43 protein-coding genes and 1 pseudogene (2 of these 44 cut by a window edge) are annotated in these 57,671 nt (G+C 72.3%); 34 read left to right on the top strand and 10 right to left on the bottom strand.

Annotated features, from left to right (window positions below; genetic code table 11):
- The 19 genes and pseudogenes from EDD54_RS15770 to EDD54_RS15680 form a co-directional block, all read left to right on the top strand.
- A protein-coding gene (locus EDD54_RS15770; protein ID WP_126537967.1) for a DUF2460 domain-containing protein crosses the window boundary here: on the top strand, positions 1 to 485 show its 3' portion. The gene continues 157 nt to the left of window position 1, outside the view; the window shows 485 of its 642 coding nt (coding positions 158-642); the start codon falls outside the window, past its left edge; it ends in the stop codon at positions 483 to 485.
- Entirely contained in the window at positions 482 to 1,363 is an 882-nt protein-coding gene (locus EDD54_RS15765; RefSeq protein ID WP_126537965.1) for a DUF2163 domain-containing protein, read from the top strand. Before EDD54_RS15770 ends, EDD54_RS15765 begins: the two co-directional genes overlap by 4 nt.
- Positions 1,360 to 1,788 carry an NlpC/P60 family protein gene (locus EDD54_RS15760; RefSeq protein ID WP_126537963.1) on the top strand — a complete coding sequence of 143 codons (429 nt, stop codon included), beginning with the start codon at positions 1,360 to 1,362 and terminating at the stop codon, positions 1,786 to 1,788. The genes EDD54_RS15765 and EDD54_RS15760 overlap by 4 nt, the downstream gene beginning before the upstream one ends.
- 157 nt (positions 1,789 to 1,945) lie before the next feature.
- Positions 1,946 to 5,833, top strand: a pseudogene (locus EDD54_RS23815) (baseplate multidomain protein megatron).
- Positions 5,817 to 8,051 (top strand): DUF2793 domain-containing protein, encoded by a 2,235-nt coding sequence (locus EDD54_RS23245; protein ID WP_208112217.1) that lies wholly within the window; start codon positions 5,817 to 5,819, stop codon positions 8,049 to 8,051. The pseudogene EDD54_RS23815 and the gene EDD54_RS23245 overlap by 17 nt, the downstream one beginning before the upstream one ends.
- 2 nt (positions 8,052 to 8,053) lie before the next feature.
- The gene (locus tag EDD54_RS15745; protein ID WP_126537961.1) at positions 8,054 to 8,239 is read left to right on the top strand and encodes a hypothetical protein; all 186 of its coding nucleotides are present in this window, start codon (positions 8,054 to 8,056) and stop codon (positions 8,237 to 8,239) included.
- Positions 8,240 to 8,316: 77 nt separating this feature from the next.
- Positions 8,317 to 8,616 carry a PepSY domain-containing protein gene (locus EDD54_RS15740; RefSeq protein WP_126537959.1) on the top strand — a complete coding sequence of 100 codons (300 nt, stop codon included), beginning with the start codon at positions 8,317 to 8,319 and terminating at the stop codon, positions 8,614 to 8,616.
- A gap of 22 nt (positions 8,617 to 8,638) precedes the next feature.
- Positions 8,639 to 9,307, top strand: coding sequence for a response regulator transcription factor (locus EDD54_RS15735; protein WP_126537957.1), 669 nt, complete (start codon positions 8,639 to 8,641; stop codon positions 9,305 to 9,307).
- A gap of 1 nt (position 9,308) precedes the next feature.
- Positions 9,309 to 10,715: a sensor histidine kinase gene (locus tag EDD54_RS15730; RefSeq protein WP_208112215.1), complete on the top strand. Its 1,407-nt coding sequence runs from the start codon at positions 9,309 to 9,311 to the stop codon at positions 10,713 to 10,715.
- Between the two features lie 148 nt (positions 10,716 to 10,863).
- Positions 10,864 to 11,331 (top strand): RT0821/Lpp0805 family surface protein, encoded by a 468-nt coding sequence (locus EDD54_RS15725; protein ID WP_126537956.1) that lies wholly within the window; start codon positions 10,864 to 10,866, stop codon positions 11,329 to 11,331.
- A gap of 177 nt (positions 11,332 to 11,508) precedes the next feature.
- Positions 11,509 to 13,008, top strand: a complete 1,500-nt coding sequence (locus tag EDD54_RS15720) for a hypothetical protein (protein ID WP_126537954.1) — start codon at positions 11,509 to 11,511, stop codon at positions 13,006 to 13,008.
- 148 nt (positions 13,009 to 13,156) lie between these two features.
- On the top strand, positions 13,157 to 14,323 hold the full coding sequence (ccmI, locus tag EDD54_RS15715) for a c-type cytochrome biogenesis protein CcmI (protein WP_126537952.1): 1,167 nt from the start codon (positions 13,157 to 13,159) through the stop codon (positions 14,321 to 14,323).
- A 37-nt stretch (positions 14,324 to 14,360) separates the two neighbouring features.
- Complete coding sequence (gene ccmE / locus EDD54_RS15710) at positions 14,361 to 14,858, top strand: cytochrome c maturation protein CcmE (RefSeq protein WP_126541777.1); 498 nt, start codon at positions 14,361 to 14,363, stop codon at positions 14,856 to 14,858.
- A 25-nt stretch (positions 14,859 to 14,883) separates the two neighbouring features.
- A complete protein-coding gene (locus EDD54_RS15705) occupies positions 14,884 to 16,866 on the top strand; it encodes a heme lyase CcmF/NrfE family subunit (RefSeq protein WP_126537950.1) in 1,983 nt (660 codons plus the stop codon).
- Positions 16,867 to 16,871: 5 nt separating this feature from the next.
- Positions 16,872 to 17,366 (top strand): cytochrome c-type biogenesis protein, encoded by a 495-nt coding sequence (locus EDD54_RS15700; protein ID WP_126537948.1) that lies wholly within the window; start codon positions 16,872 to 16,874, stop codon positions 17,364 to 17,366.
- Positions 17,367 to 17,512: 146 nt separating this feature from the next.
- Complete coding sequence (locus EDD54_RS15695; protein WP_126537946.1) at positions 17,513 to 19,051, top strand: Do family serine endopeptidase; 1,539 nt, start codon at positions 17,513 to 17,515, stop codon at positions 19,049 to 19,051.
- 212 nt (positions 19,052 to 19,263) lie between these two features.
- Entirely contained in the window at positions 19,264 to 19,956 is a 693-nt protein-coding gene (locus tag EDD54_RS15690; RefSeq protein WP_281010182.1) for a response regulator transcription factor, read from the top strand.
- Positions 19,943 to 21,427, top strand: a complete 1,485-nt coding sequence (locus EDD54_RS15685; protein ID WP_126537944.1) for a HAMP domain-containing sensor histidine kinase — start codon at positions 19,943 to 19,945, stop codon at positions 21,425 to 21,427. Before EDD54_RS15690 ends, EDD54_RS15685 begins: the two co-directional genes overlap by 14 nt.
- Complete coding sequence (locus EDD54_RS15680) at positions 21,408 to 24,374, top strand: bifunctional [glutamine synthetase] adenylyltransferase/[glutamine synthetase]-adenylyl-L-tyrosine phosphorylase (RefSeq protein ID WP_126537942.1); 2,967 nt, start codon at positions 21,408 to 21,410, stop codon at positions 24,372 to 24,374. The genes EDD54_RS15685 and EDD54_RS15680 overlap by 20 nt, the downstream gene beginning before the upstream one ends.
- 15 nt (positions 24,375 to 24,389) lie before the next feature.
- On the opposite strand, the gene EDD54_RS15675 is transcribed toward EDD54_RS15680, so the two are convergent.
- The 5 genes from EDD54_RS15675 to EDD54_RS15655 form a co-directional block, all read right to left on the bottom strand.
- Positions 24,390 to 24,818 carry a hypothetical protein gene (locus tag EDD54_RS15675; protein WP_126537940.1) on the bottom strand — a complete coding sequence of 143 codons (429 nt, stop codon included), beginning with the start codon at positions 24,816 to 24,818 and terminating at the stop codon, positions 24,390 to 24,392.
- Positions 24,815 to 25,249: a DUF4112 domain-containing protein gene (locus EDD54_RS15670; protein WP_245515791.1), complete on the bottom strand. Its 435-nt coding sequence runs from the start codon at positions 25,247 to 25,249 to the stop codon at positions 24,815 to 24,817. Before EDD54_RS15670 ends, EDD54_RS15675 begins: the two co-directional genes overlap by 4 nt.
- 150 nt (positions 25,250 to 25,399) lie before the next feature.
- Positions 25,400 to 27,841: an ATP-binding protein gene (locus EDD54_RS15665; protein ID WP_126537938.1), complete on the bottom strand. Its 2,442-nt coding sequence runs from the start codon at positions 27,839 to 27,841 to the stop codon at positions 25,400 to 25,402.
- A 262-nt stretch (positions 27,842 to 28,103) separates the two neighbouring features.
- Complete coding sequence (gene pepN / locus EDD54_RS15660; protein ID WP_126537936.1) at positions 28,104 to 30,746, bottom strand: aminopeptidase N; 2,643 nt, start codon at positions 30,744 to 30,746, stop codon at positions 28,104 to 28,106.
- A gap of 107 nt (positions 30,747 to 30,853) precedes the next feature.
- On the bottom strand, positions 30,854 to 31,210 hold the full coding sequence (locus EDD54_RS15655) for an SRPBCC family protein (RefSeq protein ID WP_126537934.1): 357 nt from the start codon (positions 31,208 to 31,210) through the stop codon (positions 30,854 to 30,856).
- A 411-nt stretch (positions 31,211 to 31,621) separates the two neighbouring features.
- Between EDD54_RS15655 and EDD54_RS15650 the strand changes: the two genes are divergently transcribed.
- The 4 genes from EDD54_RS15650 (at position 31,622) to preA (ending at position 39,121) form a co-directional block, all read left to right on the top strand.
- On the top strand, positions 31,622 to 33,847 hold the full coding sequence (locus EDD54_RS15650; RefSeq protein WP_245515790.1) for an anthranilate synthase component I: 2,226 nt from the start codon (positions 31,622 to 31,624) through the stop codon (positions 33,845 to 33,847).
- Positions 33,848 to 33,952: 105 nt separating this feature from the next.
- Positions 33,953 to 35,881 carry a hypothetical protein gene (locus EDD54_RS23680; protein ID WP_166653458.1) on the top strand — a complete coding sequence of 643 codons (1,929 nt, stop codon included), beginning with the start codon at positions 33,953 to 33,955 and terminating at the stop codon, positions 35,879 to 35,881.
- A 375-nt stretch (positions 35,882 to 36,256) separates the two neighbouring features.
- Positions 36,257 to 37,633: an NAD(P)-dependent oxidoreductase gene (locus tag EDD54_RS15640; protein WP_126537932.1), complete on the top strand. Its 1,377-nt coding sequence runs from the start codon at positions 36,257 to 36,259 to the stop codon at positions 37,631 to 37,633.
- Between the two features lie 180 nt (positions 37,634 to 37,813).
- On the top strand, positions 37,814 to 39,121 hold the full coding sequence (gene preA, locus EDD54_RS15635; RefSeq protein WP_126537930.1) for an NAD-dependent dihydropyrimidine dehydrogenase subunit PreA: 1,308 nt from the start codon (positions 37,814 to 37,816) through the stop codon (positions 39,119 to 39,121).
- Positions 39,122 to 39,273: 152 nt separating this feature from the next.
- Here the strand turns inward: preA and EDD54_RS15630 are convergent, their stop codons facing one another.
- A complete protein-coding gene (locus tag EDD54_RS15630; protein ID WP_165644402.1) occupies positions 39,274 to 40,410 on the bottom strand; it encodes a glycoside hydrolase family 5 protein in 1,137 nt (378 codons plus the stop codon).
- A 293-nt stretch (positions 40,411 to 40,703) separates the two neighbouring features.
- Here EDD54_RS15630 and EDD54_RS15625 point away from each other — a divergent pair, with 293 nt between their 5' ends.
- Positions 40,704 to 41,654 carry a DMT family transporter gene (locus tag EDD54_RS15625; protein ID WP_126537926.1) on the top strand — a complete coding sequence of 317 codons (951 nt, stop codon included), beginning with the start codon at positions 40,704 to 40,706 and terminating at the stop codon, positions 41,652 to 41,654.
- A gap of 5 nt (positions 41,655 to 41,659) precedes the next feature.
- On the opposite strand, the gene EDD54_RS15620 is transcribed toward EDD54_RS15625, so the two are convergent.
- The 3 genes from EDD54_RS15620 to EDD54_RS15610 form a co-directional block, all read right to left on the bottom strand.
- Positions 41,660 to 42,319 carry a TetR family transcriptional regulator C-terminal domain-containing protein gene (locus EDD54_RS15620; RefSeq protein WP_126537924.1) on the bottom strand — a complete coding sequence of 220 codons (660 nt, stop codon included), beginning with the start codon at positions 42,317 to 42,319 and terminating at the stop codon, positions 41,660 to 41,662.
- A 76-nt stretch (positions 42,320 to 42,395) separates the two neighbouring features.
- Entirely contained in the window at positions 42,396 to 43,295 is a 900-nt protein-coding gene (locus EDD54_RS15615; protein WP_126537922.1) for a restriction endonuclease, read from the bottom strand.
- Between the two features lie 98 nt (positions 43,296 to 43,393).
- Positions 43,394 to 43,942 carry a cupin domain-containing protein gene (locus EDD54_RS15610; protein WP_126537920.1) on the bottom strand — a complete coding sequence of 183 codons (549 nt, stop codon included), beginning with the start codon at positions 43,940 to 43,942 and terminating at the stop codon, positions 43,394 to 43,396.
- A gap of 177 nt (positions 43,943 to 44,119) precedes the next feature.
- Between EDD54_RS15610 and aptA the strand changes: the two genes are divergently transcribed.
- The 7 genes from aptA to EDD54_RS15575 all read left to right on the top strand — a co-directional run bounded on the left by aptA (position 44,120) and on the right by EDD54_RS15575 (position 51,616).
- Positions 44,120 to 45,451 (top strand): omega-aminotransferase AptA, encoded by a 1,332-nt coding sequence (aptA, locus tag EDD54_RS15605; RefSeq protein WP_126537918.1) that lies wholly within the window; start codon positions 44,120 to 44,122, stop codon positions 45,449 to 45,451.
- Between the two features lie 257 nt (positions 45,452 to 45,708).
- On the top strand, positions 45,709 to 47,202 hold the full coding sequence (locus EDD54_RS15600) for a CoA-acylating methylmalonate-semialdehyde dehydrogenase (protein WP_126537916.1): 1,494 nt from the start codon (positions 45,709 to 45,711) through the stop codon (positions 47,200 to 47,202).
- A gap of 82 nt (positions 47,203 to 47,284) precedes the next feature.
- Positions 47,285 to 47,584, top strand: a complete 300-nt coding sequence (locus tag EDD54_RS15595) for a cupin domain-containing protein (RefSeq protein WP_126537914.1) — start codon at positions 47,285 to 47,287, stop codon at positions 47,582 to 47,584.
- 66 nt (positions 47,585 to 47,650) lie between these two features.
- Positions 47,651 to 47,899 carry a type II toxin-antitoxin system Phd/YefM family antitoxin gene (locus tag EDD54_RS15590; RefSeq protein WP_126537912.1) on the top strand — a complete coding sequence of 83 codons (249 nt, stop codon included), beginning with the start codon at positions 47,651 to 47,653 and terminating at the stop codon, positions 47,897 to 47,899.
- Positions 47,892 to 48,353 carry a PIN domain-containing protein gene (locus EDD54_RS15585; protein ID WP_126537910.1) on the top strand — a complete coding sequence of 154 codons (462 nt, stop codon included), beginning with the start codon at positions 47,892 to 47,894 and terminating at the stop codon, positions 48,351 to 48,353. The genes EDD54_RS15590 and EDD54_RS15585 overlap by 8 nt, the downstream gene beginning before the upstream one ends.
- 30 nt (positions 48,354 to 48,383) lie before the next feature.
- On the top strand, positions 48,384 to 49,634 hold the full coding sequence (locus EDD54_RS15580; RefSeq protein ID WP_126537908.1) for a Zn-dependent hydrolase: 1,251 nt from the start codon (positions 48,384 to 48,386) through the stop codon (positions 49,632 to 49,634).
- 305 nt (positions 49,635 to 49,939) lie between these two features.
- Positions 49,940 to 51,616, top strand: a complete 1,677-nt coding sequence (locus tag EDD54_RS15575) for a glycosyl hydrolase family 18 protein (protein WP_208112213.1) — start codon at positions 49,940 to 49,942, stop codon at positions 51,614 to 51,616.
- 48 nt (positions 51,617 to 51,664) lie between these two features.
- Here the strand turns inward: EDD54_RS15575 and EDD54_RS15570 are convergent, their stop codons facing one another.
- On the bottom strand, positions 51,665 to 53,647 hold the full coding sequence (locus tag EDD54_RS15570) for a putative bifunctional diguanylate cyclase/phosphodiesterase (protein ID WP_126537904.1): 1,983 nt from the start codon (positions 53,645 to 53,647) through the stop codon (positions 51,665 to 51,667).
- A 177-nt stretch (positions 53,648 to 53,824) separates the two neighbouring features.
- Here EDD54_RS15570 and EDD54_RS15565 point away from each other — a divergent pair, with 177 nt between their 5' ends.
- From EDD54_RS15565 to EDD54_RS15555, 3 genes are all read left to right on the top strand, one after another.
- On the top strand, positions 53,825 to 54,598 hold the full coding sequence (locus EDD54_RS15565) for an SDR family oxidoreductase (protein ID WP_126537902.1): 774 nt from the start codon (positions 53,825 to 53,827) through the stop codon (positions 54,596 to 54,598).
- Positions 54,599 to 54,921: 323 nt separating this feature from the next.
- Positions 54,922 to 56,841: a methyl-accepting chemotaxis protein gene (locus EDD54_RS15560; RefSeq protein WP_126537900.1), complete on the top strand. Its 1,920-nt coding sequence runs from the start codon at positions 54,922 to 54,924 to the stop codon at positions 56,839 to 56,841.
- 32 nt (positions 56,842 to 56,873) lie between these two features.
- A protein-coding gene (locus EDD54_RS15555; RefSeq protein ID WP_126537898.1) for a methyl-accepting chemotaxis protein crosses the window boundary here: on the top strand, positions 56,874 to 57,671 show its 5' portion. It continues 903 nt past the right edge of the window; 798 of the gene's 1,701 nt are visible here — the first part of the coding sequence; the start codon lies at positions 56,874 to 56,876; its stop codon lies off the right edge, out of view.

Genomic DNA, 57,671 nt, shown 5'->3' with positions numbered 1-57,671 from the left:
CCGGCTCCGGCGTCAAGACGCTGGACGAACTCGCCGCCGTCGTCGCCTTCTTCGAGGAGCGCCGCGGCCGGCTGCACGCCTTCCGCTTCCGCGACCGCGCCGACTGCCGCTCGGGTCCGCCCTCGGCCGCGCCGGCGCCGACCGACCAGCGCATCGGCACCGGCGACGGCACGACCACCGCCTTCGCCCTGGTCAAGCGCTACGGCGCCGCCTTCGCGCCCTGGGACCGGCGGATCGACAAGCCGGTCGCCGGCAGCGTCGCGGTCGCGGTCGACGGCGTCGCGCTCGACGGGTCGGGGTTTGCGGTGGACGTGACCACCGGCATCGTCACGCTGGCGCTGCCGCCGCCGACCGGTGCCGCGGTGACCGCCGGCTTCCTGTTCGACGTGCCGGTGCGCTTCGACACCGACCATCTCGCGGTCGACCTGTCGTCCTTCGCGGCCGGCGAGATTCCCTCGATCCCCCTGGTGGAGGTGCGCCCGTGAGGACGATCCCGCCCGCACTCGCCGAGCGCCTCGCCGGCGCGGCGACCACGCTCGCGACCTGCTTCGTCGCCCGCCTCGCCGACGGCACGGTGATGGGCTTCACCGACCACGACCGCACGCTGATGGTGGATGGCGTCGCCTGCGAGCCCGCCAGCGGCTTCGACCGCTCGGTCGCCGGCCGCGGCGCCGACTTCGCCGTCGGCGAGGAGGAGATCGCCGGCGCGCTCACCTCCGACCGCATCACCGAGGCCGACCTCGCCGACGGCCGCTGGGACGGCGCGCGCGTCGAGGTCCATCTGGTCGACTCGTCGGAACCGGAGGCACGGATGCCGGTCCGCACCGCGACGCTCGGCGAGGCCGTGCGCGCCGACGGTGCCTTCCGCGCGGAGCTGCGCGGGCCGGCGCACGCGCTCGGCCAGCCGATCGGCCGGGTCTTCACCCGGACCTGCGACGCCGCCCTCGGCGACGCGCGCTGCGGCGTCGACCTCTCGACCTTCACCACGGCGGCTACGGTGACCGCGGTGGATGCCGCGGGTCGGATCACGGTGGCCGGCGCCGAGGCGCTGCCCGAGCGCTGGTTCGCCGGCGGAACCGCGACGGTGACCGCCGGCCCGCGCGCCGGCTTCGCCCTCGCGATCGCCGACCACTTCCCCGAGGACGGCGCGACCGTGCTGGTGCCGTGGCGGGCGCCGGCGACGCCGCTCGAGGCGGGCACCGCACTCGCGCTCGTCGCCGGCTGCGACAAGCGCTTCGAGACCTGCCGCGATCGCTTCGCCAACGCCGATGCCTTCCGCGGCTTCCCGCACATGCCCGGCCAGGACTTCGTGTTCTCCTACGCCCGGGGCGACGGCGACGACGACGGCGGGGTGCTGTTTTGACGACCCGCGACGACATCGTCGCCGAGGCGCTGACCTGGCGCGGCACGCCCTACCGCCATCAGGCCTCGCTGAAGGGCGTCGGCTGCGACTGCCTCGGCCTCGTCCGCGGGGTCTGGCGCGCGCTCCACGGCGCGGAACCGGAGACGCCGCCGCCCTATGCGCCCGACTGGGCGGAGGCGGACGGCCGCGACAGCCTGACCGAAGCCGCGGCGCGGCACCTCGTGGCGGTCGATCCGGCGACGATGGCGCCGGGCGACGTGCTGCTGTTCCGCTGGGCCGCCGGTCTGCCGGCCCGCCACGCCGGCATCCTGATCCGGCCCGGCCGCTTCCTGCACGCCCACGACGGCGCCCGCGTCGCCGAGGCCCCGCTCGGACGCTGGTGGCGCGACCGGCTCGCGGGCGTCTTCCGCTTCCCCGGGGTGTAGTTCCTCGCTCGCAACGTCCCGACTTGTCGGGACGTTGCGAGGTTTCGACCTTTCGGCCGGCGCCCGGTCGGGCGCTTCTCGCGCGCAACGTTCCGACCACGGGTCGGGACTTTGCGCGCTCGGTATTCCCTTTCCGCCCTGTTCCGGAGGTGTCCCGATGGCGACGCTCCTGCTCGCCGCCGCCGGTTCGGCGGTCGGCGGCCTGTTCGGCTCGACCGCGGCGATCCTCGGTCAGGCCGCCGGCGCGCTCGCCGGCAACCTGATCGACCGCGCCCTGTTCGGCGCCCGCGGCACCACCGAGGTCGGCCGCCTCGCCGACCTCGACGTCCAGACCTCCGCCGAGGGCGCGGCGATCCCGCGCGTGTTCGGCCGGGTCCGGATCGCCGGGCAGGTGATCTGGGCGACCCGCTTCGAGGAGGAGAGCCGCAGCGAGAGCGTCGGCGGCAAGGGCGGCGGGGCGAAGGTGAAGACCTTCTCCTACTACGCCAACTTCGCCGTCGGCCTCAGCGAGGGCCCGATCGCCCACGTCGGCCGGGTCTGGGCCAACGGCAAGCTGCTCGACCTCGACCGGGTCGCCATGCACGTTCATCTGGGCGACGAGGCGCAGGAGCCGGATTCGCTGATCCTGGCGCGCCAGGGCGAGAGCCCGGCCTACCGCGGCCTCGCCTACGTGGTGTTCGAGCGCCTGCCGCTCGACGCCTTCGGCAACGCGCTGCCGCAGCTCTCCTTCGAGGTGATCCGCCCGGTGGGCCGCCTGGAGCGGATGATCCGGGCGGTGACGCTGATCCCCGGCGCCACCGAATTCGGCTACGCCACCACCGAGGTCACCGCCGAGCCCTGGCGCGGCGCCGTCGCCGCCGAGAACCGCCATGCTGCCACCGCCGCCACCGACGTCGGCGCCGCGCTCGACGAGCTGTTCGCGCTGGCGCCGAATCTCGAGAGCGTCGCGGTGGTGGTGACCTGGTTCGGCGACGACCTGCGCGCCGGCCATTGCACGCTGCGGCCGAAGGTGGAGCGCGACGACAAGACGACGCGGCCGTGGTCGTGGTCGGTCGCGGGCCTGACGCGGACGAGCGCGGGCGTCGTGTCCGCCGTCGCGTCCGCGCCGGCCTTCGGCGGCACGCCGGACGACACCTCGGTAGTGCAGTTGATCGAGGCGCTGAAGGCGCGCGGCGTCGCGGTGACCTTTTATCCCTTCGTGATGATGGACGTGCCGGCGGGCAACGACCTGCCCGATCCCTGGGGCGGCAACGGCCAGCCGGTCTATCCCTGGCGCGGCCGGATCACCTGCACGCCGGCGCCGGGGCGGCCCGGCTCGCCCGACGGCAGCGCGGCGGCGGAAGCCGAGATCGCGGCGCTGGTCGGCACCGCGGCGGTCGCCGACCATACCGTCTCCGGAGGGCGGGTGACCTATTCCGGCCCGGCCGAGTGGACGCTGCGGCGGATGGTGCTGCACTACGCCCATCTCTGCCTCGCCGCCGGCGGCGTCGAGAGCTTCCTGGTGGGCTCGGAGTTGGTCGGGCTGACGCGGGTGCGCGGGGCCGGGCGGAGCTATCCGTTCGTGGCGGCGCTGCGTGCGCTCGCAGCCGACGTCAAGGCGGTGCTCGGCACCGGGACGGCGGTCGGCTACGCCGCCGACTGGTCGTAGTATTTCGGCGACCACCGCGACGGCGGCGCCGACGTCGCCTTCCACCTCGACCCGCTGTGGGCCGACCCGAACGTCGATTTCGTCGGCGTCGACGCCTATTTCCCGCTGTCGGACTGGCGCGACGGCGCGCACGCCGACGAGGCCCTGGCCGAGGGCCCGCACGAGCGAGGCTATCTTTCTGCCAACGTCGCCGGCGGCGAGGGCTTCGACTGGTACTACGCCTCGCCGGCCGATCGCCGCGCCGGCCTGCGCAGTCCGATCACCGACGGCGCCGCCGGCAAGCCGTGGGTGTTCCGCTACAAGGACCTGGTGTCCTGGTGGGGCGAGCTGCATTTCGACCGGATCGGCGGCGTCGAGCTCGCCGAGCCGACCGCGTGGCTGCCGGGGCTGAAGCCGATCCGTTTCACGGAGATCGGCTGCCCCGCGGCCGACTACGGCGCCAACCAGCCCAACGTCTTCCCCGACAAGGTCTCGTCGGAGGGCGCGGTGCCGTATTTCTCGCGCGGCACCCGCGACGACGGCATGCAGCGGCGCTACCTCGAGGCCTTCCTCGGCCGGTTCGATCCGGCGGAACCCGGCTTCGACGAGGCCGCCAATCCGCGCTCGCCGCGCGATGGGCGGCGCATGGTCGACGTCGGCCGCGCCACGGTGTGGACCTGGGACGCGCGGCCCTATCCGTGGTTCCCTCTCGCCGGCGACGTCTGGGTCGACGGCGCCAATTGGCAGACCGGCCACTGGCTGAACGGCCGCCTCGGCGCCGCCCCGCTCGACGCGGTGATCGAGGACCTCGCCGCCTCGGCCGGCGTGACGGCGATCGACGCCGGCGGCGTCTCGGCGGTGGTCGACGGGCTCGCGGTCGCCGGCCGGTCGAGCGTGCGCGACGTGCTGGAACCGCTCGCCGAACCCTTCCGCTTCGTGCTGCGCGAGACCTCGGACGGCCTTGCCGCCGCCGACCGGCCGCGGCGGGCGCGGATGACGATCGCCCGCGACGACCTCGCCGAGGAGGAGGGCCGCGCGGTGGTCGAGATCCGGCGCGCCCAGGCCGAGGACGTGCCGGCCGAGGTCTCGATCGGCTTCGCCGACACCGAGGCCGACGGCCGGCCGAGCCGGGTGGCGGCTCGGCGCGACGGCCCGCCGCGGGTCGACGACCGCGACCTGCCGGTGTTCGCCGCGGCCTCGGTGATGCAGGGCCGGGTGGACGCGCTGCTGAAGGACCGCGACGCCGGCCGCGAGACCGTCGCCTTCGCGCTGCCGCCGACCATGCTCGCGCCGGAACCCGGCGACGTCGTCGACCTCGTGCTGCCCGAGCGGCGGGTGCCGCTGCTGGTCGGCCGTATCGAGGACGGTCCGGTGCTGCGCGTCGAGGCCCGCGCGGTCGATCCGGCCGAAGTGGTGCGCGCCGCCCCGTTCGGCCCGCGTGCCATGAGCGGCGGCCGGGTGACGCCGACGGCGGCGCCGGTGGTCGTCGTGCTCGACCTGCCGACCCGCGACGGCGTCGACGCCCACCAGCCCTGGGTCGCCGCCGCGGCGGTGCCGTGGCCGGGGCCGATGGTGGTGCACCGCCGCCGCTCCGGCTCGTTCGAAGCCGTCGTCACGCTCGACCGTCCCGCGGTGATCGGCAGCCTCGCGACGGCGTTGCCGGCGGGGCGGGTCTGGCAGGTCGACGACGTCTCGACCGTGGAGGTGGAACTGGTGCGCGGCGCGCCGTCGTCGGTCGACGACGAGGCGCTGCTCGCCGGCGCCAACCTCGCGGCGATCGGCTCGATGGCGGACGGCTGGGAGGTGGTGCAGTTCGGCCGCGCCGAGCTGGTCGCGACCCGGCGCTACCGGCTGTCGCGCCTCCTGCGCGGCCAGGGCGGCACCGAGGCGCGCGCCGCCGTCGCCACCGCCGCCGGTGCCGACTTCGTGCTGCTGGACACGGCGCTGCGCCGGCTGCCGATCGCCCTCGACGACGTCGGGCGGGCGACGACGCTGCGCGTCGGTCCGGCCGACCGCACCGTCGCCGACCGGGCGGTGACCGAACTGACGGTGACGCCCGGCGGCGCCGGGCTGGTGCCGCTCGCCCCGGTCCACCTCTCCGCCCGCCGCGATCCGGCGACCGGCGACGTCGCGCTCGCCTGGATCCGGCGCACGCGCAGCGGCGGCGACGCCTTCGACGCCGCCGACGTGCCGCTCGCCGAGGCCGCCGAGGCCTACGAGGTGACGATCCGCGGCGGCACCGGCGCGGTGCTCAGGACGTGGCGGACGACCACCGCCGCGGCGACCTATGCCGCCGCCGCGCAGGTCGCCGACTTCGGCGCGGCGCCGACGAGCCTCGACGTCGGCGTCCGCCAGATCTCCGACGCCATGGGCGCCGGCAGCGAAACCAGGGAGGTACTTCATGTCGGATACGACTGACCGGCTGCAACTGCCGCGGCTGGCGGCGGCGCAGGCGCAGAAGCACGTCACCCACAACGACGCCCTCGCCATCCTCGACGCGCTGGTACAGCTCGCCGTCGCCGACCGCGACCTGACGGCGCCGCCGGCGAGCCCGGCCGCTGGCGAGCGCCACCTCGTCGCCGCCGGGGCGACCGGCGCCTGGGCCGGCCGGGCCGGCGAGATCGCCGAGTATCTCGACGGCGCCTGGCGCTTCCACGCGCCGCGGGCCGGCTGGACCGCCTACGTGGCGGCCGAGGGCGCCGCCGTCGTCTACGACGGCACCGGCTGGACCGCGGCGGCGGGGGAGGGCGCCGCGGCGATCCTCGCCAAGCTGCTCACGGTCGACGGTGCCGGCAGCGGCCTCGACGCCGACCGGCTCGGCGGCATCGGCCACGCGACGCTGGCGGCGGCGTCGCAGGCGCGCGCGTCGATCGCCGGCGGCGGCACGCTGGCGGTGTCGGCGGCCGGCGAGGTGTCGTGGTCGGCGCGCTACGTGGTCGGGGCCGGGCGCGGGGCGCAGTTCGCGCCGGCCGGCAGCTTCGACGTGGTCTGCCCGACGTCCGGCACGGTGACTGGCGTCGGCGGCGCAGCCGACCGCACGGCGACGTCGGCGGGCGTGGCGCTCGCCGCCTTCGAGACGCTCTACTTCGTGCCGCCGGTCGGCGGTGCGACGGCGGGCGCGGCCGACTTCCGCGTCTGCGGGGGATCGGCCGACTTCGCCGTGCCCGGTCACTGGATCGCGCTCGCCCGCCGCGACGGCGAGAGCGGCGGCGTGCTGTTCCCCGGCGGCGTCCGCGTCGGGCTCGGCGAGAGCTTCGCCCAGGCGGCCTCGACGACGCCGCGGCCGCGGCTCGACCGGCTCGGCATCAACGCCGCGGCGGACGCCACCAACCGGCTGGTCGCCGCGCTCTCGGCCGCGCTGATCACCGACGAGGGCGCCGGCGTCCAGGTCAAGGTCAACAAAACCGGCGCGGCCAACACCGGCGCGCTCGTGTTCCAGACCGGCTTCTCCGGCCGCGCCGAGTTCGGCCTCGTCGGCGGCGACGACTTCAAGCTGAAGGTCTCGCCGGACGGTTCGACCTGGACCGAGGCGCTGGCGGTCGACCGCACCGCCGGCACCGCGACGCTCCGCCAGCTGGCGTTGACCACGGCGCTCGCCGTCGGCCAGGGCGGCTCCGGCGCACGCACGCCGGCGAGCGCGCGCAAGGCGCTGGGGCTCGCGGTCCCGAACGTGCCGAAGCGGCGGCGGCTGACCGGGTCGGCGTGGCTGGCGTCGACGAGCGCGGCCGACAACGACTGGCGCGGCGTCTGCTGGGCGGCCGAGCTCGGCCTGTTCGTGGCCGTCGGCGCCTCCGGGAGCGGCAACCGGGTGATGACGTCCCCGGACGGGATCGCGTGGACGGCGAGGACGAGCGCCGCCGACAACAACTGGCGCGCGGTCTGCTGGTCGCCCGAGTTGTCGCTCCTGGTCGCCGTCGGCGACAGCGGCACCGGCAACCGCGTGATGACCTCGCCGGACGGGATCACCTGGACGGCCCGCGCCTCGGCGGCCGACGGCGGCTGGTACGCGGTGTGCTGGTCGCCGCAGCTCGCCCTGTTCGTGGCGGTCGGCTACGGCACGGTCTCGACCCAGATCATGACCTCGCCGGACGGGATCGCCTGGACGGTGCGCACCTCGCCCGCCGCGAACCAGTGGTTCTCGGTGGACTGGACGGCCGAACTCGGCCTGTTCGTCGCGGTCTCGGTCGACGGCGGCACGAGCCAGGTGATGACCTCGCCGAACGGCATCGCGTGGACGCTGCGCTCGGTGCCGGCGTCGCGGTCGTGGACGCGGGTGCGCTGGTCGGCCGAACTCGGGATCTTCGTGGCGGTGGCCGCCTCCGGCACCGGTACGCGCGCGATGACCTCGCCCGACGGCGTCACGTGGACGCTCCGGACCACGGCGACCGACTCGGTCTGGTACGGCCTCGCGTGGGCACCCGAGATCGGCCTGTGGGCCGCCGTCTCCTCCGACGGCACGGTCATGACCTCGCCGGACGGGGTCACCTGGACCGCCGGCACGTCGCCGGCGGTGCTGGCGTGGCGCTCGCTGGCGTGGTCGCCCGAACTCGGCCTGTTCGCCGCGGTCGCCAGCACCGGCAGCGGCAACCGCGCGATGACCTCGGTCTCGGCGCACGCGATCACCTACAGGAGCTGACCATGGCACGATGGACGATCGGCGACGACGTGCTCCGGACCGAGGACCGGCCGGAACGGCGGGCGACGGTGACGGCGGTGGCGGAAGGGCCGGATGGCGCGGTCTACGGCCTCGCCTACGCGGAGGGCGGGGAGGGCTGGTGGCCGGAGGCGGCGCTCGGGGAGGCCGGCGACGCGGCCGGCGGATGAGCCTCGGCGAGCGTCGGCTCCGGCGTGGCCTTCGGCGTTCATGGACGGTTCAGCGCGCGGCTCGTAAGGTGGGCGCCATGGGACGTCTCGCCGCCCCCCGCGCCGTCCGGGGGATCCTCCTCGCAACCGCACTCCTCGCCGCCGGCGCCGCGCCGGCGGCGGCCGCCTGCCTGTCCGGGCAGGAGGCGCGGCAGGCGGTGGCGAGCGGGCAGGCGCAGCGCCTCGGCGCGATCGCCCGCAAGGTCGGCGGCGACATCGTCGACGCCCAGCTGTGCGAACAGGGCGGCCGGCTGGTCTACCGCCTCGCGGTGATGGTCGACGGCGGCGCGGTGGTCAACGTGGTGGTCGACGCCCGGTCCGGCCAGCGCCTGAGATAACCCCCGGAAGCCGAGGCGGCCGATGCGCGTGCTCATCGTCGAGGACGATCCCGATCTCAGCCGGCAGCTGGTCACGGCCTGCCGCGACGCCGGCTGGGTGGTCGACACCGCGGCCGACGGCGAGGAGGGTCACTTCCTCGGCGACACCGAGCCCTACGACGCCGTGGTGCTCGACATCGGTCTGCCGAAGATGGACGGCCTCAGCGTGCTCGAGGCCTGGCGCCGCGCCCAGCGCCGGATGCCGGTGCTGCTGCTGACCGCCCGCGACCGCTGGAGCGACAAGGTCGCCGGCATCGACGCCGGCGCCGACGACTACGTCGCCAAGCCCTTTCACATGGAGGAGGTGCTGGCGCGCCTGCGCGCCCTGATGCGCCGCGCCGCCGGCCACGCCTCCAACGAGATCGAGGTCGGCTCCGTCCGCCTCGACGTCAAGGCCGGCCGGGTCACCGTCGACGGCAACCCGGTGAAGCTGACCAGCCACGAGTTCCGCCTGATGCAGTATCTCATGCTGCACGTCGACAAGGTGGTCTCGCGCACCGAGCTGGTCGAGCATCTCTACGACCAGGACTTCGATCGCGATTCCAACACGATCGAGGTCTTCGTCGGCCGCCTGCGCAAGAAGCTCGGCGTCGACGTGATCGAGACCGTGCGCGGCCTCGGCTACCGCATCGCCTCGCGGCCGGGCGGCTGACGTGGCCGACGATCCCGCCGCCGCGCCCGCCAAGGCCCCGCTCCGGCGCGGCGTCGCCGCGCGCGGCTCGCTGGCGCTCCGGCTGATGCTGGTCTCGGCGGTGTGGAGCGCGATCGCGCTCGCCGTCGCCGGTCTCGTGCTGACCGAGCTCTACCGCACCGACATCGTCCGCGGCTTCGACGCCCGCCTCGAGGTCTACCAGAAGACCATCGCCGGCCGCGTCGCCGCGACCCCGGCCGGCGAAACGCCCGATCCCGGCAGCCTCGGCGAGCCGCGCTTCCTGCTGCCGCTGACCGGCTGGTACTGGATGATCCGCGACGCGGTGAGCGGCACCACGGTGGCGGCGAGCCGCTCGCTCTACGGCGAACTCCTCGACGTGCCCTCGCCGCCGCCAGACGGCACCCCGACCGCGGCCTTCGTGCGCGGCCCGGTCGACGCCGACCTGCGGCTGTCGGTGCAGCGCGTCACGGTGGGCGAGCGGCGTTACGACGTGGTCGTCACCGGCAACGCCGACGAGATCCGCACCGACGTCGCCGCCTTCGGCCGCCGGGTGTTCGTGACGCTGGCGGTGCTGGCCGCCGGTCTCCTGGTCGCCTCGGTGCTGCAGGTGCGGATCGGCCTCAGGCCGCTCGAACGCATGCGCGCCGCCCTCGCCGACATCCGCGCCGGCCGCAACACCCGCCTGCCGTCGGACCTGCCGAGCGAGATCGCCCCGCTCGGCCAGGAGCTCAACGCGCTGATCGAGACCAACGTCGCCGTGGTCGAGCGCGCGCGCGGCCACGTCGGCAACCTCGCCCACGCCCTGAAGACGCCGCTCAGCGTGATGCTGAACGAGGCGCGCGCCGAGGACGGGCCGCTCGCCGGCAAGGTGGTCGAGCAGGTCCAACTGATGCGCGCCCAGGTCGACCGCCACCTCGACCGCGCCCGCGTCGCCGCCGAGCGCCGCGTCGTCGGCGCCGCCGCCGACCTCGGTCGGTCGCTCGAGGGCCTCGCCAACGTGCTGCGCCGCGCCCACGCCGACCGCGCCGTCGACATCGTCGTGACGGCGCCGCCGGCGCTGCGCGCGCGCATCGAGCGGCGCGACCTCGAGGACGTCGTCGGCAACCTGATGGACAACGCCTGCAAATACGGCCGCGGCCGCGTCCGCGTCGCCGCCCGCGGCGAGACCGACGCGTTGGCGGCGCGGCCGATGGTGACGGTGACGGTGGAGGACGACGGCCCCGGCGTTCCCGAGACGCGCTACGCCGAAGTGCTCGGCCGCGGCCGCCGCCTCGACGAGACCGTGCCGGGCTCCGGCCTCGGCCTCGCCATCGCCGACGAGATCGTCGAGGCCTACGGCGGCACGATGATGCTCGGCCGCTCGGAGCTGGGAGGATTGGCGGTGGCCGTGCGCCTGCCGCAGAGTTGATCCGACCGACGGCGGGCTTGGCGGAACCTTCCTATTTCGGCCATCATCGACGGCCAAGGAACCGAACACGGTCGAATTTGTTCCAAGGCCGGTGCAAGGACGCCGATGGCGGCCGCCGGTGGTCGGAACCTGAGGGAGACGGGAGACGATGTCGTTCAAGAAGATTGCGGTGGCCGGGATGGTCGCGACCATGCTGGCCGGTTGCGCCTCCGATCCGACGGTCGGGCAGAAGGCGACGCTCGGCACGCTCGCCGGCGCCGTGGGCGGCGCCGCGATCGGCTCGGCCTTCGGTCAGGGCTCGGGCAAGGTGGCGGCGATCGCCGCCGGCGCGCTGATCGGCGGCTTCCTCGGCAACCAGATCGGCGCCCAGATGGACGAGCAGGATCGTCAGTACTACTACTATGCGCAGTCGCAGGCGTTCGAGTCCGGCTACGCCCAGAACTGGTCGAACCCGCAGTCCGGCCGCTACGGCGAGATCCGCCCGGGCGCGCCCTTCGAGGTCAACCGTCAGGTCTGCCGCCAGTACACCAGCACCGTCTACATCGACGGTCGCCCGCAGACCGCCCGCGGCACCGCCTGCCGCAACCCCGACGGCACCTGGCGCCCGGTCGACTGACCGCCGCCGACGGGGACGGGACACCGAAACGGCCGGGGACGCGGGTGGCGTCCCCGGCCGTTTCGCTTCGGTTGCGGCGACGCGTCGGCTTCGACGACGTCGATCACACACCGTCAACCAATTCGATGGCAAATTCTCTGGACGCGCAGTTCTTGTAGTCGACGAGGCGTCCGGACGATGACCGCCGACAGTCTCAAGCGGGAGAAGGTGGCCTCCTACCTCGCCGGGCTCTCGCCCGCCGCGCGGGAGATGCTGCTGCGCCGGCTCGAGACCACCGGCGCCGACGCCGACCCCGAGTTGCGTCTGCTCGCCGAGGCGGCCCGCACCGTCGCGCCCGCTCAGCCGGCCGCGTCGTCCTACGGCGCGATCGTGCCGCGCGGCGTCGTCGCCGCCCTCCAGGCGGCCGCGACCGCCGCGGTCCAGGCCCCGGCCGCCGCCGCGCCGGTCGCCGCTCCCGCTCCACCGGCGCCCGAGCCGCGCGGGCCGCTGGCCGAGCCGCGCGAACGCTTCTTCGTACCGTTCGCGCCTTACCTGATCGACGAGCGCACCGCGGTCAAACAGCCCGGCTGGATCTGCCGCGAGACGCTGGAGCCGCTGTGGACCCTCGCCGAGCGCGAGATCATCGGCGAGGCGCTGGTGCCGTGGACCGGCGCGGCGCTCGCGGGGGCCCACGCCACGGCCTCGGAGCTCGAGGCCGCGGTCGCCACCATGCGCGGGACGACTTTCGCGGAACTGCAGCGCCGGATCCGCGACGGCCGCGACGATCCGAAGGCGCGCATGCGCCTCGCCATGCGCCTCGGCGGCGACGCCGCCTACGAGGACCTCGTCGACATGCTGGCGCTGCGCGACCGCCTGCCGCGGCTGGAGCGCATCCTCGGCCGCCTGCCGGCGACGATCGGCGCCACCGAGATCGCCGAGAAGCTCGCCGCCGAACCGATCGCGGCCCACCTCGACGCCTGCCCCGACGACGCGCCGTGGCTGGCGGCGGCGGTCGCCGGCCGCGTCGCCACGCCGGCGACGCTGTTCCGCATCGCCGTGCTCGCCGCCGGCTCCGACGACGTCGCCGACATTCGCGACACCCCGGCGGCCGACTTCGTCGACGTCGGCCTCGGCGTCGGCGAGCGCGCCATCCTGCGCTTCGAGACGTTGTGGGCCGAGCGCGCCGACCTCGCCGACCTCGTCGGCGAGTTCCGCCGCTTCCACGAGGTGGTGCGCGGGGCGACCACGGTGGTGCTGGTGCACAACGATTCGCGCTGGCGGACCCGCCTCGTCGACCTCCGGCGGACGATGTCGCAGCTGATCGGCCGCCTGCTCGACGACGCCCTGCCGGTGCTGCGCACCGCGCTGCGGCCGGCCCCGGACGTCGATCCGGCGCCGGCGGACGCCGACGACGCGGTGCGCGTCGTCGCCGTCTTCACCGCGGCACGACGTCACAAGGAGGCGCTGGCGGTCAACGAACTGGTCGCCCGGCTCGGCGCCTCGATCGACCAGGCGATCGACGTCTACGGCCGCGAGATCATCGAACGGCTGCGCAAGGCGCGCGGCGAGCGCCGCGCCGCGTTGACGCAACTCAGCGACAGCCTGCTGAAGATGGCCGAACTCGCCCACGGCGAGGAATATGCCGTGCTGTTGCGCAAGTCGCGCGACATCGCCCTCGGCCGCGTCGGCACGCCCTGACCGGACGCCAAGCACGGGCCTCCCGATCCGTCGGCGGATTTGGCGTTCGGACTGCGACGTATGGGCCGCCGTCGTTGAGAAACGTTCCAAGGTGCCTTATGTGGGTGCCGGGCTTGGCGTGGTCGGGCCCCACGACACGTGGTCTCCGATGCTGCTCTGGATCGCCTTCGCCGTCCTCACCTTCGCGGCCGTCCTCGCGGTGCTGCTGCCGCTGGCCCGGGGCCGGTCCGCGGCCCCGGAAGCCGAGCACGACCTCGCCGTCTACCGCGACCAGCTCGCCGAACTCGACCGCGACCGCGCCCGCGGGCTGATCGGGGAGGGCGAGGCCGAGGCCGCCCGCACCGAGATCGCCCGCCGCCTGCTGCGCGCCGACGCGGCCCTGAAGGCGGCCGCCGGGAGCAGCCGCAGCCTCGCCCGTCCGGTCGCGGTGGCGAGCGTGCTGTTCGTGCCGCTCGCCGCCCTCGGGCTCTATCTCGCCGTCGGCTCGCCGGAGATGCCGGACCAGCCGCTCGAGGCCCGCCTCGCCGCCTCCAACGGCGAGCACGACGTCTCTGCAATGGTGGCGCAGGTCGAGGCGCACCTCGAGCAGAACCCCGGCGACGTCCGCGGCTGGCTGGTGGTCGCGCCGATCTACATGCGCATGGGCCGCTACGCCGACGCCGCCGCCGCCTGGGGCAAGGCGACCGCGCTCGGCGCCGACGACGTCGACACCCGCGAGAGCCTCGGCGAGGCGCTGGTGGCGGCCAACCAGGGCATCGTCACCGAAGAGGCGCAGGCCGCCTTCGACGCCGTGGTCGCCGCCGACGGCGACCGGCCGAAATCGCTCTACTACCGCGCCCTCGGCCTGAAGCAGGCCGGCCGCAACGACGAGGCGCTCGCCGCCTTCGAGGCGTTGATGGCGCGCTCGCCCGCCGACGCGCCGTGGCTGCCGGAGGTGCGCGCCCGCCGCGGCGAGTTGCTCGCCGCCCTCGGCCGGCCGAAGGACACGCCCGAGCCTGCGACGCTGCCGGCGATGGCGCCGCCGGTCGCCGCCGCGCCCGGTCCGGACGCCGGCGACGTCGCCGCCGCCGCGGGCATGTCGGAGGGCGACCGCCAGCAGATGATCCAGGGCATGGTGCAGCGCCTCGCCGACCGGCTCGCCGCCGATCCGAAGGACGCCGAGGGCTGGCAGCGCCTGATCCGCGCCTACGCCGTGCTCGGCCGCACCGCCGACGCAAAGGCGGCCTACGCCAAGGCGAAGGAGACCTTCGCCGGCGACGCGGCGGTGCTCGAAGGCATCGAGGCGGTGGCGAGCGAGGCCGGCGTCTCCGGCTAGGCTGGGTGTCCACGAGGCGGGACGGACGGGAATGGCGATGACGCGCAAGCAGCGGAGACTGGTGCTGATCGCGGTCGCGGGCAGCGTGCTCGCGGTGGCGGTGGGGCTGACCCTCTACGGCCTCAGCGGCCAGATCGCCCTGTTCAAGACCCCGACCGAGATCGCCGAGGGCACGGTCGAGCCGGGCCGGCGGCTCCGGATCGGCGGCCTCGTCAAGGAAGGCTCGGTGGTCAAGGCGAACGGCGGCGCGACGGTGAGCTTCGCCGTCACCGACACGGTCAACGACGTCGCCGTCACCTATACCGGCCTGTTGCCGGACCTGTTCCGCGAGGGCCAGGGCGTGGTGGCGGAAGGCGCGCTCGGCCCCGACGGCCGCTTCGCCGCCGACACCGTGCTCGCCAAGCACGACGAGAACTACATGCCGAAGGAGGTCGTCGACAGCCTGAAGGCGCAGGGCGTCTGGCAGGAGGGCGCCGAAGGCGGCGCCCCGGTCAGGGGCGCGGCGCCGGCGGCGACGACGTCCGCCACCAATTGACCGGCCGGTGGGGAGGACGACGGCGATGATCGCGGAACTCGGACATTTCGCGCTGGTGCTCGCGCTGGCGCTGGCCATCCTGCAGTCGGTGGTGCCGGTGCTCGGCGCCGCCCGCCGCGACGACGCCCTGATGCGGGTCGGCCCCAGCCTCGCGCTGGCGGAATTCGTGCTGATCGGCCTCGCCTTCGCGGCTCTGGCGCACGCCTACATGACCTCGGACTTCTCGGTCGCCAACGTCTACGAGAACTCCCACTCGCTGAAGCCGACGCTCTACAAGCTGACCGGGCTCTGGGGCAACCACGAGGGCTCGATGCTGCTCTGGGTGCTGATCCTGGCCCTGTTCGGCGCCGCGGTCGCCGCCTTCGGCGGTAACCTGCCGGCGACGCTGAAGGCCAACGTGATCGGCGTCCAGGGCTGGATCACCACCGCCTTCCTCGCCTTCATCCTGGTGACGTCCAACCCGTTCCTGCGGCTCGATCCGGCCCCGTTCCAGGGCCAGGACCTCAACCCGGTGCTGCAGGACGTCGGCCTCGCGATCCATCCGCCGCTGCTCTACCTCGGCTACGTCGGCTTCTCGATCTCCTTCGCTTTCGCCGTCGCCGCCCTGATCGAGGGCCGGATCGACGCCGCCTGGGCGCGCTGGGTGCGGCCGTGGACGCTGGCGGCCTGGGTGTTCCTGACCGCCGGCATCGCCATGGGCTCCTACTGGGCCTATTATGAGCTCGGCTGGGGTGGCTGGTGGTTCTGGGACCCGGTCGAGAACGCCTCGTTCATGCCCTGGCTCGCCGGCACCGCGCTCCTGCATTCGGCGCTGGTAATGGAGAAGCGCAACGCGCTCAAGGTCTGGACGGTGCTGCTCGCCATCCTGACCTTCTCGCTGTCGCTTCTCGGCACCTTCCTGGTCCGCTCCGGCGTACTGACCTCGGTGCACGCCTTCGCCACCGACCCGGCGCGCGGCGTCTTCATCCTCGGCATCCTCTGCGTCTTCATCGGCGGCGGTCTCGCGCTGTTCGCGTGGCGCGCCGGGACGCTCGCCCAGGGCGGCCTGTTCGCCCCGGTGAGCCGCGAGGGTGCGCTGGTGTTGAACAACATCGTGCTGACCGCCGCGACCGCGACCGTGCTGGTCGGCACGCTCTACCCGCTGCTGCTCGAGGCGACCACCGGCGGCAAGGTCTCGGTCGGCGCGCCCTTCTTCAACCTCGCCTTCGGCCCGCTGATGCTGCCGTTGCTGATCGCCGTGCCCTTCGGCCCGATGCTGGCCTGGAAGCGCGGCGACCTGCTGGCGGCGACGCAGCGCCTGTGGGCCGCCTTCGGCGCGGCGCTGGTGGCCGCGCTCGCGACGCTCTGGCTCGCCGGCGGCGGCCCGGTGCTCGCCGTCATCGGCATCGGCCTGTCGGCGTGGCTGATCGTCGGCGCCTTCGCCGAACTCGCCCACCGCGCCCGCTTCCGGGACGCCGGCCTCTCCGTCGGCTTCGCCCGCCTCGTCGGCCTGCCGCGCTCGGCCTTCGGCACCGCGCTCGCCCACGCCGGCCTCGGCGTGACGCTGGCCGGCATCGTCGGCGTCAGCGCCTTCCAGAGCGAGACCATCCTGTCGATGAAGCCGGGCGAGCGCGCCACCATCGGCGCCTACGAGGTCACCTACGACGGCAGCGAGGACGTCCGCGGCCCGAATTATCAGGCGATGATCGTCCACATGACCGCCCGGCGCGGCGGAGTCGAGGTGTTCAAGCTGGATCCGGAGAAGCGCTTCTATCAGGCGCGGCAGATGCCGACGACCGAGGCGGCGATCCGCACCCACGGCTTCTCGCAGCTCTACGTCACCCTCGGCGATCCCTCGCCGGACGGGGCGGGCGTCGTGGTGCGGATGTGGGACAAGCCGCTGGTGACGCTGATCTGGCTCGGCGGCCTCGTGATGATGGCCGGCGGCGCGCTGTCGCTGTCGGACCGCCGCCTGCGCGTCGGCGCGCCGAAGCCGGCGCGCGCCGCCGGCCCGGTCGCGGCGGAGTGAGCTCGATGGCCCGCCCGCTCGCGACCCTGGCGCTCGCCGCCACGCTCTCGCTTTCCGCCCTCGGCGGCGCCCTCGCCGTGCAGCCGGACGAGCGGCTGGCGGATCCGGCGCTGGAGGCGCGCGCCCGCGCGCTCTCGGCGGAACTGCGCTGCCTCGTCTGCCAGAACCAGTCGATCGACGACAGCGACGCCCAGCTCGCCAAGGACCTGCGCGTGCTCGTGCGCGAGCGCATCACCGCCGGCGACAGCGACGAGGAGGTGATGGACTTCCTGGTCGCCCGCTACGGCGAGTTCGTGCTGCTGAAGCCCCGCCTGCACGGCTGGGGCTGGGTGATCTGGGTGACGCCGCCGGCGTTGCTGGTGGTCGGCGGCCTCGCCGCCTGGATCGGCTGGCGTCGGCGCAAGGCCGAGGGCGGCGCGGTCGAGGACCGGCTGACCGCCGAGGAGGAGCGCGCGCTGCGGGCGATCGCCGATCGTGGCGAAAACGCGGCAAAGCCCTGATTTCTCGCCACGATTTCGGCCGCAGACTTACGCCGATTTAATCGCCGGGCCATTCGCCCGTCAGGTTCCGGGGCCCATATTCCTCCTCGACGGACGCCGCCTCCGACGCGGCCGTTCCGAGGAAGACAACGGAGCCCTGGACCATCATGTCGTCTGATCGCAACTCCCGCCCCGGCCGCTCCCCGCGCGTGAAGAGCCTGCTGCTCGGCAGCGTCTTCGCCCTCGCCCTCGGCGGCATCGTCGCCGGCGAGAGCGTGGTGTTCTCCGGTTCGAGCGCGGTGGCGCAGAACCTCAGCGCGCCGCCCGTCTCCGCGCAGGCCGCCCAGCCCTTCTCCTTCGCCGACGTCGTCTCCCGCGTCACGCCGGCCGTGGTCTCGATCCGGGTCAAGACCGACGAGGTCGCCCAAGCCGACGACCAGGGCATCCCGAACATCCCCGAGGACAGCCCGCTCTACGACTTCTTCAAGCGCTTCGGCCAGCCGATGCCGGGCATGCCCGGCGGCGGCGGTCGCGGCGGCGAGCAGCCGCACCGCTACGGCATGGCCCAGGGCTCGGGCTTCTTCATCTCGGCCGACGGCTACGTGGTGACCAACAACCACGTCGTCGAGAACGCCGAGGAGGTCACGGTGGTCACCACCGACGGCCGCGAGCTCAAGGCCGACGTGATCGGCACCGACCCGAAGACCGACATCGCCCTCGTCAAGGTCAAGGACGGCAAGGACCTGCCGCACGTCTCCTTCTCGGCCGGCGACAGCCGCGTCGGCGACTGGGTGGTGGCGATCGGCAACCCGTTCGGCCTCGGCGGCACGGTCACCGCCGGCATCGTCTCGGCCCGCGGCCGCGACATCGGCGCCGGCCCCTACGACGACTTCATCCAGATCGACGCCCCGATCAACAAGGGCAACTCCGGCGGCCCGGCCTTCAACCTCGCCGGCGAGGTGATCGGCGTCAACACGGCGATCTACTCGCCGTCGGGCGGCTCGGTCGGCATCGGCTTCGCCATCCCGGCCCGCACGGTCGAGACCGTGGTCAAGGACCTGATGGACGACGGCAAGGTGGTGCGCGGCTGGCTCGGCGTGCAGATCCAGCCGGTGACCGAGGACCTCGCCGCCTCGATCGGCCTCGACGCCGCCAAGGGCGCCCTGGTCACCGAGCCGCAGGACGGCTCGCCCGCCGAGAAGGCCGGCATCAAGGCCGGCGACGCCATCGTCGCGGTCAACGGCGAGGCGGTGAACGACGCCCGCGACCTCGCCCGCCGCATCGCCGCCTATCCGCCGGAGACCACGGTCGACGTCACCGTGTTCCGCAACGGCGAGAAGAAGGAGGTCAAGGTCGAACTCGGCCAGCTGCCGGACGAGCAGAAAGTCGCCGCCGCCGAGAGCTCCGGCAAGGCCGAACCGACGACGCTGAAGGACCTCGGCCTGTCGCTCGCCCCGGCGGCGCAGGCGGGGGCCGGCGACGAGGGCGTGGTGGTCACCCGCCTCGACCCCGAGGGCAAGGCGGCCGACAAGGGCCTGCGCCAGGGCGACGTCATCCTCGAGGTCGCGGGCCACGCGGTCTCGAAGCCGGCGGAGGTCCAGGCCGGCCTGCGCAAGGCCGCCGAGGAGGGCCGCAAGGCGGTGCTGCTGCGCGTGCGCACCGGCGACAACCTCCGCTTTGTCGCCCTGCCGCTCGACAAGGCCTGATCCCGATCGGGGCGCCCGCGGTTCTCTCCCTGCCGCGGGCGCCCCGGAGGAAAGGCGGCGCATCCCCCCGTACGCGCCGCCTGCCGAGGACCCGACCGGTTCGCCCCGGTTGCCGGCGGGTCCCCACGGAAGCGGCAGGCCGTTCCCCCCGGCCTGCCGTTTTCCCTTGCGGACCCACCGGGAAAAGTTCACATGCAGACGAGGGAACGGGCATGTCACGGGCGGCCATGCGGGTACTCTTGATCGAGGACGACCGGGAAGCGGCGTCCTATCTGGTGAAGGCGCTGGACGAGGCGGGCCACACGGTGGACCACGCCGCCGACGGCGAGGCCGGCACGCATTTCGCCGAGACCGGCGGCTACGACGTGCTGGTGGTCGACCGCATGCTGCCGAAGCGCGACGGCCTCGCCATCGTCGAGGACCTGCGCCGGCGCCACGACCATACGCCGGTGCTGATCCTGTCCGCGCTCGGGCAGGTCGACGACCGCGTCAAGGGCCTGCGCGCCGGCGGCGACGACTACCTGACCAAGCCCTACGCCTTCTCCGAACTGCTGGCGCGCATCGAGGCGCTCGCCCGCCGCAACCGGCCGGGCGACGTCGACACGGTCTACCGCGTCGGCGAGCTGACGCTCGACCGGCTGTCGCACGTCGTCACCCGCGGCGGCGCCGAGATCGTGCTGCAGCCGCGCGAATTCCGCCTGCTCGAATACATGATGCGCCACGCCGGTCAGGTGGTGACGCGCACCATGCTGCTCGAGAACGTCTGGGACTACCATTTCGACCCGCAGACCAACGTCATCGACGTCCACGTCTCGCGCCTGCGCTCGAAGATCGACAAGGGCTTCGACAAGCCGCTGCTGCACACTATCCGCGGCGCGGGATACATGATCCGTGACGGGGCGTGACACCCACGAGGCGGCGTTCGGCACCCTCGGCTGGTTCGGGCGGCTCGTCCGCACCACCGCCTTCAAGCTGGCGCTGGTCAACCTCGTCTCCTATTCGGCGCTGACGCTGTTCCTGATCGCCTACATCTCGAACAACACCGCGACCCTGCTCGACCGGCAGCTCGAGGCGACGATCGGTTCGGAGATCAACTCGCTCGCCGAGCAGTATCGCCGCGGCGGCCTGCGACAGCTGGTGAGTTCGGTCGAACTGCGCTCGCGCCGGCCGAGCGCCAGCCTCTACCTCGTCGCCGACTATTCCGGGAACACCATCGTCGGCAACGTCGCCGACCTGCCGCTCGCCGTGCTCAACCTACCGGACGGCCAGCCGACCCAGGTCACCTACCAGCGCCTCGACGGCGACGTCTCGCGCGAGTTCCGCGCGGTGGTCCGCGTCTTCGCCATGCCCGGCGGCTTCCGCCTGCTGGTCGGCCGCGACATCGCCGAGCGCCAGGAGTTCGAGGCCGTCGTCGCCGAGGCGTTCCAGGTCGCGCTGGTGGTGATGGTGGTCCTCGCCTTCCTGACCTGGTTCCTGATCGGGCGCACCGTGTTGAAGCGCGTCGAGAGCGTCGCCGAGACCGCGCGGCGGATCATGTCCGGCGACCTCGGACAGCGCCTCGACGTCACCGGCTCGGGCGACGAGTTCGACAACCTCGCCGTCAGCCTCAATCGGATGCTGGAGCGCATCGAGGCGCTGATGAACGGGCTGAAGGAGGTCTCGGACAACATCGCCCACGACCTCAAGACCCCGCTGACGCGCCTGCGCAACCGCATGGAGACGACCCTGCGCGAGGCCCGCGACGACGCCGACTGGCGCGACGCCGTCGCCTCCTCGATCGGCGAGGCGGACGAGCTGATCCACACCTTCGACGCGCTGCTCCGGATCGCCCGGGTCGAGGCGGGCTCGTCCGGCGATTCCTTCGACGACCTCGACGTCCGCGAGGTGCTCGCCGACGTCGGCGAACTCTACGAGCCGGTGGTCGAGGACGCCGGCGGCCGGCTGGTGCAGGCGGGCGACGGGCCGCTGCCGATCCGCGGCAACCGCGCCCTGATCGCGCAGGCGTTGACCAATCTGCTCGACAACGCGATCAAGTACGGCCTGCCGGAGGAGCCGGGGGAGGGCTCGCCGCCGGTGCGGCTCGAGGGACGCGTCGCGGACGGGGAGGTCCGCGTTACCGTCGCCGACGCCGGCCCTGGCATCCCGGAGGCGGACCGCGAAAGGGTGCTGCAGCGTTTCGTCCGCCTGGAGGCGAGCCGGACGCGGCCGGGGTCCGGCCTCGGCCTCAGCCTCGTCGCCGCGGTGGCGCGGATCCACGGCGGGCGGATCGAACTCGGCGACGCCGCGCCGGGTCTGGCGGTGACGTTGGTGCTGCCGCGCCGGCCGGAGGCGGAGCGGACGGGAGGAGACGGGGACCATGGCGGACGCGACGACTGACGGCTTTCCGGCCGGTGCGCTCGGACGGCGCGTCGCGCTGGTGCCCGCGGCGGGTCCGGCGCTCGCCCGTGCCGAGGACGACCTCGCCGATGCCCTCGCGGCCGACGGCGGCGACGCGCTCGCCGCGGTGCTCGCCGCGATGCCGCGCGCCCGCGACCTCGTCGTCGCCGTGGGCTCGGACAGTTCCTACCTGCGCGAGATCGCCTTCCGCCGGCCCGAGCGGCTCGCTCGCGTCCTTGCCGCCGCGCCCGAGGCCCACGCCGACGCCCTGATCGTCGGCCTCGACGAGGTCGCCGCCGACGAGGCCGCGGTGATGCGTGCCGTCAGGTCCGTCAAGCAGGAGGCGGCGCTGATGATCGCGCTTGCCGACCTCGGCGGGATCTGGGACGTCGAGACGGTGACGCGGACGCTGACCCGGCTCGCCGACGCCTGCGTCGGCGCCGGCGTGCGCTTCCTGCTCGCCGAGGCCGGGCGCCAGGGCAAGCTGGCGCTCCCCGATCCGGAGCGGCCGGAGGTCGGCTCGGGCTGGATCCTGCTCGCCATGGGCAAGCACGGCGCCTTCGAGCTCAATTACTCCTCCGACGTCGACCTGATCGTGCTCTACGACGCCGAGCGGGTGCCGGCGCCCGAGGGCACCGACCTCTCCACCTTCTTCGTGCGGCTGACCAAGCGGCTGGTGAAGATCCTCCAGGACCGCACCGCCGACGGCTACGCCTTCCGCACCGACCTGCGCCTGCGTCCCGACCCCGGCGCGACGCCGCCGGCGATCTCGGTGCTGGCGGCGCTGCAGTATTACGAGAGCATGGGCCAGAACTGGGAGCGCGCCGCCATGATCAAGGCGCGCCCCTGCGCCGGCGACGTGCCCGCCGGCGAGCGCTTCCTGGCCGAACTGCGTCCGTACGTCTGGCGCAAGTATCTAGACTATGCCGCGATCCGCGACATCCACTCGATCAAGCGCCAGATCCACGCCCACAAGGGCCACGGCAAGGTCGCCGTCGCGGGCCACAACGTGAAACTCGGCCGCGGCGGCATCCGCGAGATCGAGTTCTTCGTCCAGACCCAGCAGCTGATCGCCGGCGGCCGCAACCCGGCCCTGCGCGGCCGTTCGACGCTCGCCATGCTCGACGGCCTCGTCGACGCCGGCTGGCTGAAGCCGGCGATCCGCGACGACCTCGCCGAGGCCTACCGCTTCCTGCGCCGGGTCGAGCATCGCATCCAGATGGTCGCCGACGAGCAGAGCCACACCCTGCCCGAGGACGAGGCCGGGCTCGCCCGGATCGGCCGGATGATGGGCTACGCCGGCGCCGCCGACTTCGCCGCCGGCCTGACGGAGCGGCTCACCCGCGTCGCCGAACACTATGCCGACCTGTTCGAGGAGGAGGACGACCTCTCCGGCGAGGTCGGCAACATGGTCTTCACCGGCGACGACGACGACCCCGACACCATCGCCACCCTGAGCCGGCTCGGCTACCAGCGCCCGTCCGACGTGACGCGGGCGGTGCGCGCCTGGCACTTCGGCCGCTACCCCGCGACCCGCTCGACCCGCGCCCGCGAGATCCTGACCGAGATGACGCCGCGCCTGCTCGGCGCCTTCGCCGAGACCGACGCCGCCGACCTGGCCTTCCTCGCCTTCGACGCGTTTCTCGCGCGGTTGCCGGCGGGCGTTCAACTGCTGTCGCTCCTGTCGCAGAACCGGCACCTCCTGTCGCTGCTCGCCACCGTGCTCGGCGCCGCGCCGCGGCTCGCCGACGTGGTGGCGCGCCGGCCGCACGTGCTCGACGCCGTGCTGGAGCCGGCCTTCTTCGGCACCGTGCCGAGCCGCGACGACCTCGTCCGCCGCCTCGACGGCTCGCTCGCCGAGAGCCGCTCCTACGAGGAGGCGCTCGATCGCGCCCGCATCTTCGGACAGGAGCAGATGTTCCTGGTCGGCGTCCGCGTCATCTCCGGCACGCTGTCGGCGCGGCAGGCCGGCGCCGCCTACGCCCGCATCGCCGACGTCACGCTCGCCGCGCTGCTCGACCGCACGGCGGGCGAAATGGAACGCGTCCACGGCCGGGTCTCGGGCGGCCGGCTGGCGCTGGTCGCCATGGGCAAGCTCGGGGGCAACGAGATGACCGCCGCCTCCGACCTCGACCTGATCCTGCTCTACGACCACGACCCCGACGCCGCGGCTTCCGACGGCGGCCGGCCGATCGCCCCGGCGCAGTACTATGCCCGCCTGACCCAGCGCTTCGTCTCCGCCGTGACGGCGCCGACCGCCGAGGGCCGGCTCTACGAGGTCGACTTCCGCCTGCGTCCGTCCGGCAACGCCGGACCGCTCGCGACCCGGCTCGACGCCTTCGCGCGCTACCAGCGCGAGGACGCCTGGACCTGGGAGCACATGGCGCTGACCCGCGCCCGCGTCGTCGCCGCCACCGGCGGCCTCGGCGAGGCGGTGGAGGCGGTGATCGCCGAGACGCTGCGCCGGCCGCGCGACCCGGCGAAGGTGCGCGCCGAGGTCGCCGACATGCGCGCACGCATCGAGGCGGAGAAGGGCTCGAAGGATCCCTGGGACCTCAAGGTGGTGCCGGGCGGGTTGATCGACGTCGAGTTCGTGGCGCAGGCGCTGCAACTGATCCACGCCGCGGAGCGACCGGAGATCCTCTCGACCACCACCGAGACGGTGCTGACGAACGCGGCCGCCGCCGGCCTGCTCGCCGCCGAGGACGCCGAGCGGCTGGTGCCGGCGATACGCCTCTACGGCGACCTGACGCAGGTGCTGCGGCTCGCCGTCTCGGGACCGTTCAAGCCGGCGGAAGCGCCGCGCGGGGTGCTGGCCCTGCTGGCGCGCGCCGGGGCGATGCCCGACTTCGACGTGCTCACGGCCGCGCTCGGCGAGACCGAGGCGGCCGTGCGGGCGACTTTCGAGCGGCTGGTCGGCAGGGTCGAGCGGACGCCGCCGGTCTGACCGGCGGCGAGCGGATCAGCGCAGGTAGCGCCGGCCGCGGAGCAGCCGGCCGATTGTCTCGCCGATGGCGAGGCCGGTGCGGTGGCGCGCGGCGGCGCGGTCGCGGTGGTAGGCCGCGTCGAGATGCGGCAGGCGCGGGTCGGGCGCCAGCAGCGCCTTGTCGCGGCGGCCGATCCGGCCGGCGACGACGACGCCGATGATCGTGACCAGCGCGATCACCGCGGCGCCGATCGTCCAGACCGCGACCACCAGCGGGCCGCCGACGCCGGTCGCGACGCGCAGGGCGTCCGACAGCAGCACCACCCATTCCGGCGGTACCGGCAACAGGTCGGCGTTGGCGGCGCCGTAGCCGCCGAGCACGTCGACGACGAGGTGGACGACGTAGGCGAAGGCCGACCAGATCGCCAGCGCCGTCAGGCCGAGGCCGAGAACGATCGGTCTCATCGCGTGAACTCCCGGGAAGGGCCGACGACGCGCGCCCGGTCGGCGCGGAGCGTGGCGAGATGGTCGCGCAGGATGGCGAGGTTGCGCAGGTTGGCCTTGAAGAAGACGTCGAACACGTCGCCGAGGAAGGGGACGGCGCCGACTGCGGCGTCGATCGCCACATTGGCCGCCATCCGCCGCAGCGTCGCCTCTGGCGCGCCGAGGCGCTGGGCCTCGTAGACCAGCCAGCCCGATGCGAGCAGGCCGACGGCGTCGCCGGCGACCGGGACAAGGCCGGCGACCGAATCGAGACCGAAACGGATGCCGGTGCCGGGAACGCGGAAGGCCGCGTCCATCAGTCGGGCGATCGCCTCGATGCGGCGTTCTGCGGCGTCGAGATCGACGGCGGTTCGGGGACGGGGAAGGGCGAATGCGTAGGTCGATGTCGTCACGGGAGCCTCCCGACGGCGGATCGTGTCCGCTGATGGAAGGGTCCGACATCGCGCGCCGTTCCGGCTGCCAGAGGGGCCCGGACCCGATGATCGGCAAATCGTGCGATTTCGGCGGATTTCAAGAGGCGGCGCGCCGAGCACCTCGCCCTGTCAGTGCACCGCGCGGCTCGGCCCGCGGGCGTTGGCGACGGCGACGGCGCGCGCCATGCCGCTCTGGGCGATGCCGGTGGTCTGCTCCGCGACCGCGGCGGTGCCGTCGCTCGCCGTCGGCGCGGCGATCCGGGGCAGCGAGATCGTCACCGTGGTGCCGATGCCCTCCTCGGACTGGATCTTCATGGTGCCGCCGTGCAGCTCGACGAGGCTCTGCGCGATCGCGAGACCGAGGCCGGAGCCGGCGTGCTTGCGCGTCAGCTGGTTCTCGACCTGCACGAAGGGCTTGCCGATCATGCCGAGCGCGTGGGCGGGAATGCCGATGCCGGTGTCGGCCACCGACATCACCACCGCCTCGCCGTCGACGCGGGTCGAGACGGTGACACAGCCGTTCATCGGGGTGAACTTCAGCGCGTTGGACAACAGGTTGAGCGCGACCTGCTTGATGGCGCGGCGGTCGGCCACCATCGGCAGCGGCGCGTCGAAGCGGGTGACGAGGCGGATGGCACGGTCGTCCGCCTGCGGGGTCATGATGCGGGTGCTCTCGCCGATGACCTCGTCGAGGATGACGCTGTCGAGCGTGAGGTTGACCCGGCCGGCCTCGATCTTCGACATGTCGAGGATGTCGGAGATGACGTTGAGGAGATAGGTGCCGCTGTCGTGGATGTCGCGGCAGTACTCGTCGTACTTGGCCGAACCGAGCGCGCCGAACATGCCCGAGCGCATGATCTCGGAGAAGCCGATGATGGCGTTGAGCGGTGTGCGCAGCTCGTGCGACATCGAGGCCAGGAATTCGGACTTCGCCCGGTTGGCGGCCTCGGCGCGGGCCTTCTCCTCGGCGTATTTCTCGGCGAGCTCGACCAACTGCTTGGTCTGCAGTTGCATCTTGTGGCGGTGCTGGCGCAGGTCCGCGACCATGGCCATCAGCTGGCGCTCGGACTCCAGCAGCTTCTCCTCGTGGCGCTTCAGCTCGGTGATGTCGGTGCCGACCGAGACGAAACCGCCGTCCTTGGTGCGGCGCTCGTTGATCTGCAGCCAGCGACCGTCCTCGAGCTGCGCCTCGTAGGAGCGCTCGCCCTGGGCGACGTCGCCGATGCGGTTCTCGCTGCGCAGCAGCGGCTGGCGCGCCGCACCCATCACGCTCTCGTAGTCCGCGCCCTCGCGGACGAGGTCGTCGGAGAGCTGGTGCAGCGTCTGGTACTTGGTGTTGCACATCACGAGGCGGTTGTCGGCGTCCCACAGGACGAAGGCCTCGGAGATGGTCTCGATGGCGTCGCGCAGGCGCAGGTCCGCGGTCGCCGACTTCTCGGCGAGCTTCTTCTGCTCGGTGACGTCGACCGCGATGCCGATCAGGTGCGGGGCACCGTCGCGGTCGCTGACGATCTCGACGCGGCAGCGCAGCCAGACCCAGTGGCCCTCGGCGTGACGGATCCGGAACTCGAGGTCGACGGCGTTCTGCCCGGTCTCGAGCAGGTCGCGGGCGAGGGCGTAAAGGTCGGTGTCCTCCTCGTGGATCATCGCCTGGAGCTCGTTGAAGCCCATCAGGTCCGAATTCGGCTCCATGCCGAGGATGACGTACATCGACGGCGACCAGAACAGCCGGCCGCGGGCGAGGTCCCAGTCCCACAGGCCGCAGCGGCCGCGGCGCAGGGCGGTGTCGACCCGGGCCTGGGTGGCCGCGTAGAGCCGGTCGGCCTCGGCGGCGCGCGAGGTCTGCGCGAAGAAGGCGTAGACCATCACGATCAGGATGCAGCTCGTGCCGATGAACAGCGAGACGTTCATCGAGACGTCGCGGCGCCAGTTCAGGAAGATCTGCTCGTCGTGCTGGTAGACCGCCACCGACCCGCGGTCGCCGTCGAGATTGTGGATCGCGGCGATCGCCTCGCCGCCTGTGCCGAGTTCGACCGGCAGCACGCCGGCGCGCTCGCCGAACACCACCAGCGGCTGGCCGGCGCCGAACACGTCGGCGAAGCGGCGGCCGATCAGGGCGGAGTTCTCGGGCGCCGAGGCGCGGATCACGCCGTCTCGGTCGGCGACGAGGATGGTGCGGCCGTCGCTGGTCGCCGACGGCGGCAGCGCCTCGCGGAGCGCGGTGCGCAGGGCGTCGGCGAGCACCGGGCCGTCGGCCTTGGCCGGCAACGACAGCGTGAGGGCGTTGTCGATCGTCTCGGCCATCAGCGCGACCATGTCGCGGGCGTGGCCCTCGGTCTCGTCGCGGCGGTCGGCGAGGTTGGAGACCCGGGCGATGCCGACCACCACCAGGAACACGGTGATCAGCACCGGGATCGAACGCCGGAAGATCGGCTCGGCCGTCAGCAGCCGGCGATAGGCGGGGCGGGCGAGCAGGCGCGCATGGCCCTTCAACGCGGCGTCGGCGTCCGAGTCGCCGAAGAATCGCGCGCGCCAACCGTGCGGGGCGTCGGCAGAATCTGCCCTCGCCATGCCTCTTCCCTCCGAGGTCGGACAAGCCTTGGTGAACGTCGGGTGACGCCGCACGCCGCACCCGAATCGCCCTCAGTTTGAATCGGCACGATTCGACCTGTCCAGAGGTTCGGACTAAAAAAGAAGTTAACGCGCGAGCCCGGCAAAATATTCCTATCAGTAGATTTATTGATCGCGGTGCGGTGCCGAAGTATCGGGCAGTTTACGTAGCGTCAACCACGATCCGGTGCCACCCGGATGGTCACGCCGGCGGTGTCCGTGCTCAGGCCAGCGTCCGTTCGACGATGTCGGCGACGTCGCGCGACAGCGGCCGCTTTGCCGCGATCCGGCGCAGCGCCGCCTCGGCCCGGGCGCGCCGCTCCGGCTCGTAGGAGCGCCAGGAGCGGAAGGCGACCAGGATGCGTGCGGCGACCTGCGGGTTGCTGTCGTCGAGCCGGCGGACGACGTCGGCGACGAAGTCGAAGCCGGCACCGTCGCGGCGGGCGAACTGGGTCGGGTTCAGCGTCGCGAAGGAGCCGACGAGGGCACGCGTGCGGTTCGGGTTGCGGAAGGAGAAGGCGGGGTGCGCGGTCAGCGCCGCGACCCGGTCCAGCGTGCGGCCGAGCGGGGCGGTCGCCTGCACCGCCAGCCACTTGTCGACCGCCAGCGGTACGCCGCCGAAGCGCTCGACGAAGGCGGCGAGGGCCGCGTCGGCCTGCGGCGCGTCGCGGTGGACGAGGCTGGTCAGCGCCGCGAGGCGGTCGGTCATGTTGGTGGCGGCGGAAAAGCGGGCCGCGAGCCGATCGAGCGCCGCGGCCTCGCCGGTGGCGGCCAGGAGGTCGCCGGCGGCGTTGACGAGGGCGCGGCGGCCGGCGCCGGCGGCGTCCGGGGCGAAGGGCGCGGCCGGATCCTCGGCGGCGAGGATCGTCGACAGCACCGGCTTCAGCCGGGTGCCGATCGCGACCCGCAGCGCCCGGTGCGAGGCGGCGACCGCGTCCGGGTCTACGTCGTCGCCGAGTTCGCGGGCGACGTCGTTCTCGCCGGGCACCGCCAGCATCAGGGCGCGGAAGGCCGGGTCGAGCCGGTCGTCGCCGACGATCTCGCCGAGGGCGTCGACATAGGCGGCGTCGGCTCGTGGGACACCGCCGCGGCGGGCGGCGTGGGCGCCGGCGACCAGCATGGTCATCGCCAGCGTCGAGGAGGCCTGCCAGCGGTTGAAGGCGTCGCCGTCGTGGCGCATCAGGAAGGTGAGGTCGGACAGCGACAGCCCGACGTTGGGCTTCACCGGCGCCGAGAAGCCGCGGAACAGCGAGGGCACCGGCCGCTCGGCGACACCCTCGAACACCACGGTGTGGCGCGGCTGCGTCAGCACGATCACGTCGCCGCGCACCTCGGCGCCGGAGACGCCGGCATGGGCCATGTCGCCGCCGTTCGGGCCGACGAGGCCGAAGCGCACCGGGATCACGTGCGGCAGCTTGTCGGGCTGGCCGGGCGTCGGCGGCACGGTCTGGCGCAGCGTCAGCGTGTAGGTCCGCGCCGCCGCGTCGTAGTGCTCGGCGACGTCGACCGTGGGCGTGCCGGCCTGACGGTACCAGCGCGCGAAGGCGTCGAGGTCCTCGTCGGCCGCCTCGGCGAAGCAGGCGAGGAAGTCCTCGATGGTGGCGGCGTCGCCGTCGTGGCGCTCGAAATAGAGGTCCATGCCGCGCCGGAACGCCTCGTCGCCGATCAGCGTCTTCAGCATCCGGATCACCTCGGCGCCCTTCTCGTAGACGGTCGCCGTGTAGAAGTTGTTGATCTCCTTGTAGGTCTCCGGGCGCACCGGATGGGCGAGCGGGCCGCCGTCCTCGGGGAACTGGTGGCTGCGGAGCGTGCGCACGTCGGCGATGCGCTTCACCGGCCGCGAGCGCATGTCGGACGAGAACTCTTGGTCACGGAACACGGTCAGCCCTTCCTTGAGGCAGAGCTGGAACCAGTCGCGGCAGGTGATGCGGTTGCCCGTCCAGTTGTGGAAGTACTCGTGGGCGATCACCGCCTCGATGCCGGCGTAGTCGGCGTCGGTGGCGACATCCGGGTCGGCGAGCACGTACTTGTCGTTGAAGATGTTGAGGCCCTTGTTCTCCATGGCCCCCATGTTGAAGTCTCCGACGGCGACGACGTTGAAGACGTCGAGGTCGTATTCGCGGCCGAACGCCTCCTCGTCCCAGCGCATCGAGCGCTTCAGGGCGTCCATGGCGTAGCCGACGCGGGCCACATTGCCGTGCTCGACGTAGACGCCGAGCTCGACGCGCCGGCCCGAGCAGGTGACGAACTCGTCCTTCAGCACTGCGAGGTCGCCGGCGACCAGCGCGAACAGGTAGGCCGGCTTCGGCCAGGGATCGTGCCAGACGGCGAAGTGGCGGCCGTCGCCGGCATCGCCGGCCTCGACCGGGTTGCCGTTGGCGAGCAGCACCGGCGCGGCGGTGCGGTCGGCCTCCATGCGCACGGTGTAGACCGACAATACGTCCGGGCGGTCGAGGAAATAGGTGATGCGGCGGAAGCCCTCGGCCTCGCACTGGGTGCACCAGGTGCCGGAGGAGCGGTAGAGCCCCATCAGCTTGGTGTTGGTCGCCGGGTCGAGCCGGGTCGTCAGCGTCAGCGCGAAGGGCCCGGCCGGCGGCGCCTTCAAGACGAAGCGGTCGGCGGAGGCCGTGAACGCGTCGGGGGCGAGCGGCGCGCCGTCGAGAGCGGCCGACACGAGGTCGAGCTCGTCGCCGTCGAGCACCAGCTCGGCGCCGGCCGGGGTGCCGTCGCGGCGGGTGAAGGCGATCGTCGCGGTCACGAGCGTCCCGGTCTCGGCGAGGCGGACGTCGAGCGCCACCGTCGGGATCGCGTAGGCCGTCGGCGCGTAGTCGGCGAGGCGGACGGCGGGAGCGGTGTCGGTGCGCACGGGGCTGTTCCTCTGGACCTCGGCTCGCGCCGGAATCCCGGAGGGATAGCAGCCCCGCGCGGTGCTGTCATGCGCCGGCGCGGACGCGCCGGCGCCGAGCGGGCGGCTCAGCGCGGGGTCAGGACCTCGTAGCCGACGCCCTTGGTGTCGGCGACGGTCCAGGTGCCGTCGAGCGAACCGTCGGCCTTGATCTTGTAGACGACGAGGCCCTTGGCGCCGCCGTCGGTGGTGTAGCTCGCCGCCAGGATGCTGCCCGAGCGCATGCAGAGGCCGCTCGAGGTGCCGCCGGTGTTCCAGCTGATCCGGCAGGTGTCGCCGCCGGTGCCCTTGATGGTGACGGTGCCCTTGTAGTGGCTGCCGTCGAAGTTGGTTCCGTAGACCGAGTAGCTGCCGCCGACGTCCTGCGCCGCAGCACCCGTCACCACCGCGGCCAACATCGCCGCGGCCATCGTCGCCGTCTTCATCGGTCCCCTCCTCGTCGCGCCCTGCCGGCGCAGCGCCGTCCGAGGTCGGGCGGCGAAGCTCTCGCGCCCTCGGGCAAGGGGAGGGCGCCGTCGTCGCCCAGTGATCGCAGCCTCGGGCTCGGCCGGTCAAGCGACGAGCCGACCGGACACCCCCCGGCCGCGGGGTGGAACGGCGCACGGGGGCCGCATGGACAACCGCCCGGCTTTCCCCTATGGTCCGCGCCCATGAACACGCAGTCCGTCGTCCTCGGCCGGTGGTGGTGGCGCCTCTCCTCGTGAGCGGCCCTCCGGCGACGTGCGTGTGTCGACGATGGACGGATCGGCCGCTCGGGATCTCCCCGGCGGCCTTTTTCGTATCGTGACGAGGCTTTCCGGGTGGTGACGCGGCGGCGTTCGGGAAAGGCTCGGATCATGGCTGAGGGGAAGGCGGGCGCGATGGCGGAGACGACGAGGGAGTTCACCACCGCCGGCGGCGTCGCCGTCGAGCGGCGGCCGCGGCAGGTGCCCTACAAGGACGCCGCGCTCGCCTACGTCGACATGCTCGACGAGCGCCGCGGCGCGGTTCTGTCGTCAAACTACGAGTATCCCGGCCGATATTCGCGCTGGGACATCGCCTTCGTCGACCCGCCGGTGGCGCTGACCGCCCGCGGCCGCGACCTCGTGATCGAGGCGCTCAACGCCCGCGGCCGCGTGCTGCTGCCGGCCTTCGACGCCGCGGTGCGCGCCGGCGACGACCTCGCCGCGGTCGAGACCACGGCGAGCGCGATCCGCATGACCGTGAAGACGCCCGCCGGCCGCTTCGCCGAGGAGGAGCGCTCGCGCCAGCCGTCGGTGTTCTCGGTGATCCGGCGCATCGTCGCCCACTTCCGCACCGACGAGGACGGCAATCTCGGCCTCTGGGGCTCCTTCGGCTACGACCTCGCCTTCCAGTTCGAGCCGGTGCGCTTCCGTCTGGAGCGCCCGGCCGACCAGCGCGATCTCGTGCTCTACTTCCCCGACGAGATCCTGATCGTCGACCACTACGGCGCCGAGGCGACCGTCTACGCCTACGACTTCACCGTCGCCGGTGCCGCCACCGCCGGCCTGCCGCGCGACGGCAGCCGCGAGCCGTTCCGCCCGTCCGACCGCATCCCCGGCCGAGGCGACCACGAGCCCGGCGAATACGCCGCCGCCGTCGGCAAGGCGGTGGAGTATTTCAAGCGCGGCGACCTGTTCGAGGTGGTGCCCGGCCAGACCTTCTACGAGCGCCCCGCGGCGCCGCCCTCGGCGATCTCCCGCAAGCTGCAGGAGATCAACCCGAGCCCCTACGGCTTCATGTTCAATCTCGGCGAGCAGGAGTATCTCGTCGGCGCCTCGCCGGAGATGTACGTCCGCGTCTCCTCCGGCCGCCGGGTCGAGACCTGCCCGATCTCCGGCACGATCCGCCGCGGCCGCAACGCCATCGAGGACGAGGCGCAGATCCGCACGCTCCTCAACTCCAAGAAGGACGAGGCGGAGCTCACCATGTGCTCCGACGTCGACCGCAACGACAAGAGCCGCATCTGCGAGCCCGGTTCGGTGCGCGTGATCGGCCGGCGCCAGATCGAGCTCTACTCGCGCCTGATCCACACGGTCGACCACATCGAGGGACGCCTGCGCGACGACATGGACGCGCTCGACGCCTTCCTGTCGCACGCCTGGGCGGTGACGGTGACCGGCGCGCCCAAGCTCTGGGCGATGCAGTTCATCGAGGACCACGAGAAGAGCCCGCGCGCCTGGTACGGCGGCGCCGTCGGCGCCATCCTGATGAACGGCGACCTCAACACCGGCCTGACGCTGCGCACCGTGCGGATCAAGCACGGCGTCGCCGAGGTCCGTGCGGGTGCGACGCTGCTCTACGACAGCGACCCGCACGAGGAGGAGCGCGAGACCGAGCTCAAGGCCTCGGCGATGATCGCGGCGATCCGCGACGCCGGCAAGACCGCGGCCGCGGCGCTCACCAACGGGCCGGAACTGGTCGGCGCGGGCTTGCGCGTCGTGCTGGTCGACCACGAGGACAGCTTCGTCCACACCCTCGCCAACTACTTCCGCCAGACCGGCGCGACGGTGACGACGGTGCGCTCGTCGAAGGGCGTCGGCGTCGACCCCGCCGAGTTCGATCGGCTCGCGCCCGATCTCGTGGTGATGTCGCCCGGCCCCGGCAGCCCGTCGGACTTCCACTGCACGCGGACGATCCAAGCGGCGCGCGAGCGCGACCTGCCGGTGTTCGGCGTCTGCCTCGGCCTGCAGGCGATGGCGGAGGTCACGGGCGCGACCCTGGCCCGGCTCGAGATCCCCGTGCACGGCAAGCCGTCCGAGATCGCGGTGGCACGCAACTCGATGCTGTTCACCGGCCTGCCCGAGCGCATCATCGTCGGGCGCTACCACTCGATCCACGCCCTGCCGGAGACGCTGCCCGAGGGCTTCGCCGTCACCGCCGCCACCGACGACGGCGTCGTGATGGCGATCGAGCACCAGAGCGAGCCGATGGCCGCGGTGCAGTTCCATCCGGAATCGATCATGACCCTCGGCGACGACGCCGGACACCGCATCGTCGAGAACGCCATCCGTTCCCTCGTCGGCCGCAAGGCGCGAGGGGGCAGGGCGGCGAACGGCTGATCCGTTCCGACCGCCGTTCGCGATGTGAATGGCGGACGGCGGATGCAATCGGTTAAGGTGGTCCGCCGCGGCCGGCCCGGTCGCGCCGCGGGAGGGCCTTCCGCCATGGGTGTCGCCGCCGTCGCCTGGGTTTCGCTCGCCGTCCTGTCGACCGCCGCGCCGGCGCTCGCGGCCAATCCGAGGATCGTCGTCACCAGCGGCGTCGACGACGGCACCGACGGAGCGGCGACGACGCTGCGCGAGGCCTTCGCCATCGCAGCGAAGCGGCCCGGGCCGGACCGGATCGTGGTCGGCCCCAAGCTCTACCTGATCGCCCTCGAGGACACGATCCGCGTCTCCGACGGCGACCCGGTCACCTTCGACGCCGATCCCGACGACGACGGCGTCGGCCAGCTCTACGCCTACATGCGGTTCGAGCGGCCGATGTTCGAGGTCGCGAAGGGCACGGATCTCACCGTCGTCGGTGCCCATTTCGACATCGGCGGCGTGATCGGCACCGCCGGTAACACTGGCACCCAAGGCGTCTGGGGCGAGGGCGGCGCGCCCGGCGAGAGCCACGGCGACATCGGCGGCGACGACCTGAAGAGCGCGCCCGGCGGACGCGGTGGCAACGGCACTCCCGGTCTCGCCGGCGGGTCCGGCGGCAAGGCCGATCCGGTCGGCGGCAAGTTCGTCAACCACGGCCGGCTCACCCTGGTGCGCACCACCTTCGGCCGTTTCCACGTCGTCGGCGGTTACGGCGGGCTCGGCGGCGGCGGCGGTCGCGGCGGCAACGGCGGCTACGGCGGCAGCGGCGGCAACGCGGTGCTGCACCAGGACGACACCATCGACCCGTCGGTGAAGGCGGGTGGCGCGGGCGGTGCCGGCGGCAACGGCGGCGACGGTGGCCGCGGCGGCACGGGCGGCCGCGGCGGCGACGCCGGCGGCGCGATCTTCAACGACAAGGGCGCGGTGACGACGCTGGTCGACGTCGCCTTCGGCGGTCGCTCCGCCTATTTCGGCTATCTCGCCGGCGGCGGCGAGGCCGTGGGCGGAGCCGGCGGGCGCGGCGGTTCGGGCGGCAGCGGCGGCAACGCCGGCGGCGGCGGCGTCGGCGGCCGCGGCGGCGTCAAGGGGCTGCCGGCCGGCGGTTGGGAGAAGATCCCGCGCGGCACCTTCGGTTTCGACAACGGCGGCACCTACGATCCTTGCCTCGACTCCGAAGTCCATCCCTGCGGTTTCACCGCCTACACCGTCGGCGGCCGCGGCGGGGCGGGCGGGCGCGGCGGCGACGCCGGGACCGGCGGCATCATGGGTGCGGGCGGTGACGCGGCCGGGGCGATCCTCAACTACGGCAAGGTCACGGGCACCGCCGCGGTGACGTCGGCCTATGTCGGCACCGGCGGCGCCGGCGGCGACCCGCTGAGCTACCACGGCTTCGGGGGCACGGTCGGCGACGGCGGCCTCGGCGGCCTCCACAAGGCCGGGCGCTACTTCCTGTGGGAGTACACCGGCATGAGTTTCGTCATCCGCTACCAGGGCGATCTGCCGACCGCGGCGGACGGCCGCGACGGCAAGGCCGGCGCCGACGCTCCGATCCGCCCGAAAGGACCGGCCGGCCGCGGCGTCTCGGGCATCCTCACCAAGGGCTCCGGTGCGGTCGGCGGCGCGACGGTGGCCGCCGCCGTCGCCTATGTCCACGACCTCGGGCGGGGAACCGACGCCAACGGCAAGCCGGTGCTCTCGTTCAACGTGATCCGGCTCGGCGACGTCTCCGCGGCGACGCGGATCCGCTGGCGCGTCGTGCCCGGCGGCGGCGCCCGACCGGTCTCCGCCGGCGACTTCGCCGCGGGTGCGCTGCCCTCCGGCACGGTCTCGCTCGTCGCGATCCCCGGGACGGCACAGTCCGACCCGACGAAGAACGCCGTCCGCGTCGTCCTCCCGCTCGCCGCCGCCGCCCTGAAGCCGGCCGGCAAGACCTACCGGGTCGAACTCCTCTCGCGTACCGGCACCACGACCGTGCTGGGAACGGACACGGTGGACGGGGCGCTGTGACCACGGCGCGACGGGGCCGGCGAGCCGCCTGATCGCCCCATCCGCGACGACGGATGTCGCCGCGGCCTCCTTCGTCGTCCTTCCGGCCTCGCGCGCCGCTGCGGCCTGCCCGGCCGCCGCCTTGCCACGCCACATCTCCCTCCCTGCTCATCTTTTCGGCGGTTCCGCTCGGAAAACGCCCCTTGACCGCGAAAAATTTTTACCGAAAGATCAAGGAAACAGCGGGCGCCAGATCCGCGATCCAGAGGGTTCGCCCGGCCGGTCCGCCGGGTGTCGCGTGAGGGGCGCGGCGCGCCGCGTCTTCGAGATTTCGCCGAACATCGACCGTCCGGGGCCGTCCGCTGGGCCGTTCCGGCGCGAGGAGGAGTGCATCCCATGTCGTCGGTCGCAGAGACCATCGCTCCGGCACCCGTCGCCGACATCGCCCCCGGCCGGCTCGCCCCGGCCGACTACGCGGCCAACTTTACCGATCTCCACGCCCCGCTCGACCGCCACGAGGCGCTGGTCGAGAGCGACCGCTGCTACTTCTGCTACGACGCGCCGTGCCAGAAGGCGTGCCCGACCTCGATCGACATCCCGCTGTTCATCCGCAAGATCAACACCGGCAACCCCGACGGCGCGGCGGCGACGATTTTCCAGGCCAACATCCTCGGCGGCATGTGCGCCCGCGTCTGCCCGACCGAGACGCTGTGCGAAGAGGCCTGCGTGCGCAACGACGCCGAGGACGCCCCGGTGCGCATCGGCCTGCTGCAGCGCCACGCCACCGACCACTACATGGCCAGCCACGACCGCTTCGGCACCCGCGCCGCCCCGACCGGCAAGCGTGTCGCCGTGGTCGGCGCCGGCCCGGCCGGCCTCGCCGCCGCCCACGCGCTTGCGAGCGCCGGCCACGAGGTCGTGATCTTCGAGGCCCGCGCCAAGGCCGGCGGCCTCAACGAGCACGGCATCGCCACCTACAAGGCCCCGGACGACTTCGCCCAGAAGGAGGTCGACTTCGTGCTCGGCATCGGCGGCATCGCCGTCGAGACCGGCCGGGCGCTCGGCCGCGACGTGCTGCTGTCCGATCTGAGGCGCGACTACGACGCCGTCTTCCTCGGCCTCGGCCTGCAGGCGGTCAACGCCCTCGCCGTCGAGGGCGAGGGGCTCGCCGGCGTCGAGGACGCCGTCGCCTGGATCGAGGGGCTGCGTCAGGCCGCCGACAAGGCGAGCGTTCCGGTCGGCCGTCGCGTCGTCGTCATCGGCGGCGGCATGACCGCGGTCGACGCCGCCGTACAGGCCAAGAAGCTCGGCGCCGAGGAGGTGACCATGGTCTACCGCCGCGGCCCCGGGCAGATGAACGCCTCGCCCTACGAGCAGGAGGTCGCCATGCTCGCCGGCGTCGCCATCGTCCACTGGGCCGAGCCGCGCGCGCTGACCGGCGCCAGCGGGATCGTGACCGGTGTCACGTTCGAGCGCACCGCGATCGGCGCCACCGGCCGCCTCGAGGGCACCGGCGAGCGGTTCACCATCCCCTGCGACCAGGTGATGAAGGCGATCGGCCAGGTGTTTGTGCCGGGGCCGGTGGCGGGGGAGGGCGCGGAGGCGCTCGCGCTCGAGAAGAACCGCATCCTGGTCGACGCCGACGGCCGCACCTCGCTCGCCAAGGTCTGGGCCGGCGGCGACTGCGTGCTCGGCGGCGAGGACCTGACGGTCCAGGCGGTCGAGCACGGCAAGGTCGCCGCCCGCAGCATCGACGCCGCCCTGAGGGGGTGACGGCTCCTACCCTCCCCCTCGTGGGGAGGGTCGGGCTCGCCGATCGGCGAGACCGGGGTGGGGTAGCGCCAACCTCACCCGTCGAGCCACCCCACCCCGACCGCTGGCGCGGTCGACCCTCCCCACGAGGGGGAGGGTAGCGTCCGCCGCCTCGCCCCATTCCTTCCCGGAGCCACCGCCATGGCCGATCTCTCCACCGACTTCCTCGGCATCCGTTCCCCGAACCCGTTCTGGCTGGCCTCGGCGCCGCCGACCGACAAGCAGTACAACGTCGAGCGCGCCTTCAAGGCGGGCTGGGGCGGCGTGGTCTGGAAGACGCTCGGCGAGGACCCGAACGTCGTCAACGTCAACGGCCCGCGCTACGGCGCGGTGCATTCCAACGACCGTCGTCTGATCGCCCTCAACAACATCGAGCTGATCACCGACCGGCCGCTCGAGGTGAACCTCCGCGAGATCGCCGAGGTGAAGAAGAACTGGCCGGACCGCGCCCTGGTGGTCTCGCTGATGGTGCCCTGCGAGGAGAAGAACTGGAAGTCGATCGTGCCGCTGGTCGAGGCCACCGGCGCCGACGGCATCGAGCTCAACTTCGGCTGCCCGCACGGCATGAGCGAGCGCGGCATGGGCTCGGCGGTCGGTCAGGTGCCCGAGTACATCGAGATGGTGACGCGCTGGTGCAAGCAGACCACGCGCATGCCGGTGATCGTCAAGCTGACGCCGAACATCACCGACATCCGCTATCCCGCCCGCGCCGCCAAGGCCGGCGGCGGCGACGCGGTGTCGCTGATCAACACGGTGTCGTCGATCATGTCGATCGATCTCGACAACTTCGCGCCGACCCCGACCATCGACGGCAAGGGCAGCCACGGCGGCATGTGCGGCCCGGCGGTCAAGCCGATGGCGCTCAACATGGTCGCCGAGATCGCCCGCGACGCCGCCACCCGCGGTCTGCCGATCTCCGGCATCGGCGGCGTCACCACGTGGCGCGACGCCGCCGAGTTCATCGCGCTCGGCTGCGTCACCGTCCAGGTCTGCACCGCCGCCATGACCTACGGCTTCAAGATCGTCGAGGAGATGATCGACGGCCTGTCCGACTGGATGGACCGCAAGGGCTACCGCACCATCGAGGACTTCCGCGGCCGCGCGGTCCCCAACGTCACCGACTGGCAGTACCTCAACCTCAACTACGTCACCAAGGCGCGGATCGACCAGGACCTCTGCATCAAGTGCGGCCGCTGCCACATCGCCTGCGAGGACACCTCGCATCAGGCGATCACGTCGATGCTCGACGGCGTGCGCCACTTCGAGGTGATCGACGAGGAGTGTGTCGGCTGCAACCTCTGCGTCAACGTCTGTCCGATCGACAACTGCATCACCATGGAGCGCATCTCCGGCGTCGACCCGCGCACCAAGCGGCCGATCGATCCGGGCTACGCCAACTGGACGACCCACCCGAACAACCCGGCCTCCGTCAAGGTCGCCGCGGAGTGACACCGAGCTCGCGAGGTTCCGACGTTCGGTCGGAGCGTCGCGGGCGAGGAGCGCCCGACCGGGCGCCGGCCGGCTGGCCGAACCCCCGTGAACTCCCGACGAGTCGGGCGTTCACGGGACAGGTATGAAGAGAAGCCGGCGCCCGCCTCCGGTCACGGCGCCGCAGTGGCCGGCAGCAGGGCGCCGAGGGTGGGGCGGTCGAGCGCGCCGGTGGCGGGATCGATCATGCCGAAGCCGCCGGTGAGGCTCCAGTGCGTCCAGCCGAGGCAGGACGCCTCGGCCCTGCGCGCCACCGTGCGCAACCACAGCGCCCGGTCGGCCGCCGGGGCGTCGTCGGCGAGGACGCCGAACTCGCCGAGGATCACCGGGACGCGGTTGCGCCGGCCCCAGGCGGCGACCGCGGCGAGGTCGCGGCCGACGCGGGTGCCGTCGAACACCATGGCGCGCACCGAGGCGAGATAGTCCGCCGCCGCGGTGTAGCCGGCCGCCCTCAGGCTCGCCTCCAGCGCCAGCACCCGGGGATCGTCGCCGTGGAACGGGAAGGGGATGCCGTGCAGCACCCCGAGCACCGCGTCGGCGAAGCCGGCACCTTGGTGGGTGAAGGCGAAGGGATCGTAGTAGTGCACGGCGTAGACGACGTTGCCGGTGACCGGCGGCGCCGAGGCCACCAGCACGTCGGCGCGCTGCGGCCCGCCGAGAGAGACCACCAGCGGCGTCTTCGGCATCAGCGTCCGGAGCCTGGGCAGCACGCCCTTGAGCACCGCCGCCCACGACGCGTCCTCGATCCCCGGTTCGTTCAGCACCTCGGCGAAGGCCATGCCCGCCGGCGCCTTCACGACGATAGGCGCGAGCCGGCCCCAAGCCTCGACGATCGCGTCGCCGGCCGCGGCCGGGTCGGACGCGAGCAACGCGTTCATGGCTTCGCCGCCATGGAGATCCAGCACCACGGCGAAGCCGAAGCGGCGGAGCCGTCCGTAGGCGGCGCGGGCGTCGGCCAGCGTCGCCTGCCGCGTCGCCGCGTCGGCGAAGCGCGCCATCAGGTTCTCCGCCTTCACCGGCAGCCGGACGTGGCGCATGCCGCCGGCGCGCAGCGTCCGGAGGATCGCGTCGGACGCCTGGGCCCTTGCTCCGGAGCCGTCGACGCCGGGTGCCGATACCCCGCGCGCCAGGGCCGGCCAGCGCAGCGAGCAGGCCGCCTCCGCGGGCATCGCGGCGGCGAGGACGCCGGCGAGGGCGGCGGCGACGAGGCGGAACGACATGGCGCGGATCTCGCTCGGAAGGGTCGGCATCCGCGGAAGTCCTAACAAACCGTTACCGGAGCGTCCCGGGTCGGCACGGTCCCGGCGGCGGGTTTCCGTGCGCGTGGTTAACCGCCGGTCGGTGCCGTCGCGCGGGGGACTGTCGTGGCGACCGCCCGCCTGCCATGGTCCCCGCCGCCTTCTCCGAGACGTCGTCCGCCACGCTCGCTTCTCGAGCCGGACCATTGCAGGCGAGGCGCGCCGCGCGGGCGCCGGCCGGATGGCCGAACCCTCGCGGGGCCGGACGAATCGGGCGTTCGAGCGACTGGCGAAAGGTATTCGCGATGGTGGTCGGCGTGTTGGCGGGTCTGTTCTGCGGTCTCCTCTGGGGACTGACCTTCGTCGGCCCGCGCATGGTCGCGCCCTTCACGGCGGTCGACATCACCGTGGTGCGCTACGCCCTGTTCGGTCTGTTCTCGCTGGCGCTGATGGCGGCGCCGCGCTTCCGGCCGGTCGGTCTCGGACGGCGGCGACTCGTGATCGGCCTCGCCCTCGGCGCGGTCTGCTTCAACGGCTATTTCCTCGCGGTCGCCTACGCGGTGCATTTCGCCGGCGCGGCGATCCCGCCGCTGATCGTCGGCACCATGCCGGTGGTGATGGCGGTGATCGCCAACCGCCACGAGGGCACGGTGCCTTGGGGCCGGCTCGCCCTGCCGCTGGCGCTGATCCTCGCCGGCGTGCTCGCGGTGAACGTCGAGCCGCTCGTCGGCGGTGCTTCCGGCCACGTCGTCGACCTGCCGCTCGGTCTCGCCTGTTCGCTCGCCGCGCTGGCGATCTGGGTCTGGTACGGCCTTGCCAACGGCCGGGTGATGCGCGCGGCCGACGCCCCGGGCACGCTGCCTTGGACCGGGCTCCAGGGCCTCGGCGCCGTCGCCGGAGCGTTGCTGATCACGCCGCTCGCCTCCTTCGGCGATCCCGCCGGCCCGACCGCGGCGGCCACGCCCGCGGCCTTTGCGACGTTCCTCGTCTGGGCCGCGACGCTCGGCATCGCCGGATCATGGCTCGCGACGGTGGCTTGGGTGGTCGCCGCGCGCCGGCTGCCGGTCGCCCTGACGGCGCAACTGATCCTCTCCGAGACGGTGTTCGGCCTGATCTTCGGCTTCCTCTACGAACACCGCTGGCCGACGCCGGGCGAGGGCATCGGCATCGTGCTGCAGATCGTCGGCGTCGTCGCGGCGATCGCCGTGTTCGAGGCGGCGTCGCGGGCGGAGGCCGCCGCCGGCGTCCCCGCTTGAAGCGCTCACGGAACCGGACGGCGCGGCAGGATGCCGGTCATCAGCACGCCGAGCACGGTGTCGTTCGCCGTCGCGAACACCGCGGGATCGGAGACGCCCTTGCCGAGTACGGCGCGGATCTGGGTGTCGAAGTCGGCGTAGTGCTGCGTCATCGCCCAGATCATGAACACGAGGTGGACCGGGTCGACCGGCGCCAGCCGGCCGTCGGCGATCCAGCGCGCGATCACGGCCGCCTTCTCCTCGACGATGTCGCGCAGGTCCGTGGCGAGCACGGCCGACAGGAGCGGCGCGCCCTGCATCACCTCGCCGAGGAACAGCCTGCTCTCCTGCGGATGGTCGCGCGACTGGGCGAGCTTGGCGCGGACGTAGGCGGTGATCTCGCCCTCCGGGTCGCCGTCGGGGTCCATCTCGCCGAAGGGCGTCAGCCACATGTCGAGCGTGCGGGTCAGGACGGCGGTGTAGATGTCCTGCTTGCGGCGGAAATAGTAGAGCAGGTTGGGCTTCGACATGCCCGCCTGGGCGGCGATCTGGTCGACGGTGGCGCCGCGGAAGCCGAAGGTCGAGAACACCTCCAGCGCCGCGTCGAGGATCTTCTCCTCGTTCTCGGCCTGGATCCGCGTTCGCTTCTTCGAGGCGGCGGCCCGGGACATGAGCTGGTCGTCCATCGAGACTCCCGACTGTTCGGTCAAAATTTTTGGCCGCAGGGGGAGGCGAGGTCAAGGGGGGCGGAACGCGGCGGCGTCAGCGGGGCGAGAGGAAATAAATTGGTGTAAGCGGGAAGCGCTGACGCGCTGCGTCGGTCAGCTTCGCATAGAACTCGATCCACAACTCGAAGAACCGGTCGGCATCCAGGAGCGTGATGCGCCGACTTTCCTGGGCACGCGCGTAGTCCTCGGCATCCTTCGTAAAGCCGCCGAGGCAGACATAGAGGCCGACGTCGGCATGGCCGATGGTCGCTATGAACGAGCGTAGGTTGTCGAGGTCTACCCGGCTCTGCCACCTCTTGACCTGAACCTTGATGCGCGGACCCGTCGTGCCCAGCGGATCCGTATGGGCGACGATGTCGACACCCCCATCCTTGCCCGGCGGCGAGATCCAGGAAACGTGGTAGCCCATTCCCTCCAACAGGTCGGCCACGATGCGCTGGAACTCGAAAGGGTCGCGGGTTCGCAGGAACGTCTCGACCTGAGTCCAAGCCTGCTCTTCGGCCTCCTCCAGCGTTACGCTGAGCGCTTCGGCGGCATCGGCCATCGGGGCACTCGCCAACGCGGACTGCACCTCGGAAGCGACAGTATCGCGACCCGCCTTCCAGATCGCATAGAGCCTGCACGCCTCCTTGTAGAACGCTTCGGGATCCTTGAAGTCGCCGAAGGCCCTACGTCCGGCCTCGGTTACCTCCCATTGGCCCTTCGCCTTGGAGAGCCAGCCCGCTTTGACGCAGTCGACCGTCGCAAATCGCAGGATCTTCTCGAAGCGCGAACCGCCCGACCCGTACGAGCCAGCCTCGTAGGGCGAAAGCGTGAACGACTGTCGAACGCGCACGATCGCGTCCTGCGCGCGAACGGCACCGTTCGAAGTCATCAGGACCTCGAACAGCTTCTTGACGAACTCGCCCGTTCGCCGTCGCGTGACCTCTGCCATCGACCAAGCCCCACCCAAACGCCCGGCAAACCGGTTCGCGCCGGGACGTACAACGAGTATGCGTCGGCTAGGCGCGTTGCAATCGCGATCGCACCCCCTCAGAAGCTCGGCGGGGTGCAGACGCTGACGACTTCGCAAGGGGTGTCGCCGACGTTGCGGAAGCGGTGGGGTTCGGCGCTGTCGAAATAGTAGGCGTCGCCGGGGCCGAGGACGGCGCGGCGGTCGCCGACCGTGACCTCGAGTTCGCCGGCGAGCACGATGCCGCCTTCCTCGCCCTCGTGGCGCAGGTGGATCCGGCCGGAATCGGTGCCCGGCTCGTAGCGCTCGCGGATGATTTGCAGCGCCTTGCCGGTGAGGTCGCGGCCGACCTGGCGGTAGGAGACGCCGCCGCGGCCGATCTCGGTCATGTCGGCGGCGCGGAAGAACACCTGTTCGCGCTCGGGCGGGGTCTCGGCGAAGAAGTCGGCGAGCGGCATCGGCAGGGCGTCGAGGATGCGCTTCAGCGCGCCGACCGACGGGCTCACCGTGTTCGATTCGATCTGGCTGACGGTGGCGTTGGAGATGCCGGCGCGGCGCGCCAACTCGCGCTGCGACAGCCCGCGCGCCTCGCGCACGCGCCGCAGCCGGCCCCCGAGGTCGAGCGACATCGCGATCCCCTGTTCAGTCGTTCGGAATTCCGAACAGGAAAGCGGTGAAACCGCGGAAAATCAAGCGTCGCCGCAGGCCGAACATAACTGCTTGTCGAACGCCGCGGCGGGGACGAAACTCCCGCCCCGAGCCGGGATCGACCCGGTCCGCACCCGTCCCCAGAAGGCCCGACGTCGATGAACCGCCCCGAACGCGTTCCCGTTCCCAACAACCTCGAGAGCTTCTGGATGCCGTTCACGGCGAACCGGCAGTTCAAGAAGGATCCCCGCCTGTTCGTGAAGGCGGAAGGCATGCACTACTGGACCTCGGACGGGCGCAAGGTGCTGGACGGCACCGCCGGCCTGTGGTGCTGCAATGTCGGCCATTCCCGCCCGAAGGTGGTCGAGGCCGTGCAGCGCCAGATCGCCGAGCTCGACTACGCCCCGGCGTTCCAGATGGGCCACCCGAAGGCGTTCGAGCTGGCGGCGCGTCTCGTCAACTACCTGCCGAGCCCGCTCGACCACGTCTTCTTCACCAACTCCGGTTCGGAGTCGGTCGAGACCGCGCTGAAGATCGCGATCGCCTACCAGCGCGCCCGCGGCAAGGGCACCAAGACGCGCCTGATCGGCCGCGAGCGCGGCTACCACGGCGTCAACTTCGGCGGCATCTCGGTCGGCGGCATCCCGAACAACCGCAAGTTCTTCGGCTCGCTGCTCACCGGCGTCGACCACATCCGCCACACCCACGACCTCTCGCGCAACGCCTTCACCCGCGGCGAGCCGGAATACGGCGCGGAGTACGCCGAAGACCTCGAGCGCGTGATCGCGCTGCACGACGCCTCGACCATCGCGGCCGTGATCGTCGAGCCGGTCGCCGGCTCCACCGGCGTGCTGATCCCGCCGAAGGGCTACCTGAAGCGCCTGCGCGAGATTTGCGACAAGCACGACATCCTCTTGATCTTCGACGAGGTCATCACCGGTTTCGGCCGCCTCGGCACGCCCTTCGCGGTCGAGTATTTCGACGTGGTGCCCGACATGGTCACCTGCGCCAAGGGCATCACCTCGGGCGTGATCCCGATGGGCGGCGTGTTCGTCACGAAGGACATCTACGACACCTTCATGACCGGCCCGGAACACATGATCGAACTGTTCCACGGCTACACCTATTCGGCACACCCGGTCGCCTGCGCCGCCGCGCTCGGCACCCTCGACACCTACGAGGACGAGGGGCTGCTCACCCGTGGCGCCGAACTCGCGCCCTACTGGGAGACGGCGCTGCACACCCTCAAGGGCCTGCCGCACGTCATCGACGTCCGCAACATCGGTCTGATCGGCGCGATCGAGCTGGAGTCGATCCCGGGCGAGCCGACCAAGCGCGCCTTCACCGCCTTCCTCGAGGCATACGAAAAGGGCGTGCTGATCCGCACCACCGGCGACATCATCGCCCTGTCGCCGCCGCTGATCATCTCGAAGGACGAGATCGACGAGATCGTCGCCACCCTGGCCATGGTGCTGAAGAACCTCGCTTGACCGGCGGGGAGGGGGCGGTGCAGTTGCCGGGTCGTCCGGCGGCGGCGTGTCTGCCCCCTCTCCCTGTCTCTCCCCCTCCAGGGGGGAGGGGACGCGGTGGCGGGGGACTGCGAAACGGACGCCTGCCCATCGCCTGGACGACAGTACGGGACGTTGCCGCCTCGTCCCCTCTCCCCTTGTGGGAGAGGGACAGGGAGAGGGGTGGGCACCGCCTCGGCCGCCGATCGACGAAACAACAACAGGGGACGGGAACACCCATGCGCGAGATCCAGAACGCCTACGGCGGCCGCAAGGTCGCCTCCACCTCCGGCCGCACCGCGCCGGTGTTCAATCCGGCGACCGGCGAGCAGGTAGCGACCGTGCCGCTGTCGTCGGCCGAGGAGGTGTCGGCCGCCGTCGCCGCCGCGCGCGAGGCCGCCGAGGCCTGGGGCCGCACGCCGCCGATGAAGCGCGCGCGCTTCATGTTCGCCTTCAAGCAGCTGGTCGAGGCCCACGCCGATGACATCGCCCGGGCGATCAGCCTCGAGCACGGCAAGACCCATCCCGACGCCCTCGGCGAGGTGCAGCGCGGCCTCGAAGTGATCGAGTTCGCCTGTGGCATCCCGCATCTCCTCAAGGGCGAGTTCTCGCGCAACGTCGGTCCGGACATCGATTCCTGGTCGGACCGCCAGCCGCTCGGCGTCGTCGCCGGCATCACGCCGTTCAACTTCCCGGCGATGGTGCCGATGTGGATGTATCCCGTCGCGGTCGCCTGCGGGAACACCTTCGTGCTGAAGCCGTCGGAGCGCGACCCCGGCGCGGTCATGCTGGTCTACGACCTGTTCGAGAAGGCCGGCTTCCCCAAGGGCGTCCTCAACGTCGTCCACGGCGACAAGGTGGCGGTGGACACGCTGCTGACCCACCCCGACGTCAAGGCGGTGTCCTTCGTCGGCTCGACGCCGATCGCCGAATACGTCTACGCCACCGGCACGCGCCACGGAAAGCGCGTCCAGGCGCTCGGCGGCGCCAAGAACCACATGATCGTCATGCCGGACGCCGACATCGACAAGGCGGTCGACGCGCTGATGGGCGCCGGCTACGGCTCGGCCGGCGAGCGCTGCATGGCGGTCTCGGTCGCCGTCCCGGTCGGCGAGGCGACGGCGAACAAGCTCGTGGAGGCGCTGAAGCCCAAGGTGCAGGCGCTGAAGATCGGGCCGTCCACCGACGCCGACGCCGAGATGGGGCCGGTGGTCACCAGGCAGCACCAGCAGAAGGTGCTCGGCTACATCGACCAGGGCGTCAAGGAAGGCGCCGAGCTGCTGGTCGACGGTCGCGGCTTCTCGCTGCAGGGCTACGAGGACGGATACTTCGTCGGCGGCACCCTGTTCGATCGCGTCACGCCGGAGATGACGATCTACCGCGAGGAGATCTTCGGCCCCGTGCTGTCGGTGCTGCGCGCGCCGAGCTACGACTACGCCGTCGACCTGATCAACCGTCACGAATACGGCAACGGCACCGCCATCTTCACCCGCGACGGCGACGCCGCCCGCGCCTTCGCCGACCGCATCGAGGTCGGCATGGTCGGCATCAACGTGCCGATCCCGGTGCCGGTGGCCTACCACTCCTTCGGCGGCTGGAAGCGCTCGCTGTTCGGCGACCATTCGATCTACGGGCCGGAGGGCGTGCGCTTCTACACCCGCCTCAAGACCGTGACGAGTCGCTGGCCGGAGGGCATCAAGTCCGGCGCGGTCTTCACCTTCCCGACGCTTTGACGACACCGCGGGCCGGCACTCCGGAAGGAGTGCCGGCCCGCGCCGCATCCGGCCCCTGCCACCCCCGAGGAGACGCCCGCCGATGTCCGCGTTCACCGCACGCCCGCCGGCCGTGCCGACCCTGCTCCACGACGACGAGCGCGCCCGCGTCACCCGCTGGGACTTCGAGCCCGGCGCCGACACCGGCTGGCACCGCCACGGCATGGCCTATCTCGTCATCCCGATGACCGATTGCTCCTTCCTGATCGAGGAAGCCGCCGGCGAGCGCCGGGTCGAGGTCAAGGCCGGCGCCACCTACACCCGCCCCGAGGGCGTCGAGCACAACGTCGTCAACGGCGGCACCGCGCCGATGAGCTTCATCGAGGTCGAGTTCAAGGCGTGAGCGTTGAAACGCTCCGAGGAACTCACTAGTGTGACCACATGTGGTCACACCACGGAGGAGGCGTCGATGGACACGGTTCAGTTGCGCGATGCCAAGGCCAGCCTGTCGAAGCTCGTCGAGGCGGCCGAGGCCGGGGAGCCCACCGTCATCACCAAGCACGGGCGCGAGGCCGCGATGCTGGTGCCGATCGCCGAGGGACGAAAGCTCTACCCCGCGGCGGGGCGGAGCTTCCTCGACCATCTGCTCGCCTATCCGGGAGGCCTCGAGCTCGAGCCGGAGGACGTCCTGAGGCTTCGGGACGTCGACCTTGACTGACCTGATCCTGGACACGTCGGTGCTGTCCCGGTTCGCGCCCGGCAAGCATCCCCCGATCGACGGGGAGATCCTCGCGGATTTGCGCGCGACCGAGGACGACTGGCGCGTGCCCACGATCGTCGTCGCCGAGATCGCGGCGGGAATCGCCAAGCTCCGCCGGGCCGGTGGAGAGGCGCGGGCGGCGCTGCTCGATGCCTGGCTCACGGAGACGATCGTCGTCTTCGCCGACCGCATCCTGCCGTTGACCACCGAGATCGCCGTCGAGACCGGTCGGCTCCACGACGATCTCCGCGCCCGTGGCCGGCATCCCGGCCTGTCGGACGTGGTGATCGCCGCTTCGGCCGCCGCCAGCGGCGGCGTCGTCCTCACCCGGAACATCCGGCATTTCCACCCTGCCGGCGTGCGATGCCTCGACCCGTTCGAGCCCGGTTTCCTGGCCGCCCTGCGCGGCTGACCGCCCCGACCAACCTCCCGGAGACCTCCCGTGCCGCTTCCCACCGACAACCTCCGCATCAACGCCCAGCGCCTCTGGGACAGCCTCCAGGAGATGGGCGAGATCGGCCCCGGCGTGCGCGGCGGCAACAACCGCCAGACCCTCACCGACAGCGACCGCGAGGGCCGCCTGCTGTTCAAGCGCTGGTGCGAGGAGGCCGGCATGGCCGTCGGCGTCGACAGCATGGGCAACATGTTCGCCCGCCGCGAGGGCGCCGACCCCTCGCTCGACCCGGTGATGATGGGTTCGCACCTCGACACCCAGCCGACCGGCGGGCGCTACGACGGCGTGCTCGGCGTGCTCGGCGCGCTCGAGGTGGTGCGCTCGATGAACGACCTCGGCATCCGCACCAAGCGCCCGGTCGTGGTGGTCAACTGGACCAACGAGGAGGGCACCCGCTTCGCGCCGGCCATGCTCGCCTCCGGCGTCTTCGCCGGCGTGCACACCGAGGCCTGGGCCAAGGCGCGCTCCGACAGGGACGGCCGGACCGTCGGCGAGGAGCTGAAGCGGATCGGCTTCGAGGGCGACGAGCCGGTCGGCGAACGCAAGCTGCACGCCCTGCTCGAACTCCACATCGAGCAGGGGCCGATCCTCGAGAAGGAAGGCAAGGACATCGGCGTCGTCACCCACGGCCAGGGCCTGAAGTGGCTGCAGGTGACGCTGACCGGCAAGGAGGCCCACACCGGTTCGACGCCGATGCCGATGCGCGTCAACGCCGGCCTCGGCGCCGCGAAGATCGTCCAGTTGGTCGACGAGATCGCCTGGAGCCACGCCCCCCTGGCGGTCGGCGCGGTCGGCCACATGGACTGCTTCCCGAACAGCCGCAACATCATCCAGGGCAAGGTCGTCTTCACCGTCGACTTCCGCCATCCGGACAAGGCGGTGATCGCCGACATGGTCGCCCGCCTGGAGGCCGGCGCCCGCGCCGTCGCCGCCGACATCGGCCTCGGCATCGAGATCGAGGAGGTCGGCGGCTTCGATCCGGTCGCCTTCGACGACACGCTGCTCGCCCGCATCCGTTCGGCCGCCGAACGGCTCGGCTACTCGCACCGCGACATCGTCTCTGGCGCCGGCCACGACGCCTGCTGGATCAACCGCGTCGCGCCGACCGCGATGATCTTCTGCCCCTGTGTCGACGGCCTCAGCCACAACGAGGACGAGAAGATCTTCCCCGAATGGGCCGCCGCCGGCACCGACGTGCTGCTCCACGCCGCGCTGGAGACCGCCGAGATCGTCGAGTGACGACGGCCACGCCCCGCCGCCGCGACGGCGGCGGGGCTTCTTTCGCCGAGAACGCGTCGCCGTCGAGGCGGCGTTAGGCGTTTCGATACCATTCCGGGGCGCCGAGGAGATTTGCGGACTGCCCGTCCCGTCCCGGACCGTGATAGCTCATGGTAGGCCCGGCTCGTTTCTCGCCGGGATCCGGTGACGTTCGTGTGCGCGCCGGTCCGCGGGTGCCGTCTCGGGAGGGGCCGGCGCCCTCGGACCGTGCCGCGCACCGGCCGCCCCGGAACGGGCCGCCCGGCCATTTTCACGACGGTGTTTCGATGACGCGATTCTTGTCCGCTCTCCTCGTCGCCCTTCTGGCGGCCTCGTTCGGCGCATTCCCCGCCGCGGCCGCGACCCAGTGGGTGATGGGCTACTACGTCGGCTACCAGCGCGACATGCTGCCGCCGTCGGCGATCGCCTGGAACGGCCTCAGCCACATCGTGATGGGCCGGATCCTCGCACGGCCCGACGGCACGATCGACACCAGCTTCGACTGGGATCCGGTCAACGGCCCGATTCTAGCCAAGGACGTTTCCACCCGCGCCCACGCCGCCGGCCGCAAGGCGATCCTGATGCTCGGCGGCGCCGGCGAGGGCACGAAGATCCGGCAGGCGGTGACCGCGAACCGGGCCGCCTTCGTCGCCAACCTCGTCGCGACGATGAAGGACCTCGGCTACGACGGCATCGACCTCGACTGGGAGGAGGACATCGACTGGCCGGCCTTCGTCGCCTTCGCGACCGATCTGCGCAAGGCGGCGCCCAAGGCGATCCTGACCATGCCGGTCGGCGTGCTGAACATGAACTACGACACGGTCGAGCCGCATCTGCCGGCGATCGCCGCCAAGCTCGACCGACTCTCGGTGATGTCCTACTACCCCGCGACCTCGTGGGCGGGATCGGGCTGGCTGTCCTGGTTCAACTCGCCGCTCGACGGCGAGAAGCCGGCCACCCCGGCGTCGATCGCCTCGACGCTGGAGGCCTATGCCGCGGCCGGCATCCCCAAGGCCAAGCTCGCCATGGGCATCAGCTTCTACGCCATCTGCTACACCGGCGGCGTCACCGGGCCCAACCAGTCGACCGAGAACGGCGTCGCCATCGCCGGCGGCGACAACGACTTCGAACTCTCCGAGCTCTACGGCCGCAACGGCATCTATGCGGAGGCCCACCGGCGCTGGTACGCCGCCGCCTCCGAGCCCTACCTGACCCTGCCGAAGCCGGAGACGCGCGGCTGCCGCTACGTCTCCTACGAGGACGAGCAGTCCATCCTCGCCAAGGGGGCCTACTCGCGGTCGAAGGGCTACGGCGGCATCATCATCTGGACGATCAACCAGGGCAACGTCGTCTCGCACCCACGGCCGGCCTTCCTGATGGACGCGCTCGAGAAGGGCTTCCTGCGCCCCGGCGCCGCCCGCACCGTCGCCGTCTCGGTGATTCAGGGCGACACCTGGATCAAGCCGAAGGCCAAGCTGCGCTTCGCCGCGCTCGTGACCGGCACGGCCTCGCGCGGCGTGACGTGGACGGTGGGCGGCACCGACTGCGGCACGATCGACGCCGGCGGTACCTACACCGCGCCGGCCACCGCGCGCACCTGCACCGTCAAGGCGACGTCGAAGGCCGATCCGACCCGTTCGGCCACGGCCAAGGTCACGGTCTCGAACGCCACCTGGACGGTCGGCTTCTCGATCTCGCGCAGCGGGACGTGGTGGGTCGAGGTCGTCGCCAAGAACGCCTCGGTGGTTTCGATGGCCGTGCGCTGGCCGGACGGCACCGTCAAGCCGCTGTCGCTGCAGTACCGCCGCGCCGGCGACAACTGGCCGGTGTTCGCGGCCAACTACGGTTTCCCCGACGCGGGCGGCAAGTACGTCTTCGAGGCGCGCTCGGCGAACAACCGCCTCGCCACCGCGACGCTGACGGTGCCGGCCTGCGACCACGGCGACGACGGCATCTGCCGCTGATCCCCTCCGGATCGCCCGTACGCGGGCGGTCCGGTGCACCCGCCGGCCTCAGGATCCGCCGACCGCGGTTCCGCGGCTGCCCCCGAGAAAGGCCGCCACGGCCTCCGCGGGCATCGGGCGGGCGAACAGGTAGCCTTGCGCCATGTCGCAGCCGAGGCCGGCGAGGATCCGGCGCTGCGCGTCGGTCTCGACGCCCTCGACCACCGACGTCAGGCCGAGATCGGCGGTCATGCCGGCGAGCGAGCCGACCAGTTGGCGGGCGAGCGCGTTGTCCTCGACGTCGGCGACGAAGCTGCGGTCGATCTTGATGCAGTCGAGCGGGAAGCGGTGGACGTAGGTCAGCGACGAATAGCCGGTGCCGAAGTCGTCCAGCGAGATCTTGCAGCCGAGCGCCTTCAGCATCTCCATGGTCCGCTGCGCCTGATCGAAGTCGGTGGCGACCGAGGTCTCGGTGATCTCGAAGGCGATCCGGCTCGGCGCGACGCCGCCCTCGCGCACCAGCGCCACCAGCCGCAAGGCGCCCTCGGCGGTGCAGATGTCGTGGGTGGAGAGGTTGAACGACAGGCCGATCTCCTCCGGCCAGCCGCGCGCCGCCTCGAGCGCCTTGCCGAGCAGGACGCGGGTGATCGTGCCGATCAGTCCGATGCGTTCGGCGACCGGAATGAAGCTGCCGGGCGACACCGCGCCCAGCACCGGGCTGCTCCACCGCGCCAGCGCCTCGAAGGCGGCGACGCGGCCGTCGTCGAGGTGGACGATCGGCTGGAACACCAGCGTCAGCTCCTTGCAGAGCTCGGCCGCCTGCAGCGTCTGCTCGAGCAGGCTCTGCGCCCTGATCTGCGCCTCGTGCTCGTCCGTGAACTGCACGGCCGCACCGCGGTGGTGGCGCTTGGCGTGGTACAGCGCGTAGTCGGCGCACTCGTAGAGGCCGAGCGCGGTGGCCCGGCACTTGGCGCGCAGCGCGTAGCCGATCGAGCAGCCGATCATCGCCTGTGTGGTCGCGACCGGATAGGGCCGCCGCACCGCCTCGACGATCGTCCGGCAGAGCGTCTCCAGCGTGTCGCGGTCGGCGCGGCCGGTGACCAGCAGGCCGAACTCGTCGCCGCCGAGGCGGTAGACGGTGGCGTCGGCGGCACGGAAGCCCTCGCAGACCGCGGCGAGCCGCCCCGCCACCTCGGTCAGCACCCGGTCGCCGGTGGTGTGGCCGAAGGTGTCATTGATCGGCTTGAAGCCGTCGAGGTCGATGATGCCGACCGCCAGCGGCGGCCCGTCGGGGTCTCGGCCGAACACCGTGTCGACGTCCTTGAAGAAGCGGCGTCGGTTCGGCAGGTCGGTGAGGGCGTCGAGGTTGGCGATGCGGAAGTTCTCGTCCGAGAGCGCCCGCGTCGCCGACTGTTCGGCGACGAGTTCCCGGCGCGACACGATCAGATCGGCGAAGTCGCGGTAGTTGACGAACAGGATCCGCATCATCGCCGCGGCGACCAGCACCACGTTGACGGCGATCGCGCCCTGGGTCGGTTCGCCGCCGTAGAGCAGGAAGATCGAATAGGGCGTGAGCACCACCAGCGTCACGACGATCGCGGCGGAACGCAGGTGCATCAGGCAGAGGATGCAGCCGATCACCGTGATCGACATGTAGAACGAGACGTGGCCGCGGGCGTAGGCGTCGCCGTAGGGGTAGAGGGCGAGGCCCCAGGCGGTGAATCCCGCCGCGAGCAGGAAGGCGAGCCGCTGGGTGCGTCTGAGCTGCCGGATCGCCTCCGCGGCGGCGACCGGGACGTCGCGCTGGCGGTACCACCAGACGCAGCGCAGCGCGCAGACCGCCGACAGCAGCACCGGCAGCCCGACCGACAGCATCGGCGGGGCGAAGGCCGAGAAAGTGTAGCTCACCGCCAGCGTATTGATCACGAGGATCGCGTAGAGCAGCGGGATCTGCTTGGAAAATGCGCGGAACTGGGCGAGCGACAGGTCGGGATCGTCGTCCGGGACGGTGAACAGGGCGAGGAGACGGTCGAACCCGGTCCGCGACTGCATCGATCCGATCACCTCCCGACGATCCATGACGATATGTAACACATTCGGAGTGAAGGATCTGTTTCCCGGGTCGCCGCTGCGGCGCAGCGCCACGGCCGGGGGATGCCGCCGGCGGCGGCGCGTGTTAGCGATGGTTCGGACGGCGCGGAAATTGCCGCCCAAACGGAGGACGGCGACATGACCTCGGAGCTTCCCAAGGGCCTCGCGATGTTCGACCTCCGCGGCCGCCGGGCGCTGGTGACCGGGAGTTCGCAGGGCATCGGCCTCGCGCTCGCCCGCGGTCTCGCCGCCGCCGGCGCCGCCGTCGTGCTCAACGGGCGCGACCGCGACCGGCTCGCCGCCGCGGCCGCGCACGTTCCCGGCGCCGCGACGCTGCCCTTCGACGCGATCGACCACGGTGCCGCCCGCGCCGCCGTCGACGGCTTCGAGGCGGAGGTCGGGCCGATCGACATCCTCGTCAACAACGCCGGCATGCAGTATCGCGCCCCGCTCGAGGACTTCCCCGCGGAGGCGTTCCAGCGCCTGCTCCAGACCAACGTCGCCTCGGTGTTCAACGTCGGGCAGGCCTGCGCCCGCCACATGATCGCCCGCGGCCGCGGCAAGATCGTCAACATCGCCTCGGTGCAGACCGCGCTGGCGCGGCCGTCGATCGCACCCTACACCGCCACCAAGGGCGCCGTCGGCAACCTGACCAAGGGCATGGCGACCGATTGGGCGCGCCACGGTCTCCAGGTCAACGCCATCGCGCCCGGCTACTTCGACACGCCGCTCAACGCCGCGCTCGCCGCCGATCCCGCCTTCGACGCCTGGCTCGCCAAGCGCACGCCGGCGGGCCGTTGGGGGCGCGTGGAGGAACTGGTCGGCGCCTGCGTCTTCCTCGCCTCCGACGCCTCCTCCTTCGTGAACGGTCACGTCCTCTACGTCGACGGCGGCATAACCGCCTCGCTCTGACACCTGTCCCGTAACGTCCCGACTCGTCGGGACGTCGCGAGGTTTCGGCCTTTCGGCCGGCGCCTGGTCGGGCGCTTCTCGCCCGCGACGCTCCGACCACGGATCGGACCTTTGCGAACTCGGTATGACACGGCGCCGGAGCGGCCGAGCGCGCCGTCGGGCCGGGACGGCGATATCGGCCTCTAAGTATTTTCACGCCGTCTCCGCACTATCGACAGTGTTTTCTGCGGAAACTTGAATATGTCCGACCACGGTCGTCGCGATCCGTTAAACCTTGACGGTGCCAAATGTCGGGCGTGGCTCGGCCGAGGGGACTTCCGGGGATGCACCGCCTGAAGACGCGATTCCAGAACCTGACATTGATCTGGAAGCTCGTGCTGCTCTCGATGTTGTTCGCGATTCCGATCGGGCTCCTGGCCGAGCTGTTCGTCGCGCAGTCGCTGAAGGACATCCGCTTCGCCGAGGGCGAGAGCGACGGCGTCGCCGTGCTGCGCGCGGTCTGGCCGGCCTTCGTCGCCGCCACCGCGCCGGAGGCGCCGTCGGCCGCGGCGTCGGCGGAGAACCGCGCGCGCCTCGCCGCCCTCGAGGGACCGTCGGTCGATCCCGAGGCCCGCGCCGCCGCGATCGACGCCCTCGCGGGCGGCGATCGGGCCGCGCTCACGGCCGCCCTGCGCAACCTGATCGCCAAGATCTCAGACGGGTCGAAACTGACCCTCGACCCCGATCTCGACAGCTACTACGTCATGGACGCGATGGTGTTCAAACTGCCCGAGGTGGTCGACGCCGCCGCCGCCCTCGCGGCGGTCCGGTCGGACGGCGGCGCCGATCCGGCGCTCGCCTTGGCACTCGCCGGCCACCGGCTGTCGTCCGCCGGTGCCGCCCTCCGCGCCTCGGTCGCCGCCGCCGTCGACGGCAACCCCGACGGCAGCCTGCGCGAGACGCTCGTCGGACCGACCTCGGCGCTCGCCGCCGCGCTCGACACCTACGCCGCCGCGCCGCCGGCCGGAGCCGCGGCCACCCGCGCCGACCTCGACCGCGCCGTCGGCGCCGTGTGGGAGGTGGCGACCGCCGAGCTCTCGCGCCTCCTCGGCGTCCGCACCGAGGGCTTCCAGGCCCGTCTCTGGCGGAACCTCTCCGTCGCCGGCGCGGTCACCCTCGTCATCTTCCTGTTGGTCGGCCTCGTCTCGCACGACATCACCCGCTCGATCGACCGCGTCGTCGACCGCATGACGCGGCTCGCCGAGGGCGACCTTTCCGCCGAGGTGCCCTTCGCCGACCGCCGCAACGAACTCGGCCGGATCGCGCGCTCGGTCATCGTGTTCCGCGACGCCCTCGAGCGCGTCGCCCGGCTGCGCGACGAGCGCGAGGCCGACGAGCGTCGCGCCGCCGAGATCCGCCGCTCCGACGTCCGCCGCCTCGCGGCCGCCTTCGAGGAGTCCGTCGGCGGCATCGCCCGTACGGTGGGATCGGCGGCGTTGCGGCTCGAGGCGTCGGCCGGCGCGCTCACCGAGGCCTCCGCCTCGGCCGCCAGCCGCAGCGCCGACACCGCCGGCGCGGTCGGGGAGACCGCCGCCCGACTCGCCCTGGTCGCCGCCTCCACCGGCGAACTTTCCACCTCGGTCGCGGACATCGCCACGCGCACCCGCGACCAGGCCGAGATCGCCGCCCGCGCCGCCGCCGAGTCCGAGGCCGCGGCCGCCCGGATGGCCGATCTGGTCGAAACCGCCCGCGACGTCCGCGGCATCGTCGAGACCATCGAGGGCATCGCCGAACAGACCAACCTGCTCGCGCTCAACGCCACCATCGAGGCCGCGCGCGCCGGCGAAGCCGGGCAGGGCTTCACCGTCGTCGCCGGCGAGGTCAAGCAGCTCGCCGAGCAGACGGCGCGCGCCACCGAGCACATCACCCGGCTGATCGCTGCGATCGGCGGGCAGACCGAGGCCGCCGCCACCTCGGTCGCGACGATCCGCGGCGTCGTCGCCGAGGTCGGCGCGATCGCCGCCGCCATCGCCGGATCGGTCGAGCAGCAGGGCGGGGCGGCCCGCGAGATCGCCGGCAACGTCGCCGGCGCCACCCGCGAGACCGAGGTCGTCACCCGCGACGTCGCCCGGATCAGCCGCTCGGCAACCGACGGCGTCGACGCCGCCGGCGAGGTGCTGGCCGCCGCCCGCGAACTCGTCCGCGAGGCCGAGACGCTCAACACCGAAGTCTTCCAATTCCTGGATTCCGTCCGCGCCGCCTGACGCGCGCCGATCCGACGACGAGGGACCCCGTGATGGCCGAACCGGCGAGCGCACCGCGGCGCGAGGCGACGGACGGGCAGGGCGACATCGCCCGCCTGTTCGAATTGATCGAGAGCGACCTCAAGCGTTCCTCGCGCCGGCTCGACGCCGCCGCCGAGGAGATGAAGGTCTCGGTGGCGCGCAACATGTCGACGGTGTCGACGATCCGGCGCGACACCGACGAACTGGTCGAGGACACCGCCGGCGCCTACGACAACGCCCGCCGGCTCGCCGAGACGAGCGCCGAGCTGATCCAGGCCAATGGCGAGATCGGCCGCCAGACCGAGCTGTCGACGTCGCTGATCGGCGAGGTCGAGACGGTCGCGGACGGCGTCGAGCGTTCGATGGACAGCCTGCGCGGCGCCATCGAGGAGATCGCCAAGGTGGTCGGGCTGATCGCCGACGTCGCCCAGCAGACCAACCTGCTCGCCCTCAACGCCACCATCGAGGCCGCGCGCGCCGGCGCCGCCGGCAAGGGCTTCTCGGTGGTCGCCGGCGAGGTCAAGGCGCTGTCGGTCCAGACCCAGAAGGCCACCGAACAGGTCAACGCCAAGATCGCGCATCTCCAGGAGGCCGCCGGCGAGAGCATGCGCTCGGTGTCGCAGATCATCGGCATCGTCGGCCAGATCCGCCCGGTGTTCGGCTTCGTCGCCGCCGCGGTCGACAACCAGACCCGCCTCACCGCCGAGATCGACGGCGTCGCCACCGACACCTCCGGCTTCGCCGATCGCGTCGCCGCCAAGGCCCGCGCCATCAACGGCGCGATGCAGACCGCCGTGGAGATGACGCGC

Origin of the sequence: Oharaeibacter diazotrophicus, from assembly GCF_004362745.1 — a bacterium.
GTDB lineage: Bacteria > Pseudomonadota > Alphaproteobacteria > Rhizobiales > Pleomorphomonadaceae > Oharaeibacter > Oharaeibacter diazotrophicus.
This window is presented reverse-complemented; position numbering and strand designations above follow the sequence as displayed.

Bases quoted from the DNA above. Each gene is read 5' to 3' on its own strand.
- EDD54_RS23245 (WP_208112217.1), top strand. From the start codon at position 5,817: ATGTCGGATACGACTGACCGGCTGCAACTGCCGCGGCTGGCGGCGGCG.
- EDD54_RS15745 (WP_126537961.1), top strand. From the start codon at position 8,054: ATGGCACGATGGACGATCGGCGACGACGTGCTCCGGACCGAGGACCGG.
- EDD54_RS15740 (WP_126537959.1), top strand. From the start codon at position 8,317: ATGGGACGTCTCGCCGCCCCCCGCGCCGTCCGGGGGATCCTCCTCGCA.
- EDD54_RS15735 (WP_126537957.1), top strand. From the start codon at position 8,639: ATGCGCGTGCTCATCGTCGAGGACGATCCCGATCTCAGCCGGCAGCTG.
- EDD54_RS15725 (WP_126537956.1), top strand. From the start codon at position 10,864: ATGTCGTTCAAGAAGATTGCGGTGGCCGGGATGGTCGCGACCATGCTG.
- EDD54_RS15720 (WP_126537954.1), top strand. From the start codon at position 11,509: ATGACCGCCGACAGTCTCAAGCGGGAGAAGGTGGCCTCCTACCTCGCC.
- ccmI (WP_126537952.1), top strand. From the start codon at position 13,157: ATGCTGCTCTGGATCGCCTTCGCCGTCCTCACCTTCGCGGCCGTCCTC.
- ccmE (WP_126541777.1), top strand. From the start codon at position 14,361: ATGACGCGCAAGCAGCGGAGACTGGTGCTGATCGCGGTCGCGGGCAGC.
- EDD54_RS15705 (WP_126537950.1), top strand. From the start codon at position 14,884: ATGATCGCGGAACTCGGACATTTCGCGCTGGTGCTCGCGCTGGCGCTG.
- EDD54_RS15700 (WP_126537948.1), top strand. From the start codon at position 16,872: ATGGCCCGCCCGCTCGCGACCCTGGCGCTCGCCGCCACGCTCTCGCTT.
- EDD54_RS15695 (WP_126537946.1), top strand. From the start codon at position 17,513: ATGTCGTCTGATCGCAACTCCCGCCCCGGCCGCTCCCCGCGCGTGAAG.
- EDD54_RS15690 (WP_281010182.1), top strand. From the start codon at position 19,264: ATGTCACGGGCGGCCATGCGGGTACTCTTGATCGAGGACGACCGGGAA.
- EDD54_RS15680 (WP_126537942.1), top strand. From the start codon at position 21,408: ATGGCGGACGCGACGACTGACGGCTTTCCGGCCGGTGCGCTCGGACGG.
- EDD54_RS15675 (WP_126537940.1), bottom strand. From the start codon at position 24,818: ATGAGACCGATCGTTCTCGGCCTCGGCCTGACGGCGCTGGCGATCTGG.
- EDD54_RS15665 (WP_126537938.1), bottom strand. From the start codon at position 27,841: ATGGCGAGGGCAGATTCTGCCGACGCCCCGCACGGTTGGCGCGCGCGA.
- EDD54_RS15655 (WP_126537934.1), bottom strand. From the start codon at position 31,210: ATGAAGACGGCGACGATGGCCGCGGCGATGTTGGCCGCGGTGGTGACG.
- EDD54_RS15650 (WP_245515790.1), top strand. From the start codon at position 31,622: ATGGCTGAGGGGAAGGCGGGCGCGATGGCGGAGACGACGAGGGAGTTC.
- EDD54_RS23680 (WP_166653458.1), top strand. From the start codon at position 33,953: ATGGGTGTCGCCGCCGTCGCCTGGGTTTCGCTCGCCGTCCTGTCGACC.
- EDD54_RS15640 (WP_126537932.1), top strand. From the start codon at position 36,257: ATGTCGTCGGTCGCAGAGACCATCGCTCCGGCACCCGTCGCCGACATC.
- preA (WP_126537930.1), top strand. From the start codon at position 37,814: ATGGCCGATCTCTCCACCGACTTCCTCGGCATCCGTTCCCCGAACCCG.
- EDD54_RS15630 (WP_165644402.1), bottom strand. From the start codon at position 40,410: ATGCCGACCCTTCCGAGCGAGATCCGCGCCATGTCGTTCCGCCTCGTC.
- EDD54_RS15625 (WP_126537926.1), top strand. From the start codon at position 40,704: ATGGTGGTCGGCGTGTTGGCGGGTCTGTTCTGCGGTCTCCTCTGGGGA.
- EDD54_RS15620 (WP_126537924.1), bottom strand. From the start codon at position 42,319: ATGGACGACCAGCTCATGTCCCGGGCCGCCGCCTCGAAGAAGCGAACG.
- EDD54_RS15615 (WP_126537922.1), bottom strand. From the start codon at position 43,295: ATGGCAGAGGTCACGCGACGGCGAACGGGCGAGTTCGTCAAGAAGCTG.
- EDD54_RS15610 (WP_126537920.1), bottom strand. From the start codon at position 43,942: ATGTCGCTCGACCTCGGGGGCCGGCTGCGGCGCGTGCGCGAGGCGCGC.
- aptA (WP_126537918.1), top strand. From the start codon at position 44,120: ATGAACCGCCCCGAACGCGTTCCCGTTCCCAACAACCTCGAGAGCTTC.
- EDD54_RS15600 (WP_126537916.1), top strand. From the start codon at position 45,709: ATGCGCGAGATCCAGAACGCCTACGGCGGCCGCAAGGTCGCCTCCACC.
- EDD54_RS15595 (WP_126537914.1), top strand. From the start codon at position 47,285: ATGTCCGCGTTCACCGCACGCCCGCCGGCCGTGCCGACCCTGCTCCAC.
- EDD54_RS15590 (WP_126537912.1), top strand. From the start codon at position 47,651: ATGGACACGGTTCAGTTGCGCGATGCCAAGGCCAGCCTGTCGAAGCTC.
- EDD54_RS15575 (WP_208112213.1), top strand. From the start codon at position 49,940: ATGACGCGATTCTTGTCCGCTCTCCTCGTCGCCCTTCTGGCGGCCTCG.
- EDD54_RS15570 (WP_126537904.1), bottom strand. From the start codon at position 53,647: ATGCAGTCGCGGACCGGGTTCGACCGTCTCCTCGCCCTGTTCACCGTC.
- EDD54_RS15565 (WP_126537902.1), top strand. From the start codon at position 53,825: ATGACCTCGGAGCTTCCCAAGGGCCTCGCGATGTTCGACCTCCGCGGC.
- EDD54_RS15560 (WP_126537900.1), top strand. From the start codon at position 54,922: ATGCACCGCCTGAAGACGCGATTCCAGAACCTGACATTGATCTGGAAG.